We start from the raw sequence: 57,671 nt of genomic DNA on the forward strand, positions 1-57,671 counted from the left end.
CTTCTATAACCGCCAGCGGCGTCACTCGCGCCTTGGCTACGTATCACCAGCATCGTTTGCCGCTGATTTCAGCAAACAGGCGCTGGCGGCTTGAAACGGAAGTGTCCACTATTGACAGTACACCTCATTGTTACAGATACGGAACTCGGTGGACACCAAGCTATCAATAGGCGCAGCGCGTCGCTATTCGGCCCATATTTGCTACCTCGTGGTTTTTCACTTCATTATGCTGGTTCGGATAGTGCCCACGAAACAATCAGCAGAATGATGAAGATGTGCGACGAATTTGCAAAAGCGTGGTCTAAGAAATTAGCGAAATCCGATCCACAGTTCATAGTGCCGGAATCAATTCTCCCCGAAGATTCAAGGGTTAGATTCCGATTTCGGAATATCGGAATGGAGATAGAACAGCCTTTTGTCAAAGGCCTGTCTTTCGGGCCGAACTCCACGATAAGGGTGTACGGCGTCCCGAAAGATAAGGAGAATCGCGACCTCGTAGCCACGCTAAAGGATCTGCAGAACGCGCCGAAATAGCGACGGGAAGCAAAATAATCCATCGTTTTCTACACGACTCAATGCGAATTAATGGCGGCGGGTGTTGTTACCCACACTGCGGGACGAGGGCACTACTTTTTTAGGAAGATTCCTGGACCAAAAGCGGCTTCACAAAGTTCTTGGATGAAGTCTCCGCTGAATTCAAGACGCGTAGCTCCGTCCTTGCGTTCTATGGTGAGGCCCTCGGCACTTTTTCTTGTCATAATGGTGGTGCAAGATTCACGTTTGCCATCAGCCTTTTCAATAAGAATGTAGTTGATAAGGTAACTAAAGGTGAGATCTGGTGTGTGTTTTGTCTGATCGGTCTTCCCTAGAGGGCAAATATTGTAGATTCTGGTCTGGGGCTTCTCAATGCCGAAGTCATTCACCATGACAGTAAACGTGTCGCCAAAGTAGTTCGTCTTTACCAAGTATGGATAATTTCGGAGCGTGAATTCCCCTTTCTCGTCTTGTTCTGCCGTCCAGAATACATACAGCACATCGTCAATCTTCTTGAATTTTCCGTTGGCGAAGAATGCCAGCTCAAACGCGCCACCCCAGCCGTCGTCCACCCCGCAGCCGGTCATGATTTGTTCACCAAACGCGCTTGCAATATAGGACAGCCCAGGTGCTATTACTGCTTTTTCGGAACGGTCATTCTCGTGGGGAGGCTTGTAGATGTGCGAGATCACATCGATGAAATGCCCCTGACCAGTTCCACCTGTTTGAACCATCAAGCCGTCTAATTCGTACTCCGGGGCATTGACCTGATAGCGCTTTAAAAATTTGTCATGGACCGTGTATATGATGCACGCTAAGTCCGAATAGTCAGCCTTTTCAAAACTGTGCAGGAAAGCCAGCATCTTCTTGTCGTCAAGGTCATTGGCCTTTAAGTGCGCTTGTAGGGCTGTTGCAAATACCCTCGCTTGAAGATAGCTCCCAGCCCAAGCAAAACAGGCGTGTTCATGTACGACGTTGACTTTCTGAACCATGTTCACAATTTGTAGAGTTGGCGGCTCGTCCGTCGTGTGCCATGCAGGAGTTGAAATACTGTCGCCCGATCCTTTTGGGTTGGACAGCAAAACATCGCCAAAGAGGACAGGGCAAGAGTTGATTTTGTAGCCAACAATAAGTGTCATGGTGTTCTTCGTTCAGGCGGCAGCAACGTGAAGATGAAGCTTGTCGAAAGGAATTTGATGTTCGCCGCGTTCTGCGGCCAGCAGGACGGATTGCCAAGTGTGGAAGAGATGTACGCGCTTGGAAAAGCGTTCACCATGGTCATACGCCAGGGCTACCTCGTCATCATGTAGGTGATCCAGTGCAATCTTGGACACCTCTTTGTCTGCCCAGCCGCGTTCAATGGTGTTCGTCTTGATTGCTGAGCGCCAGCTATGGGGCGAGTGTACGTCACGCAAACTCAACGATTCGCGATACAGCTTCTCTACGCCCTCCCGTGTTACGTGGCCGAGTTTTGATGCTGACGATGGGAACACATATCCCTTACTGCCTATAGCATCTCGCCATTCGCGAAGCTCGGCTACGACGATGGTGTGCAGGGGGATTCGGTGATCGTAGCTGCGCTTCTTTATCTTGAGCTTGGCCCGTGGGATGGTCCACATGGGTGTTTCACCATCAAGATCGAATTCCTTCCACTCGGCTTGAATCACGTTGTTGATGCGAGCGCCTGTGAATGCGCATAGCCGGTGCGCTCTGTGTACAACCTGAGAGTTGCTGGTGGTCTTGGCGGTGCGCATGATCTTGCCCAGTTCGTTCAGGTCAACGATAGCGGGGCGTGGCTTACTGTCGTCCGGTGTGAGTAATGCTTCTTCTACACCGTCTGCTGGATTGGTAGTGCAATACCCCTTGGCTCTGGCGTACTTGAAGATGCTGTTGACGTGCTGAAGGATGCGTACAGCCGTCTCCTTGGCTCCCCGCTTGCTAACTTCATCGACGGCGTTGGCTACGATGAGAGGGGTAATCTCTCCTATCGGCAGCTTACCTAGCCCCGGGTTTATATCACGTTCGATGGCTCTGGCCGACTTAGTGTAGTGGACTGCCGACCATTCGGGCTTCTGCTTTGCGAGCCACATTGCAGCCACGGCTTGAAAGGTGTTCTCGATGTTGGTGGCTGCTGTGGCCTTGGCCATGCGCTTAGCTGTTGCAGGGTCAATTCCTGCCTTCAGCCATTCTTTGACTTGGGCGCGTGCTACGCGGGCCGCCGCCAGAGAGGTTTCTGGGAAGATGCCCGGAGAGTGTATTTGCTCCCGGTTGTTGAAGTCTCGGTACTTAACTCGCCACGTAGGTGTGCCGGCGGGTGTGATGAACAAGTACAGCGAGCCTCCATCGGAAAGCCTTTCTCTAAGTGTTGCATTGGCTAAAAATGCACGCACCGCTTTATCGCTTAGTTTGTTGATACCCCCAGCCACTTGCTCTCCCTCGTTCGTATGCCGCTAATACCCCCGGCGATACCCCCGATTATGTTGGATGGAACTGGACGTTGCAAGACTCTGTTGGAGGGAAAACTCAATAGAATCAAAGAGAAACGGCGTCACTTGGACGCCGTTGGATGCTGCTAGACAATTAGGTGGTGGAGACGGCGGGAATCGAACCCGCGTCCGCAAGCACTCCACAGACAGTTCTACATACTTAGCGCTGCCAATTAATTTAACCTGTACGGCGCGGACGCGCACGCTACGGACAGGCGAGTCACCTATTATTTAGTGTTTTGCCAAGTGACCCGGCAAGACACGATTCCCTGTAAATGACTCCATGACTTTTAACGGTCCGCCCCAGGGAAGAAGCGTTTAGGAGCTAACAGCCCTTAGGCTGCCAGTGCGTACGAGTTATCGTTTGCAGTTAAGTTTTTTCTGGGTGTATTTACGAGGTAACCAGCCCTCGGTATGCCCTGCGCTGCTTTGCAACCCACGTCGAAACCAGGTCGTCCCCACAGAACCTCCATTCTAACGCAATTTCCAGCGCACCGCACAGACGTTCATCTCAAGCCTTGCGCTCGGGCGGCAGGATCGTCAGCGCCACGTCGCCATTGAGTAGATGGCAACGCATGCGGTGGCCGCGTGACACGGGCACATACTCCGACATCAGGTCATAGTAGCGGTCGCTGTCGGCCTCGGGCGCCGTCAAGTCGATCGTGACGTCGTTCACATTGTTGTTGGCCTGTACTTCCACCATGCGGGCACGCCGCACGGCCAGTTCGTGATCCTTGCGCCCGCGCATCACGTCGCCTTCGAAATACTTGATCACGGTGCATTCGGCCAGGTCCATCCTGTCCTTCAGCAGCAGGTCGGCCGCCACCGGGTTCTGGTTGGCCGGCAGCAGGGCCGGGTCGCCTTGCGCCGAGTCGATCTCGAAATGGAGCCGCTGCACCAGCAGCAGGGTGTCGCTGTGCTCGCTGTTGTTCTGCTGGATTTTTTGCAGCGTCGTCAGCCGTCCCTTGGCCAGGCGGCCCGAGGTGTCCTTGGTCTGGCCGACGAATTGCACGCGGCTGACGAATTTGAGGCCATGGTCGTGGTGCTGCAGCACGTCATGGATCGACATGGCTTCCACCAGCCCGCCCCAGTTGAGGATGAGGAAGCGGTCCTGCACCGTCACCACCGGCTTTTTCATGGTGGCGGCGAACGGGACGTCCAGTTCCAGCGTGACGCTGTCGCGCTTTTGCTCGGCACCCACCAGCAGCGGCAAGGTCAGCTTGAGCGAGAAGAAGCCCCAGCTGGGGCTGCGGTTGGTGTCGAAGCGGACCCGCGGCCGGCTCACCACCAGGTACAGCAGCCGCTTTTCCATGGTCGCTTCCAGGTCGAACTGCATGCGGCGCAGGTAGCGGCCCACCGGGTCGCGGATGTCCGGCACGGCCGGGAACCCGGCCACCAGGTCGTACCAGTGGAACTTGGCGTCCGTTACGGTGACGTTCCAGTTTTGAACGGCCACGGTCCGCTGCGGCATATTCGGCAGCAAGTCGTCGTGCGGTTCGGGAATATCCTCGATCGGCTCGGGATCTGGATAATCGCTGGTCATGGTGCGGCGCGCTCCTGGGCTGGGGAATTTCTAGACCCAGTATAGTACGCTAATTTTCACATTGCCACGAAGCAAGTGAGAATTGGTGGGAATGTGTCGAAATTGTAATCTTTCGTACCCGCGCCGCCACACTGGCGGCCGATTCAGGCGGCCGGGGGCGGCGGCAGTTTGGCGACGCTGACGCTGCCATCGTCGAGCTTGCAGCGGAACAGGTGGCGCCGGGCGGCGGCCACGTGCTGCGAACTCAGGTAGCGATAGCTGCCGCACTCGGCCAGTTCCAGATCGATCTCGACCGGTTCCAGTTGCCACGCCTGCTGCACCTCCTGCAGGCGGTTGCGGCGGCGTTCCTTTTCCTCGCCGTAGCGCCCGGCCGGGGTGGGGCCTTCGAAATAGCAGATCAGCGCCGCTTCCAGCACGTCCATGCGGATGCGGGCCAGCGCGGTGGCGGTGTCCGGAATCTGGTTCAGCGGCAGGTTGGCCGGGTCGCCGTCCGGACTGGTGGCGGTGATCTCCGGTTGCAGCACCAGCAGCAGCGTGTCGCTGTGCTCACTATGCTGCTGGCGCAGCCGCTGCACCACGGGCAGGCGGCCCTTGGCCAGGCGGCCTTCCGGGTCCAGGGTCTGGCCCACGTACACCACCTGGCTGGGGATCTTGCGGTCGTGCACATATTGCAGCAGCAAGTCGTGCACGGACAGCACTTCGATCACGCCGCCCCAGTTCAGGCTGAGGAAGTTTTCCGTCAGGATCACACTGGGCTTCTTGACGGTGGCGCCGAACGGTACTTTCAATTCCACCGTCACGCTGTCGCGCGTGGCGTTCGCGCCGGCCAGCAGCGGCACTGTCAACTTCAGCGAGAAAAAGCCCCATTGGGTGGCGCGCGCGGGGTCGTAACGCACGCGCGGCCGCGTCACCACGCAAAACAGCAGCGGCCGCTCATTGGCCGCTTCCAGGTCGAACTGCATGCGCCGCAGGTAGCGCCCGATCGGCTCGCGGAAGTCCGGTTTGTCGGGAAAACCCGCCAGCAGGTCGTACCAGTGGAATTTGCCGTCCGTGATGCGCACTTGCCAGTGCTGGGGCGCGCTGCCGGCGACCTCGGCGATGGCGGGGGTGACCAGTGGCTGCGGGGATGGGGCAACCAGATCGGGCTGATGCATGATGCACGCTCCTGAAAGGAAATAGAGTTCGGGTGACTGCCTCTCTTTCCAGTCGAACGCGGGTGTGGGGCGTTTCCTTGCGGGAAAAAATAATTCCGTCAGTCAACTAGAGATTATACGTAGTTCGCTCGTCTATACAAGGAACTTCGCACACTTCCATTGTGGAACACTTGCTCGAAAGACGTTTGCGCTGGCGCAAACGTTCTCGATCAGGCTGCCAGGGCGGGGAGCGCGGCCAGGGTTTGCCGCAACAGGGACAGCAGGGCGTGGGGAGTGTCGAGCAGGTAGTCGGCCTGCCAGCTTTGCGGTTCGGTGGCGCCGCAGTAGCCCCAGCCGCAGGCGATGGTCAGCATGCTGGCGGCCTGGCCGGCCTGGATGTCGCGCAGGTCGTCGCCCACGTACCAGCATTGTTCCGGCGCCAGGCCGAGGCGGCCGGCCGCTTCCAGCAGGGGCGCGGGATGGGGCTTGGCGTGCGGCGTGGTGTCGCCCGAGACGACGCAGCCGGCCTGGTCCAGGCCGATCAGCGGTAACAGCGGGTCGGTGAAGCGGGCCGGCTTGTTGGTGACGATGCCCCACGCCAGCCCCGCTTCGTTGATGCCGTCCAGTAGTTCCGGCACGCCGGGGAACAGTGTGCTGTGCACGGCGATGGCGGCCTGGTAATTGTCGAAAAAGCCTTCCCGCAACGCGGCGAAACCGTCGTCGTGCGGTTGCAGCCCGAACGCGGCGCCTATCATGCCGCGCGCGCCGGCCGAGGCCGTTGGGCGCAGCAGTTCGTAGGCGGTGGGCGCCAGGCCCCGTTCGTGGCGCAGCAGGTTGACGGCGGCGGCCAGATCAGGGGCGGTGTCGGCCAGCGTGCCGTCCAGGTCGAACAGGATGGCGCGCGGGGCGTTGCGGGGAAGTGCCAGGCTCATGGTGGTGATGTACGGATGATGTTTCAGGGGCGGTTACAGGGGGCGGCTGGTGGCCATCAGGTAATTGACGCTGGTGTCCTCGTTGAGCGAGTAAATCTTGCTCAGAGGATTGTAGCCCATGCCTTTCAAGCCTTGCACGTCCAGGCCCGCGCTGCGCACGTATTGCGACAGTTCGGCCGGCGTGATGAACTTGGCGTAGTCGTGGGTCCCCTTGGGCAGCATGCGCAGCAGGTATTCGGCGCCGAGCACGGCGAACAAATACGACTTGGGATTGCGGTTCAAGGTGGAGAAGAACACCTGGCCGCCCGGTTTGACCAGGCTGGCGGCGGCGCGCACGATGGCGCCCGGATCGGGCACGTGTTCCAGCATTTCCATGCAGGTCACCACGTCGTACTGGCCCGCTTCCTGGGCCGCCATGTCCTCGGCCGCGATCAGCTTGTAGCGCACCTGTACGCCCGATTCCAGGCTGTGCAGGTCGGCCACCTTGAGCGCTTTTTCCGACAGGTCGATGCCGGTCACGTTGGCGCCTTTGCGGGCCATGGATTCGGCCAGGATGCCGCCGCCGCAGCCGATGTCGATCACACGCTTGCCCGCCAGCGGGGCGCGCGCGTTGATCCATTCAAGGCGCAGCGGATTGATTTCGTGCAGGGGACGGAACTCGGACGTGGGATCCCACCAGCGGTGGGCCAGGTCACTGAATTTTTGCAGTTCTAAAGGGTCGGCGTTCATGGGCGATTTGATTGGGACAATACCCGGATTCTACAGCATGGACGTAAAAAAACCCCGCCGCGGCGGGGTTCAGGCGGACGTCCGCGGCCTGCCGCGGACGTTAGGCGCAGCAATTACTTGCTGGTGCCAACCACTTCGATTTCAACGCGACGGTTTTTGGCGCGGCCGGCTGCGGACTTGTTGTCAGCAACTGGTTGTTTCTCGCCTTTACCTTCGGTGTAGACGCGGTTCGCTTCCACGCCCTTCGAGATGATGTACGACTTGACGGCTTCAGCGCGACGGATCGACAGCTTCTGGTTGTAAGCATCGGTACCCACGGAGTCGGTGTGGCCGACGGCGATGATCACTTCCAGGTTGATGCTGCCCAGCTTGGAGGTCAGGTCGTCCAGCTTGGCTTTGCCTTCTGGCTTCAGCACGGCCTTGTCGAAGTCGAAGAAGGCGTCAGCGGCGAAGCTCACCTTCTGCGCGGTCGGCACCGGTGCTGGTGCTGGGGCAGGGGCTGGAGCAGGTGCTGGCGCAGGAGCGACAGGGGCTGGTGCCGGCGGCGCCACGCACTTGCCGTTTTCCAGCTTCTCTGGCTCAACGCAGATTGGCAGATCGCAACCTGGCACGGCATCGGCCGGGGTCCAGTAGCCGGTACGCCAGCACAGACCGAACGGATCACGGGCGATCACACCGCGTGCGTCCTGGACGTAGGCGCTTTTCGGCGTTGCAGCCTGGATGTCCTGGGTCACAGGCGCGAAAGGTGGCGTGGTTGGGGTTTGGGCGATCGCCGAGCCAGCAAAGGCGGCCGACACAGCCAGGATCGACATAAGTTTCTTCATATTTTTCTTCCTTTCGGGGGTGATATCCGCGTAAAAACTGCGCGACGTAGTTAATGCGTGGCCCGAATTCTACCACGCAGGGCGCATGCGCCTGTTTTTCGCTTGCGATTCAAGCAATTGACTTCTCGTCCATTTTGCCACAGCCGGTTTCCGCACGCTTTTAGGCGTGATTTAAACTTCTTCTGATTCCGACCAAAATGTTGTTTAGTTGCAACACCGACGGCAATAATAATTGATTTTTGTGTCACACGCATGACATTTTGTGCTTGCCCCTTGCGTTGGTGCAAGAGTATGCGGTCCGGTGGTGCTGGTGCCTGGCGGGCCCATGCGCGCCGGAATTGCGCTGCCGGGTAGGCGCCCATGTTAAAATCGTACGCTTGTCCGTTCCTCCAGCGCACCTACCGGACGCGCCCGGGGCGACAGGCAGCACGCGCGGTAAAATTGCTTAAAAGATAAGTCAACCACAGTCAAAGATCGAACGACCCGCCAATGGATCAATTCGCAAAAGAAACAATCCCAATTTCCCTCGAAGAAGAGATGCGCAAGAGCTACCTCGATTACGCCATGAGCGTGATCGTGGGCCGCGCCTTGCCGGACGTGCGCGACGGCCTCAAGCCGGTGCACCGCCGGGTCCTGTACGCGATGCACGAAATGAACAACGTGTGGAACCGTCCCTACGTCAAATGCGCCCGCGTGGTGGGCGAGACGATGGGTAAGTACCACCCGCACGGCGACGCTTCCATCTACGACACGCTGGTGCGCATGGCGCAGGACTTCTCGCTGCGCTACATGCTGGTCGATGGCCAGGGTAACTTCGGTTCCGTCGACGGCGACAGCGCGGCGGCCATGCGTTACACCGAGTGCCGCCTGGACAAGATCGCCAGCGAGATCCTGGCCGACATCGACAAGGACACGGTCGACTTCCAGCCCAACTACGACGGCAAGGAAAAGGAACCGACCGTCCTGCCGACCAAGATTCCCAACCTGCTGATCAACGGTTCGTCCGGTATCGCGGTGGGTATGGCCACCAACATCCCGCCGCACAACCTGACGGAAGTGATCGACGGCGCGCTGCACGTGCTGCGCAATCCCGATTGCACCATCGATGAACTGATCGAGATCATTCCGGCGCCCGACTTCCCCACGGCCGGCATCATCTACGGCGTGTCCGGTGTGCGCGATGGTTACCGCACCGGCCGTGGCCGCGTCGTCATGCGCGCCAAGACCCACTACGAGGAATACGGCAAGGACGGCGGCCGCACCGCCATCATCGTCGACGAGCTGCCCTACCAGGTCAACAAGAAGTCGCTGCTGGAACGCATCGCCGAGAACGTGCGCGACAAGAAGCTGGAAGGCATTTCCGACATCCGCGACGAGTCCGACAAATCGGGCATGCGCGTGGTGATCGAGCTGAAACGGGGCGAAGTGCCGGAAGTGGTGCTCAACAACCTGTACAAGCAGACCCAGTTGCAGGACACCTTCGGCATGAACATGGTGGCCCTGGTGGACGGCCAGCCACGCCTGCTGAACCTCAAGCAGATGCTGCAATGCTTCCTGTCGCACCGGCGCGAAGTGGTCACCCGCCGCACCGTGTTCGAGCTGCGCAAGGCGCGCGAACGGGGCCACGTCCTGGAAGGCCTGGCCGTGGCGCTGGCCAATATCGACGATTTCATCGCCATCATCAAGGCCGCGCCGACGCCGCCGATCGCCAAGAGCGAACTGATGACGCGCGGCTGGGATTCGTCGCTGGTGCGCGAGATGCTGGCCCGCACGGGCGAGGGCGATACGGTGGGCGGCATCGACGCCTTCCGTCCCGAGCACCTGCCCAAGCATTACGGCATGCAGGCCGATGGCCTGTACAAGCTGTCGGACGAACAGGCGCAGGAAATCCTGCAGATGCGTCTGCAACGCCTGACCGGTCTGGAACAGGACAAGATCGTCAACGAATACCGCGACGTGATGGCTGAAATCGCCGACCTGCTCGACATCCTGGCCAAGCCGGCCCGCGTGACCACCATCATCACCGACGAGATGACGCTGGCCAAGAACGAATACGGCGCCGGCAACAAGGACGTGCGCCGCTCGACCATCGAACACAATGCCACCGACCTCGGTACGGAAGACCTGATCACGCCGCAGGACATGGTGGTGACACTGTCGCACACCGGTTACATGAAGGCCCAGCCGATCACCGAATACCGCGCCCAGAAGCGCGGCGGACGCGGCAAGCAAGCCATGGCGACCAAAGAGGAAGACTGGATCGACCAGCTGTTCATCGCCAACACGCACGATTACATCCTGTGCTTCTCCAACCGTGGCCGCATGTACTGGCTCAAGGTGTGGGAAGTGCCGCAAGGCTCGCGCAACTCGCGCGGCAAGCCTATCGTCAACATGTTCCCGTTGGCCGACAACGAGAAGATCACCGTTATCCTGCCGCTGTCGGGCGATAACCGCACCTTCCCGGAAGACCATTACGTGTTCATGTCCACCAGCCTGGGCACCGTGAAGAAGACGCCGCTGAAGGACTTCAGCAATCCGCGCAAGGCCGGCATCATCGCTGTCGACCTGGACGAGGGCGACTTCCTGATCGGCGCCGCGCTGACGGACGGCGCCCACGACGTGATGCTGTTCTCGGACGCCGGCAAGGCCGTGCGCTTCGACGAGAACGACGTGCGTCCGATGGGCCGCAACGCCCGTGGCGTGCGCGGTATGAACCTGGAAGAGGGCCAGCACGTGATCGCGCTGCTGGTGGCCGAGAACGAGGAGCAGTCGGTCCTGACGGCCACCGAGAACGGCTACGGTAAGCGTACCCCGATCACCGAGTACACCCGCCACGGCCGCGGCACCAAGGGCATGATCGCGATCCAGACCTCCGAGCGTAACGGCAAGGTGGTGGCGGCGACCCTGGTCGATTCGTCCGACGAGATCATGCTGATCACCACCGGCGGCGTGCTGATTCGCACCCGCGTGTCGGAGATCCGTGAAATGGGCCGCGCCACCCAGGGCGTGACCCTGATCGCGGTGGAGGACGGCACCCGCCTGTCCGGCCTGCAGCGCGTGGTCGAAACGGACATCGACGAAGTGGAACTGGAACCGGGTCCGGACGCCAAGCCGGAGGATGCGCAGCCTGAATAAGAGGCTGGTTCAAAATGACCGTGGCGAGGCGCCACAACGAAGCCACGGGCTTTTTGAAACGGCCTCGAAGGCCGGCGGATGTGCCCCGGTGCAGGCCAGGCCGGGACGGACGGGGTCGGTGTTCGTTGCGCGGATTAATGCGACAATAACACCGGCCCCGTTGTCAATTGAAGAGAGAGTGCATGAAGAAGATCACCGCCGTTATCGTTACCGCTTGCGCACTGTTCAGCGCCGCGCCAGTCGCGTTCGCGCAGGCCGCGCCCGACCCGGTGGCCATGGCCGCCGCGCAGGATCTGTTCGCCTCGATGAATTACCGCAGCGTGATGGTCGGTCTGATGCAGCAGATTTCGCAAGGCATAGGGCAGTCGATGCGCGCCAGCGCCGAGGCGGCGATCAAGAACGACGCCCGCATCCCGCCCGCGAAGAAGCAGCAGGCGCTGGACAAGATGAACGCCGAACTGCCCGGCGTCGTCAAGACCATGCAAGCCACGCTGAACGACCCGACGCTGATCGATGAAATGCTGGCCGCGACGGTGCCGATTTATGCGCGCAATTTCACCGCCGACGAATTGGTGCAGATGGCCGCGTTCTACCACACGCCCGTGGGCACCAAGATGCTGGCGCTGATGCCCAAGCTGACGGCCGAGGGCATGCAAATGGGCCAGCAAATCGTCCTGCGCCGCATCGGCCCGATGATGCAGAAGCTGACCCAGGGCGACAAAACAACCAACTGATAAGGACCGTAACGTGACTCACATCTACAACTTCTCCGCCGGCCCCGCCGTACTGCCGAAGGAAGTGCTGGCGCAGGCCGCCGCCGAAATGCTGGATTGGCATGGCAGCGGCATGTCCGTCATGGAGATGAGCCACCGCGGGCCGGAATTCATGTCGATCTACAAGGCGGCCGAGCGCGACCTGCGCGAGCTGCTGGCGGTGCCGGATAATTACAAGATCCTGTTCCTGCAAGGCGGCGGTCTGTCCCAGAACGCCTTCATTCCCATGAACCTGGTCGGCCACAAGCCGCAACCAGCCACGATCGACTTCGTCCATACCGGCTCGTGGTCAGGCAAATCGATCAAGGAGGCGAGCAAGTACGCCACCGTCAACGTGGCCGCTTCGGCCCAGGCAGGCGGCTTTCACCGCGTGCCGCCGCAGTCCGAATGGAAGCTCACGCCCGGCGCGGCCTACCTGCATATCTGCACCAACGAAACCATCGACGGCGTCGAATTCGATTTCGACCATGGTTCGCCACAGCCCCTGGCGGGCGACTGCGCCGATACGCTGCTGGTGGCCGACATGTCGTCCCACATCCTGTCGCGCCGGATCGACGTGTCCAAGTACGGCCTGATCTTCGCCGGCGCCCAGAAGAACATCGGCCCGGCCGGTGTGACCATCGTCATCGTCCGCGAGGACCTGCTGGGCAAGGCGCTGCCGATCTGCCCGTCGGCCTTCGACTTCAAGCTGGTGGCCGACAACGAATCGATGTACAACACGCCACCCACCTACGGCATCTATATCGCCGGCCTGGTGTTCCAGTGGCTGAAAAAACAAGGCGGCGTGGCCGAGATGGAAACGCGTGCCAAGGCCAAGGCGGCGCTGCTGTACGGCGCGCTGGACGCCGATGATTTCTACGTCAACCGCGTGGCGCCTGAAAACCGCTCGCGCATGAACGTCCCGTTCTTCCTGAAGGACGAGAGCAAGAATGAAGCATTCCTGGCCGGCGCAAAAGCGCGCGGCCTGCTGCAACTGAAGGGCCACAAGTCCGTCGGCGGTATGCGCGCATCGATCTACAACGCGATGCCAATCGAGGGTGTGCAAGCCCTGGTCGATTATTTGAACGAGTTCGCGGGCCGTTAAGGCGTTGCGGCACTGACGCATAGCCGGCGCGCCGATATCCGTATCCGGCGCGTTCCGCATCTCGTACGACACTGACAATTATTTGGCACTGATGCAGACCATGACAGACAAATTAAAACCGCTGCGCGAACAGATCGACGCCATCGACGCGCAGATCCTCGACCTGCTCAACCGCCGCGCCAAAGTGGCGCAGGAAGTGGGCCATGTGAAGGCTGAAACCATGGCCCCCGTGTTCCGCCCCGAGCGCGAAGCCCAGGTGCTGCGCGGCGTGGCCGAGCGCAATCCCGGCCCGATGGGCAACCACGAAGTGCAGACCATCTTCCGTGAAATCATGTCGGCTTGCCGCGCGCTGGAAAAGCGCGTCACGGTGGCCTTCCTGGGGCCGTCCGGCACCTTCAGCGAGCAGGCCGTGTACCAGCAGTTCGGCAGCGCCGTGGAAGGCTTGCCGTGCGCCTCGATCGATGAAGTGTTCCGCGCCACCGAGGCCGGCACCGCCGATTTCGGCGTGGTGCCGGTCGAGAATTCGTCCGAGGGCGCCATCAACCGCACGCTGGACCTGATGCTGCAAACCAGTCTGATCATCAGCGGTGAAGTGTCGATCGCCGTGCACCACAGCCTGATGACCAAGACCGGCAACATGGATGGCGTGCAGACCATCTGCGCCCATTCGCAGGCGCTGGCCCAGTGCCAGGTGTGGCTCAACCTGAACTACCCCAACATCGAACGGCGCGCCGTGGCCTCCAACGCGGAAGCGGCCCGCATGGCCGGCGACGACGCCACCATCGCCGCCATCGCCAGCGAAATGGCGGGCGAGCAGTACAAGCTGGGCGTGGTCAAGGGCCACATCCAGGACGACCCGCACAACCGCACCCGCTTCGCCATCGTTGGCCATTTGCAGACCAACCCGTCGGGCAAGGACCAGACCTCCATCGTGCTGGCCGTGCCCAACAAGGCCGGCGCCGTGTACCAGCTGCTGGCGCCTTTGGCCAAGCACGGTGTGTCGATGACGCGCTTCGAGTCGCGTCCGGCGCGGGTGGGCACGTGGGAGTATTATTTCTATGTCGATATCGAAGGCCACGTCCACAACGACGCCGTCGCCAAGGCGCTGGCGGAGCTGCAGGATAACGCGGCCTTCTTCAAGGTGCTGGGTTCCTACCCGGTCAGTCTTTCCTAACCTTTTCATTGAAGAGCATTATGTCCAAGAATTACGGTCCAGAATACGTTCGCGCCATCGCTCCCTACCAGGCCGGCAAGCCGATCGCGGAAGTGGCGCGCGAGTTCGGCCTTGACGAAGCGAACATCGTCAAGCTGGCCTCCAATGAGAACCCGTTCGGCGTGCCGGAATCGGCCAAGCAGGCCATGGTGGCGGCGGCGACGGAACTGGGCCGTTATCCGGACGCCAATGGTTTCGACCTGAAGGCGGCGCTGTCCAAGCGCTACGATGTGCCGGCCGACTGGATCACGCTGGGCAACGGCAGTAACGACATCCTGGAAATCGCCGCCCACGCCTTCGTGGAACGGGGCCAGTCCGTGGTGTACTCGCAGTACTCGTTCGCCGTGTACGCACTGGCCACCCAGGGCGTCGGTGCGCGCCACATCGTGGTGCCGGCCAAGGACTACGGCCATGACCTGCAAGCCATGCTGGCCGCCATCGAGGACGACACCCGGTTGGTGTTCATCGCCAACCCGAACAACCCGACCGGCACCTTCATCCCGGCCGCCGAGATCGAAGCCTTCCTGGCCAAGGTGCCGGCCCACGTGGTGGTGGTGCTGGACGAAGCCTACAACGAATTCCTGGCACCGGAAAACCAGTTCGAATCGGCTGAGTGGGTCAAGAAGTATCCCAACCTGCTGGTATCGCGCACTTTCTCCAAGGCTTATGGCCTGGCCGGCCTGCGGGTTGGTTTCGCTGTCGCCCAGCCGGCACTGACGGATCTGATGAACCGCATCCGCCAGCCGTTCAACGTCAATTCCATGGCACAGGCGGCGGCCATCGCGGCCCTCAACGATAAGGCTTTCCTGGCCCAGAGCGCGGCCAACAATACGGCTGGCTACCAGCAGTTTGTGGAAGCGTTCGAGCAGATGGGTCTGGAGTATGTGCCATCCTATGGTAACTTCGTGCTGGTCAAGGTGGGTGACGACGCCGGCGCCGGTGCGCGCGTCAACCTGGCCTTGCTCAAGCAGGGGGTGATCGTGCGCCCGGTGGGTAACTACGGCTTGCCACAGTGGCTGCGCATCTCGATTGGCCTGCCGCAGGAAAACGCGGTGCTGATCGCCGCGCTGACCAAGGCCCTGGCTGGATGACGCCGTGCTGAACAAGATCGTCATCTTTGGCGTAGGCCTGATCGGCGGCTCGTTCGCGCGCGCGCTCAAGCACGCGGGGGCGGTGCGCACCGTGGTGGGCATGGGCCGCTCGGCCGCCTCGCTGGCGCGGGCCCGCGAACTGGGCATCATCGACGTGGCGGGCGGCGACATGGCCGAAGCCATGCGCGGCGCCGACCTGGTACTGCTGGCCGCGCCCGTGGCGCAGACGGAAGCCATCCTGGCCGCGCTGGCGCCGCACCTGCAGCCGGGCACCGTGGTGACCGACGCCGGCAGCACCAAGTCCGACGTGGTGGCGGCCGCGCGCCGTGCGCTGGGCGACAAGGTGGCCCAGTTCGTGCCCGGCCATCCGATCGCAGGGCGCGAGACGAACGGCCCCGATGCGGCCATCATCGACCTTTATCTCGGCAAGAATACCGTGCTCACACCGCTGGACGAAAATACGTCCGGCGACGTGGAGCGGGTGGCGGCGGCCTGGCTGGCCTGCGGCGCCATCATCCACCGGCTCACGCCGGAACAACATGACAAGGTGTTTGCCGCCGTCAGCCATTTGCCGCACTTGCTGGCTTATGCGCTGGTGGACGACATCGCCAACAAACCGCATGCGGACCTACTGTTCCAATATGCTGCCAGCGGCTTCCGCGATTTCACAAGGATCGCCGGTTCGTCGCCTGAAATGTGGCGCGACATCAGCCTGGCCAATCAGGCCGCGCTGCTGGTCGAGCTGGACGCCTATATGGCGCAACTGACGGCGCTGCGCGCGCACCTGGCCGCCGCAGATGGCGCGGCCATCGAGGCGGTCTACGCCAATGCGCAGCGTGCCCGCCGCCAGTGGATCGAAGCGATAGAGACGGCGGAGACGCCGCAACCAAAAGACAGCGCAGAATAGAAGGATAGAATCGGCATGACGCAGCAAACCCCATATCCGCACCACATCGACCTGCAACCGGTGGTCCATGCCGAAGGCGTGGTACGCCTGCCCGGCTCGAAGAGCATTTCCAACCGCATCCTGTTGCTGGCCGCGCTGGCGCAGGGCGAGACCCGGGTGGTCGACCTGCTGGCCTCGGACGACACGGCCGTGATGCTGGACTCCCTGCACAAGCTGGGCGTGCAGTGGCGCGAGGAAGCGCAAACGGACGGCCACACGGTGCACATCGTGCCCGGTGCCGCCGGCGCCTTCCCCAATGCCTCGGCCGACCTGTTCATGGGTAACGCCGGCACCGCCATCCGTCCGCTGACGGCGGCGCTGGCCGTGATCGGCGGCGACTACACGCTGCACGGCGTGCCGCGCATGCACGAGCGTCCCATCGGCGACCTGGTGGACGCGCTCAACGCGGCCGGCACCGCCATCACCTGCACCGGCAATCCCGGCTACCCGCCGCTGCATATCGGTCGCGGCAAGATCCACGCCCAGCGCCTGTCGGTGCGCGGCAACGTGTCGAGCCAGTTCCTGACGGCGCTGCTGATGGTGGCGCCGCTGATGGCGCGCGAACATGCCATTTCCATCGACGTGGTGGGTGAGCTGATCTCCAAGCCCTACATCGAAATCACGCTCAACCTGATGCGCCGCTTCGGCGTGACGGTGGAGCAGGATGGCTGGTCCTCGTTCACCGTGCAGCCGGGCCAGCAGTACCAGAGCCCCGGCACCATACACGTGGAAGGCGACGCCTCGTCGGCATCCTACTTCCTGGCGGCCGGCGCCATCGCCGGCGGCCCGGTACGGGTCGAGGGCGTGGGCCGCGACAGCATCCAGGGCGACGTGCGCTTCGTGGCCGCGCTGGAGCAGATGGGCGCCACCATCACCATGGGCGACAACTGGATCGAAGCGCGTTCGAACGGCGTGCTGAAAGCCATCGACGCCGATTTCAACCACATCCCCGACGCCGCCATGACGATCGCCATCGCCGCCCTGTACGCGGACGGCACCAGCACGCTGCGCAACATTGCCAGCTGGCGCGTCAAGGAAACCGACCGTATCGCCGCCATGGCGACGGAACTGCGCAAGGTGGGCGCGCTGGTGGAGGAGGGCGCCGATTACCTGCGCGTGACCCCGCCAGCCGTGATCACCCCGGCCACCATCGACACCTACGACGACCACCGCATGGCGATGTGCTTCTCGCTGGCGTCGCTGGATGGCGCCGCGCGCAAGGGCAATGCGATGCGCATCAACGACCCCAAGTGCGTGGCCAAGACCTTCCCCGAGTATTTCGCCGCCTTCGCCGCGATTGCCCGCTAACTCTTTTATCTATGACCACAACCCATATCCCCGTCATCGCCATCGACGGCCCCACCGCATCCGGCAAGGGTACCGTCGCACACCGCGTAGCTGATAAGCTCGGCTTCCATTACCTCGATTCGGGCGCCCTGTACCGCCTGACGGCGCTGTCGGCCCTGCGCCGCGGCACTTCGCTCACGGACGAACACGCGCTGGCCAAGCTGGCCGAGCACATGGCGTGCAGTTTCACGGGCGGCGACATCATCCTGGCCCACGAGAACGTGACGGACGCGATCCGCGCCGAGGAAGTGGGCAACACGGCCTCGCGCATCGCCGCCTTGCCGGCCGTGCGCCAGGCCCTGTTCGGCCTGCAACTGGGGTTTCGCAAGACGCCGGGCCTGGTGGCCGACGGGCGCGACATGGGCACGGTGATCTTCCCGCACGCCCCGCTCAAGGTGTTTTTGACGGCCAGTGTGGCGGCCCGTGCCGAGCGCCGATATAAGCAATTGATTGAGAAGGGAATTTCTGCTAATATGGAAGACCTTCTGATGGATTTGCAAGCGCGCGACGACCGGGATACGCACCGGGCCATCGCCCCGCTGGTCCCGGCAGAGGGCGCCCATGTGCTCGATACCTCGCAAATGACGGCCGATCAGGCTGTCGAGCAGGTGCTCAAGTGGTATGCGGCGGAAGTGAAATAAAGACAAGTTTTGTTGTAAGGCAGCGTTTGCAGCGTTTGATGCGGCGCTGCTGTTGGTGCTGGAAGCCGGTTTGTGCCGGCCGCCGGCGTGTCAAAACCTCAACCCAGTTTAAGTCGCATCGTGCGATCTCTGCTGGCTAACCTAGTGTGAACCCTATGTCTACTGCTACCACCGGTATGGAAAGTTTTGCAGCGCTCTTCGAAGAGTCGTTGTCCCGTCAAGATATGCGCTCCGGCGAAGTGATCTCCGCTGAAGTCGTGCGTCTGGATCACAACTTCGTGATCGTGAACGCTGGTCTGAAATCGGAAGCTTTCATCCCTGTTGAAGAATTCAAGAACGACCACGGCGAACTGGAAGTCAAAGTTGGCGACTTCGTTTCCGTGGCTATCGAATCGCTGGAAAACGGTTTCGGCGATACCATCCTGTCGCGCGACAAGGCCAAGCGCCTGGCATCGTGGCTGGCCCTGGAAAAAGCCATGGAATCGGGCGAGATCGTCGTCGGTACCGTCAATGGCAAGGTCAAAGGCGGCCTGACCGTGCTGACCAACGGCATCCGTGCCTTCCTGCCGGGTTCGCTGGTCGACACCCGTCCAGTCAAGGACACCACCCCGTTCGAAGGCAAGACCCTGGAATTCAAGGTCATCAAGCTCGATCGCAAGCGTAACAACGTGGTTCTGTCCCGCCGCGCCGTCATCGAAGCTTCGATGGGCGAAGAGCGTCAGAAACTGATGGAAACGCTGAAAGAAGGCACGGTTGTGACCGGCGTCGTGAAGAACATCACCGACTACGGCGCGTTCGTGGACCTGGGTGGCATCGACGGCCTGCTGCACATCACCGACCTGGCATGGCGTCGTGTGCGTCACCCATCGGAAGTGCTGACCGTTGGCCAAGAGATCACCGCTAAAGTCCTGAAGTACGATCAGGAAAAGAACCGCGTGTCCCTGGGCGTGAAGCAACTGGGCGACGATCCTTGGACCGGTCTGTCCCGTCGTTACCCACAAGGCACCCGTCTGTTCGGCAAAGTCACCAACCTGACCGACTACGGCGCGTTCGTGGAAGTGGAACAGGGCATCGAAGGTCTGGTGCACGTGTCCGAAATGGACTGGACCAACAAGAACGTCGCTCCTAACAAAGTTGTCCAACTGGGCGACGAAGTGGAAGTCATGGTTCTGGAAATCGACGAAGAGCGTCGCCGTATTTCGCTGGGCATGAAACAGTGCAAAGCGAACCCATGGGATGACTTCGGCGTGACCCACAAGAAGGGCGACAAGGTCCGTGGCGCCATCAAGTCGATCACCGACTTCGGCGTGTTCATCGGCCTGGCTGGCAACATCGACGGCCTGGTGCACCTGTCCGACCTGTCGTGGACCGAGTCCGGCGAAGAAGCCGTGCGCAAGTTCAAGAAGGGCGACGAGCTGGAAGCCATCGTGCTGGCCATCGACGTCGAGCGCGAGCGCGTGTCCCTGGGCGTGAAGCAGCTGGAAGGCGACCCGTTCAACAACTTCGCCGCCATGAACGACAAAGGTTCGCTGGTGACCGGTACTGTGAAATCGGTTGAGCCTAAGGGCGCCGTGATCCAGCTGTCGGAAGAAGTCGAAGGCTACCTGCGCGCATCCGAAATCTCCCGCGATCGCGTGGAAGATGCCGGTACGCACCTGAAAGTCGGCGATTCCGTCGAAGCCCTGGTGATCAACATCGACCGCAAGGCCCGCAGCATCCAACTGTCGATCAAAGCGAAAGACAGCGCGGAAACCGCGGAAGCCATGCAGAAGATGGCCGCTACCGACAACAACGCAGCTTCGGGCACCACCAGCCTGGGCGCGCTGCTGAAGGCCAAGTTCGACAACAAGAACTAAGACTTCTGTAGATGACCAAGTCCGAGTTGATCAACCGCCTGGCTGAGCGCTATTCTCAGCTGGTGGCCAAAGATGCGGAATACGCCGTCAAAACCATTCTTGATGCGATGACCACCGCCCTGGCGAGTGGCCAACGCATCGAGATCCGCGGTTTTGGCAGCTTTGCCCTCAACAGCCGGCCACCACGCATAGGACGCAATCCCAAGTCCGGCGACAAGGTGATGGTGCCTGAAAAACGGGTGCCCCACTTCAAGCCGGGCAAGCAGTTGCGCGAGCGGGTCGACGCGATGGTCGGGCAACCGATCATCGAGGACTGAAGCGTCTGAAGGATTCGATGTAAAAAAGCGGCGTCCCTGGATGCCGCTTTTTTTATCCACTTTGTCGTAATCGGTTTCTGGTGCCATACTGGCGCTCTTGGAAATTCAGAACTGGAACTGGCTAATGAAATTCATATCCACGATCATTGGATTCGTTCTTTTCGTCTTGTTTTTTGGTTTTGCCCTGAAAAATACCCAGGAAGTGGATCTGCACTTCTTCCTCAATTATGAGTTGCGCGGCCCCCTGGTGCTGATGCTGCTCGGCTTCTTCGTGGCCGGCGCCGTCCTTGGCGTGCTGGCGCTCACCCCCACCGTGTTCCGCCACCGGCGCGAAACGAACAAACACAAAACCACCATCGCGACGCTGCAAACGACGGTACAGCAGGCCACCACCCAGCCGCAGCCCGACAGCGTCAACACCCAGCAGTGATGCCCATGGCATCGCGCACCGACCAACGATCACACAACAACACGCATGGAATTTGAACTCTGGTGGTTACTGGGCATTCCCGTCTTCTTCGGACTGGGCTGGATCGCCGCGCGGGTCGACATCCGCCAACTGGTGTCCGAGTCGCGCAGCCTGCCGCGCGGCTATTTCAAGGGCTTGAACTTCCTGCTCAACGAGCAGCCCGACAAGGCCATCGACGCCTTCATCGAGATCGTCAAGCTGGACCCGGAAACGGCCGACATGCACTTCGCGCTCGGCAACCTGTTCCGCCGCCGCGGCGAGACGGAGCGCGCCATCCGCGTGCACCAGAACCTGCTGTCGCGGCCCGACCTGCCGCAGGAGCAGCAGGTGCATGCCAAGTACGAACTGGGCATGGATTACCTGAAGGCCGGCCTGCTGGACCGCGCCGAGGAAACCTTCAACCAGCTGTTGGACTCGCAGTACGCGGTGCAGGCGCGGCGCGCGCTGCTGGAGATCTTCCAGCGCGAGAAGGAATGGCCACGCGCCATCGAAGCGGCGCTGGGCCTGCAGGAAGCGGGCGCCGGTTCGCGCCAGAAGGAAATCGCCCAGTTCTATTGCGAACTGGCGCAGGACGCGCTGGTGCACATGCACCCCGAAGACGCGCTGCCGCTGCTGGAACAATCGCTGCAGGCCGACCGCACCAACGTGCGCGCCACGCTGCTGATCGGCGATGCGCAACTGGCCCAGGGCGACGTGGAAGGCGCGCTGTTGACGTGGCGCCGCGTGGAGCAGCAAAGCGTGCCGCACGTGGCGCTGGTGGCGCAACGCCTGATGGATGGCTACACCAAGGTGGGCCGGCCGCAGGAAGGCGTCAACCTGCTCAAGTCCTATCTGGAACAGGCTTCCTCGATCGACCTGATCGAAGTGGTGTTCAAGGCCGTGATCGAACTCGATGGCGTGGACGCGGCCAAGCAATTGGTGAGCGCGGAACTGCGCCGTACGCCGACCCTGCTGGGGCTGGACAAGCTGCTCGAGGCGCGCCTGATGGATGCGCCGGCCGCGCTGTGGTCGGAACTGTCGATGGTGAAGAACCTGGTGCACGGTTACACGCAGAAGCTGGCGCGCTACCAGTGCAGCCATTGCGGCTTCAAGGCGCGCCAGTTCTATTGGCAATGCCCTGGTTGCAGCCGGTGGGAGACTTACCCGCCGCGCCGCACCGAAGAATTGAATGTGATGAATTAACGGGATCGTCGCTGGTCATCGCCGCAATGGTGGCGGGGCCGGATCCCATTTTTAGTAGGCGGAACACATATGAAAATCACCATTATCGGCACCGGCTACGTCGGCCTGGTCACGGGCGCCTGCCTGGCGGAGCTGGGCAACGACGTCTTCTGCCTCGACGTCGACAACCGCAAGATCGACATGCTCAACAACGGCGGCATCCCGATCCACGAACCGGGCCTGGAAGAAGTGGTGGCGCGCAACCGCGCCGCCGGCCGCCTGCAATTCTCGACCGACGTGGAAGCGGCCGTGGCCCACGGCACGCTGCAATTCATCGCCGTCGGCACCCCGCCCGACGAAGACGGTTCGGCCGACCTGCAATACGTGCTGGCCGCGGCCCGCAACATCGGCAAGTACATGACCGACTACAAGGTCGTGATCGACAAGTCCACCGTGCCGGTTGGCACGGCCGACCGCGTCAAGGCCGCCGTGCAGGCGGAACTGGACGCGCGCGGCGCCGGCGCGACCTTCTCCGTCGTCTCCAACCCCGAGTTCCTGAAAGAGGGCGCGGCGGTGGAAGACTTCATGCGTCCGGACCGCATCGTGATCGGCTGCGACGACACGCCCGAAGGCGAGCGCGCCCACGGCCTGATGAAAAAGCTCTACACCCCGTTCAACCGCAACCACGAGCGCACTTTCTGGATGGACGTGCGTTCGGCCGAATTCACCAAGTACGCCGCCAACGCCATGCTGGCCACCCGCATCTCGTTCATGAACGAACTGGCCAACCTGGCCGATGAAGTGGGCGCCGACATCGAGGCCGTGCGCCACGGTATCGGCTCCGACCCCCGCATCGGCCACAGCTTCCTGTACGCCGGCGCCGGCTACGGCGGTTCCTGCTTCCCGAAAGACGTGCAGGCCCTGGAGCGCACGGCGCGCCAGTACGACCAGGACCTGCTGATCCTGCGCGCGGTGGAGGCGGTCAACGACAAGCAGAAGCTGGTGCTGGGCAAAAAGGTCAACACCCGTTTCGGCGACGACTTGAGCGGCAAGCACTTCGCCGTCTGGGGCCTGGCGTTCAAGCCCAACACGGACGACATGCGTGAAGCGCCGGCCCGCGTGCTGCTGCGCCAATTGCTCGACAGCGGCGCCACCGTGGCCGTCTACGACCCGGTGGCGATGGACGAAGCGCGCCGCGTGCTGGCACTGGATTTCAATGCGGCCGAACTGGCCCGCATCCGTTTCGCCACCAGCCCGATGGATACGCTGACGGACGCCGATGCGCTGGTCATCGTCACCGAATGGAAGGCGTTCCGCAGCCCTGACTTCGACCGCATCAAGGCCAGCCTGAAGAATGCCGTTATCTTCGACGGCCGCAACCTGTTCGAGCCGGAAGTGATGGCCGAAGCGGGCTTCGAGTACCACGGCATCGGCCGTTCCATCCACACCCGCGTGTAAGAGGCCGCAGTGAGTACCAATGTAGCGACCTACAAGGCACCGGCGCTGGACCAGGTGCGTATCCTGGTGGTGGGCGACGTGATGCTGGACCGTTACTGGTTCGGCGACGTCAGCCGCATCTCGCCGGAAGCGCCGGTGCCCATCGTGCGCATCGAAAAACGCGAAGCGCGCCTGGGCGGTGCCGCCAACGTGGCGCGCAACGCCGCCGCGCTGGGCGCCCATGCCGGCCTGCTGGGCGTGGTGGGCGCCGACGAGGCGGGCGCGGAAGTGGAGCAGATGCTGCAGGATGGCGGCATCCGCAGCTACTTGAAGCGCGACGAAGCCATTTCCACCATCATCAAGCTGCGCGTGATCGGGCGCCAGCAGCAGATGGTGCGCATCGACTTCGAGGAACCGCCGACCGACGCCGTGCTGCGCGACAAGCTGGTGCAGTTCCAGACCCTGCTGCCCGATTACGACGTGATCGTGCTGTCGGACTACGCCAAGGGCAGCCTGGTCAACGTGGCCGACATGATCGCCGCCGCGCGCGCCGCCGGCAAGGTGGTGATGGTCGATCCCAAGGGCGACGACTTCACGCGCTACGCGGGCGCCACCGTGCTCACCCCGAACAAGTCGGAGTTGCGCCGCATCGTCGGCACCTGGAACAGCGAAGAACAGCTGACGGCCAAGGCGCAGCAGATGCGCAGCGAACTGAAACTGGATGCGCTGCTGTTGACCCGCTCGGAAGAGGGCATGACGCTGTACACGGAACATGAACGCTTCCACATGCCGGCCGCCGCGCGCGAAGTGTATGACGTCTCCGGCGCCGGCGACACGGTGATCGCCACCATGGCTGCCATGCTGGGCGCCGGTGAAGGCTGGCAGAAAGCGGTGGAGACGGCCAACCGGGCCGGCGGCATCGTCGTGGGCAAGCTGGGCACGGCCACCGTCACGCGCGAAGAGCTGTTCGGCTGACGCCATCCGCAGCAAGCTATACGGCAGCACAAACAATTCAGGCAATTCCGGGCTGGGCAAATCGGGACATGGCACACTTTCATTGTGTTACGTCCCGATTTTTTTGTGTTTTCAGGGTTTGCGCCGGCTCAAACCTGGCGTGTCGTTTCACTGTCAACCGGCGCCATGCCGGGCCGTTATAGGGGCTCAGGACGCGTAGGCGGCCCTGCTTCCTTACTCACTTTGGAGATGACGCCATGTTCAAGAAACTACTGCTGGCAGTTGCTACCCTGATCGCGACGATGAGCTTTGCGTTTGCACAGGTCGATGTCAACAAGGCCGATGCGGCCGCGCTCGATTCCGTCCGGGGCATCGGCCCGGCCAAGTCGAAAGCGATCCTTGAGGAGCGCGCCAAGGGCGGCGACTACAAGGATTGGGCCGACCTGGAAAAGCGCGTCAAGGGCATCGGCGAAAAGAATTCCATCAAGCTGTCCGAAGCGGGCCTGCAGGTGAACGGCAAGTCCAAGGACGGCGCGCCGGCCAAGGCGATGGCCACCAGCGCCAAGCAGGCCCCGGCATCCAAGGCCAGCGCCAAGGCCATGCCAGCTTCCGGTTCCGCGATGGTATCCGGCTCCGCAGCGGCCGACACCAAGGCCAAGAAGTAAGCCGCGCCCACTGCGGCGCTGATGGCGCCGCAGATGGCTAACAGCTAACGTTTGTCGGCATCCACCGGCAAATTGGCCAGGAAGGCGTGAATCTGCGCCACCACGGCCGCGCCTTCGCCCACGGCTGCCGCCACCCGCTTGGTGGAACTGGCCCGCACGTCGCCGATGGCGAACACGCCCGGTACGCTCGTTTCCAGCGCCGCGCGGGCGGGCAGTTCGGGCGGGTAGATGCCTTTTTCGAAATTGGCGCGGCACTGGGCGCGCGCCACGTCGAAGCCGGTGCGGATGAAACCGTGCTGGTCCACTTCCACGCCGCAATCGCCCAGCCAGTCCGTGTTGGGATCGGCGCCGATGAACAGGAACACCCGGCACACGTCGTAATCCTTTTCTTCGCCGCTCAGGCGATGCAGGATACGCACCTGTTGCAAGCCGTCGTCATTGCCTTCCAGCGCCACAATTTCCGTATGCGTGTGCAGTACGATGTTGGGCGTGGCCGCGATCCGTTCGATCAGATAGCTCGACATGGTGGCCGCCAGGCCTTCGCCGCGCACCAGCATGTGGACCTTGGATGCATGCCCGGACAGGAACACGGCCGCCTGGCCGGCTGAATTGCCGCCGCCCACCAGTACGATCTCCTCCGTCTTGCACAGCTTGGCCTCGATGGGCGAGGCCCAGTAGTAGACGCCGCGTCCCTCGAACTGGCGCAAATTGGCCAGCGATGGCCGGCGGTAGCGCGCGCCGCACGACAGCACCACCGTGCGTGCCTGCAGGCGCTGGCCGCTGCCGCACAGTTCCACCTGCAACGGGTAGGTGTCGCATAACAGCCGGCCGGCCGGGGCGGGAATGGCTACCTCGACCCCGAATTTTTGGGCCTGCACGTAAGCCCGTCCGGCCAGCGCCCGGCCCGATACGCCGGTGGGGAAGCCCAGGTAGTTTTCGATGCGGGCGCTGGCGGCCGCCTGGCCGCCGTAGGCCCGCGTTTCCAGCGCCAGCACGGACAAGCCTTCCGACGCCGCGTACACGGCCGTGGCCAGTCCGGCCGGGCCGGCGCCCACCACGATCACATCCCACACCTTGTCGCTGCTCAGTTCCGGCAACATGCCCAGGCAGCGGCCCAGGTCGACCACGGTGGGGTTCTTTTTCACCACGCCGTCCGGGCACACCACCAGCGGCCAGTCCTCCGGCTTCGGATGATAGTGCTCGGCCAGCGCGGCCGCCTGCGCATCCGTTTCCAGGTCCAGCACGGAATGGGGATGGCCGTTGGCGGCCAGGAAGCTTTGCAGCGCATGGACGCGGCCATGGCCGCGCGGCCCGACGATGACGGGGCCGCCGGAGGGCACTTCGATCAGCCCCACACGGCGCAGGATCAGGGCGCGCACGATGCGCTCGCCCAGTTCCGCTTCCGCGATCACCAGCGCGCGCAGCGCCTCGGACGGCACCACCAGCACTTCCACGGCGCCGATGGCCGTGCCGTTGCCCAGCGAGGGCCGGCCCGACAGCTGCGCCACTTCGCCGCTGAACTGGCCGGGGCCATGCTCGGTGATGAGCGACGTGTTGCCCAAACCATCGTAGCGGCTCACGGCGATGCGCCCGGCCAGCACCAGCATCAGGCCGAAGCTGGTGCGGCCCGCCTCGAACACGCGCTCGCCGTCGGCGAAGTGGCGCACGTGGCCAAAGCGCCGCATGCGCTTGATGTCGGCCGCGCTCAGCACGGGGAAGATCTGGTGCCGGCGCGATTCGATGTCCAGCTTGCCGGTGGCGACCGTGTCGTCCTGCGGGTTGTCGGGCGTGAAATCGAGCGTAGTGGCGGCCATGGCGGTTCCGGAATGGGTGGGGGAATACGTTCCAGTCTAGCGCAAGCGGCGCGTGCGGGCGCCAAAAACTTGTAGCGCGTGCATGCTGCTACAATGTGCTTTCATATCAAAACGGCAATCAACATCATGCAGTTCCCCACATCGCTCATCCCGCTCGCGCCCACCAGCTACGACGCCTTTTTCGCCTACCTGGGGGATCAGCTGAAGGACAACGGCCAGGGAGGCACACCCTTGTTCCAGCCCATGCCACGCGCCCAGTCCACGCTGGCGCCCGAACGCGCGGCCGCGTTTCGCCTGGCGCTGGACACGCCGCTGGGCCAGCCCGGCTGGCGCCGTGCCTGGATCGCCGTGGGCGCCGATGGCATCCGTGGCCACATCGATTTGCGCGCCCGGCCCGAACCGCACGCGCAACACCGCAGCATGCTGGGCATGGGCGTGCACCGCGACTGGCGCGGCAAGGGGCTGGGCCGGCGTCTGGTGGCCTTGGCCGTGCAGTGGGCGCACGCGCAGGATGGCCTGGACTGGATCGACCTGGAAGTGTTGTCCGTCAACACACCGGCACGCCAGCTTTACCTGGCGACGGGCTTCGTCCAGACCGGCGAACACGCCGACATGTTCCGCATCGACGGCGAACCACACGGTTACACCTATATGTCGCACGCGCTGCGGCGCTGACCGTCAACGGCGGCCGGCCCGCAAATACGCATAAAGCCATCTCGGATTAAAATGCTTGTTTTAGTGAACTCAGGCTGAACACGATGGCTTACAAGACTCTGGCAGACACGATCGGCAATACGCCGCTGGTGCAGCTCACGCGCATTCCCGGCGCGGACGCGGCGGCACGCAACAACATCATTCTCGGCAAGCTGGAAGGCAACAATCCGGCCGGCTCCGTCAAGGACCGGGCCGCCATGTCCATGCTGCTGCACGCCGAGGAGCGGGGCCAGGTCAAGCCGGGCGACACCCTGATCGAAGCTACCAGCGGCAATACGGGCATCGCGCTGGCCATGGCGGCCGCGCTGCGCGGCTACAAGATGCTGCTGCTGATGCCGGAAAACCTGAGCCTGGAACGGCGCCAGAGCATGGCCGCCTACGGCGCCCAGATCCTGCTCACGCCCAAGACGGGCGGCATGGAATACGCGCGCGACCTGGCCGAGCAGATGCAAAAGGATGGCAAGGGCGTGATCCTGGACCAGTTCGGCAACTTCGACAATTCACGCGCCCACTACGAAGGCACGGGGCCGGAAATCTGGCGCGACACCAACGGCCAGGTGACGCACTTCGTCAGCGCCATGGGCACCACCGGCACCATCATGGGCGTGTCGCAATATTTGAAGGAACAGAATGCCGAGGTGCGCATCGTCGGCGCGCAGCCGGAAGAGGGCTCGCAAATTCCCGGCATCCGCAAATGGCCGGAAGCCTACCTGCCGAAGATCTACGACAAGGCGCGGGTGGATCAGATCGAGTATGTGACGCAAGCCGCGGCTGAGCGCATGGCGCGCCGCCTGGCGGCGGAGGAAGGCATATTCTGCGGGATTTCGGCAGCAGGTGCCTGCGAGATCGCGTTGCGGATCTCTCAAACGGTGGAAAACGCCACCATCGTGTTCATCGTGTGCGACCGTGGCGACCGTTATCTGTCGACAGGCGTGTTCCCGGCCTGACGACAACTATTCCTGCCCTCGCCCCCAGGCGAGGGGAGGGTAAGTCCACGGTACAGACGGTGCCAGGGACTGCAATCAGCCCTGGTTGCCGCCGCCCGATTCGCCTTCTTTAGGCTTGAACTGCTTGTCGCTGATGCGGAACTTGTTGCGGCGGTCGCCCATCAAGTAGCGCAGGTCACGGATGCTCAGGTCGCTCACCTCGTGCATGCGGATCAGCAGCGAAGCGCCGACCGGCAGGCGGTGGTGACGAATCTTGCTGATCACGGGCGGCGCCACTTCCAGCGCGCGCGACAGGGCTGCGTCATTTTTCAGACGCAGGTTCTCGATCAGGGTATCGAGCAGACGGTTCGGGTTGTATTGCAGCAGGTCATCGCCTTCCGAATCGTTGTTCATATCAATGCCGACTTGGTTTGTCATGATGTCGTTTGTTCCTTCTGAAAGTAATCCTGCAAAGTAAAAAACACTCGGAGCTCGCTCTTGCTGCGTTAATGTTCATCCTTCACCAAGGAACGAATTCACACACGGACGGATTCCGGTATAACAAGTTTCATAATATATACACAATTGTACAACAGCGAGCTTTTCTATGCTCAAGAGCAACAATAAAATCGCATTGCCATAAGTTATTGTTGTCCCGTTGCAACATTGTGTGAGAATTATACACCTTCTCCTGTGTTAAGCTGCTTGTGCCTTAAATCAATTGTAACTCGATAGTTGATTATAAAGCAATTTCTGATTTGTTGCTGTGTGATATCTAGTTTCTTATGGTTAACTATACGATACTGTGAGCAATATCATACTTCAACTATCTTTACGCTTGCTTACATTGCCCCGCCCCGGGACAGCCGCACCGCCCGCCCCAGTTCCACCACCGACATCGCATAGAAATAGCTGCGGTTGTACTGCGTGATGGCGAAGAAATTATTGGTCGCGACCCAGTATTCCGTGGGGTCGGCGCCATTCTGCAAGTCCACCAGGCCAAACACCATTCCCGCTGGCAATGCTGAAGTGGTGTTGATACCGGCCGCCGTCAAGTCCTGGGCCGGAAATTTCGCCACCAGCCCCTGATTGATCATGCCTTCCCAGGCCCGGTTGGGCGACACTTCGGCCGAATACACCAGCGGGCCCGGATCGTCGCGCCGCCAGCCGTGCGCGGTGAGGAAGGCGGCCACGCTGCCGATGGCGTCGCTGCTGGAGCCGAGCAGGTCGACCTTGCCGTTGCCGTCGAAATCGACGGCGTATTTGACTATGCTGCTGGGCATGAATTGCGGCATGCCCACGGCGCCCGCATACGAGCCGCGCAGTGACAGCGGGTCGATGCCATTCTGGCGCGCGAACAGCAGGGTCGCTTCCAGTTCGCCGCGGAAGAAGGCCATGCGCTCGTCACGGGTCGGCGTTTGCGGATAGGAGAACGCCAGCGTGGTCAGCGCGTCGAGCACGCGGAAGCGGCCCGTGTTGCGGCCGTACACGGTTTCCACGCCGATGATGCCGACCAGGATTTCCGCCGGCACGCCATACAGCGCCTCGGCCCGCGCCAGCGCGTCCTGGTTCTCATTCCAGAATTTCACGCCGGCATCGATGCGCACCGGATCGATGAACAGCTTGCTATACGCTTGCCAGTTCTTGGGCTTGCCCGGCGGCGCCGGTTTGATCAGTTGGACGGCCGCGTCCACATAGCGCACCTGGCTCATCAAGGCGTCCAGCGCGGCGCGGTCGAAACCGTCGCGCGTGGCCAGCTCGTCGAGGAAGGCGCGCACCTCCTTCCAGTCGCCGAAGTTGACGAATTCGCCCACGTAATCGATGGGCGGCGGCCCTTTCTTCTTGGCCAGCTTGGCTTTCTTGTTGCGCTGGCTGGCCGGCAGGGTGTAGCCATAGGGGTCGACAGCGGCCTGGGCCAGCGGCGCGGCCGCCAGCAACAGGGCCAGCATCCAGCTGGCGGGGGGACGGGGCAGGGACATCGTGTTCATCGGCATTTAGGTAACAGGGTATGCAGCGTCTTCAGCGACGCCGCGTGAGTGGCGGGGTTGGCGCGGCCGTATCGCAGCGCGCCCACCATCGTCAAAAATTCGTTCATGGCAGCATGTTTTTCCTTGCTCGCCGGCATACCACGCAGCCGCGCCGCATAGGCCTTGGGGCCTTCATCCGGGCGGCGCACATAACCATGCCTGGCCTGTTGCCGGCAAAACGCCCGGTACAGCCGCTCCAGCGGGTCTTCCCGGCGCCGCAGGCGGCGTTGCCGCAACAGCAGGGCCAGCGCCGTGGCCAGCGCCAGGGCGCCCATGCTGCGCCACTGGAACAGGGTCGCGCTTAATTCTTCAAGGAAACTTCGCTGCCTGTCTGGATTGTAATCCAGGACCCATTGATTCCAAGCATTATTCATCGCCGCCACGGTAAATCGCAAACGCGCCAGCCACGAGGTGGGGTCGTTCTGCAACGCCAGCAAGGGGCCCAGTCCAAATAAGGGGTTCGGTGGCAGCGCGCGCGCCAGGTTATGGGCGATGCGTTCGGGCGCCACGGCGGCCGTCGGGTCCACCCGGCGCCAGCCCAGGCCGTCCAGCCACACTTCGGCCCAGGCGTGGGCATCGGACTGGCGCACCGTCACATAGCCGTCCACCGGATTGAATTCGCCGCCCTGGTAGCCGGTGACCACCCGCGCCGGTATCTGCATGGCGCGCATCAGCACCACGAAGGCGCCCGCGTAGTGTTCGCAAAAGCCGGCGCGCGTGTCGAACAGGAACTGGTCGACGGCGTCGCGGCCCAGCAGCGGCGGTTGCAGGGTGTAGAAGAATTTTTCGTTGCGGAACAGCGTGAGCACGGCCCGCACGGAATCGGCCGGCTGCGGCTGCTGCAAGGTGGCGGCCAGGGACTGCGCGCGTGGGTTGAAACCGGCCGGCAGCGCCAGCCAGCGGGCCAGGTCCGGCGGCGCCGCATCGGCTTCGATGCGGTAATCGAGGTGGGCCACGGCGTCGTAGCGCAGCCGCTCGCTGATGGTGGTGGTGGCGAAATACTCCGCCTGCTCGGAACTGGCGGCCAGGTAGCCGGGCAGGTCGAGATCCGGCTCCGTCAGCTCCAGCGCGAACAGCCAGCGTTTGCCGGTCGGCTCCAGCGTGACCTGGTGGCGCACGGCCGGGCCGCGCGCGCTCAGTTGCACGTCACGCCGCATGCCGCGCCGGCGCGGCACGCGGGTCCAGGTACGGCCGTCGTAGTCGCCCAGTACGATGCCGCGCCAGTACAGTTGCGACTGGTCCGGCTCGGGATCGAGGAAGCGCACCCGGAACGCCACCTCGTCCGACATGGCCAGGCTGGACACGTTACCGGGCGCCATGCTGTCGGACATGCCGCTGTGCCCCGCGCGCGCGTCGCCCGGCAAGCCCCACAGCGGCCCCTGGATGCGGGGGAAGGCGACGAACAGCAGCAGCGCCAGCGGCGCGGCCAGCAGCATGATGTGGCCGGCCGTGCGCAGGCGCCGGGTGAGCGGCGGTACCTGGCCGCTGTACTGGAACGTGAGCTGGGCCGTGAGCAGCACAGTCAGCGTGGCCAGCATGGACAGCGCGGCGAGCATGGTCTGGCTGTAGAAGAAGGTGGTCAGCAGCAGAAACAGGCAGAGGAAGATCACCACGAACAGGTCGCGCCGCGCGTGCATTTCCAGCAGTTTGAAGGCCAGCAGCAGCGCCAGCATGGCCACCCCGGCGTCGCGCCCCAGCAGCGTGTGGAACGAGTGGTAGACGCCCGCCATGGACAGCATCGACAGCGGCAGCAGCAGCCACAGGGGCGGCATGCGCTTACCCAGCCAGGTGATGGCGGCGCGCCACAGCAGCGTGGCGCAGACGGCGGCGCTGGTCCACGACGGCAGGTGGGCGAGGTGGGGCGCCAGCACCATCACGGCCGCGCCCAGCAGCAGCAAGGTGTCGGCCTTGTCGCGCGGCAGGCGCTGGGCCAGCCGTTGCCAGCGCCCGGTGGCGGGCGTCATGGCGCGCGCTCCGCGCCGTACAGGGCCAGCGCTTGCAGGCACGCCGCACGGTGGGCGTCGCCCAGGGCCGGATCGAACTGGTGCTGGGCGAGCCGGAATGCGTAGGGCAGGGCGCGCCGTTCCGCTTCCAGCACCCAGCTGGTCAGGCGCGACAACTTGAGTTCCAGGTCCATCCATGGCGGCAGCTGGCCGAAATCGAGACACAGCTCGGCCACGGCGCCGCCGTCGAAATGCTTGGTCACCAGCTGGCCGCCCAGGGCCGGGTCATGGCGCGCGATCTGGCGCCAGGCCAGGTGGCGCATCGGGTCGCCCGGCTGGTAGCTGCGGATGCCGGCGAAATTGTCCAGTCCCACCTGGCCATGGCCTTCCTCGCTGGCCGCGCCCTGCATGGGCAGCGGCGGCGCGTCCGGTTCCGGTTCGGGATAGACCAGCGCCCGCAGGTCCGGCTTCCAGTAAGCCCAGGCGCGGAACAGGCCGAGCGGATAGCGCGTGAGCAGGCGGATGCGGGGCGCGTCCAGCCAGCCCCGCTGCGCCGTGGCGCACGACAGCACGGCCAGCGCGTCGCCGCCGGCCGGCACGTCGGCCACATGGCGCGGTTCGCCGTCCTGCTGGAAACCGAGCCAGACGGCGTAACGGTCGGGGCCATCGGGATTGTGCAGCCGCAGTTCGAAGCGTGCTTCCTGGCCCGCGAATACGGGCTGCACCCGGCCCGGCGCCAGCCGCAGACCAGCCAGGTTTTTGGCCGTCAAATACATGTCGGCCACGGCGCAGGCGCCGGCGAAAAAGGTGAGCGCGAAACCCAGCCCCAGGTTGTAATTGAGGGCGCCGATCAGCATCACCAGCAGCAGACCCGTGAACGCGAGGCCCGGCCCGCCGGGCACGATGAACACGCGCCGCATCACCAGCACCACCGTGCCCGGTTCGCGCTCGCGCAACTGGAACAGCCACTGGTCGGCCCATGTGCGATACCAGCGGCGCGGTGCGGCGAACATGGCGGGGCGTGTGCGGTTGGGGGGGGGGGAGGCGGCTGGGCCGGATGCCGCTAGACCGGCACCGACTGCTGCAATTGCAGCACCAGGTCGCGGCTGGCCAGCGCCACGCCGTGGGCCGATTTGAGAGGCCGCAGCCGATGCGCGCACACGGGCACCAGCACCGCCTGCACGTCCTCCGGCAGCACGTGGTCGCGCCCCTCCAGCGCGGCCCAGGCGCGCGCCGCCTGCAGCAGGGCGATGGCGGCGCGCGGGCTCATGCCGTCGGCGAATGCGCCGCCCTGGCGCGAGGCGGCCGCCAGCGCCTGCACATAATCGATCAGCGCCGGCGCGGCGTGGATCTGGCGCAGGCCGTGCTGGGCCGCCGCCAGTTCGTCCGGCGTCATGGCCGGCGGCAGGGACTTGAGCAGCACGCGCCGGTCTTCGCCCATGAGCAGCGCCCGTTCCGCCGCCGCGTCCGGATAGCCCAGCGACAAACACATGAGGAAGCGGTCCAGCTGCGATTCGGGCAGCGGGAAGGTGCCCACCTGGTGGGTGGGATTCTGGGTGGCGATCACGAAGAACGGCGCCGGCAGCGGGCGGGTGACGCCGTCGGCCGTCACCTGGCGCTCCTCCATCGCCTCCAGCAGGCCGGACTGGGTCTTGGGCGTGGCGCGGTTGATCTCGTCGGCCAGCAGCACCTGGGTGAAAATGGGGCCGGGGTGGAACACGAAGCCGTTCTGTTCGCGCTCGTAGATGGAGATGCCGGCCACGTCGGCCGGCAACAGGTCGCTGGTGAACTGGATGCGGTTGAAGCGCAGGCCCAGCGAAATGGCCAGCGCGTGCGCCAGCGTGGTCTTGCCCACGCCGGGTACGTCCTCGATCAGCAGGTGGCCGCCGGCCAGCAGACAGGTGAGCGCCTGCCGCACCTGCAAGTCCTTGCCGACGACAATCTGGCCCACCTGGCGGGCCACCGCATGCAGTTTAGTGAACATGGCGCCGTCCTGTGCCGGTTAGTTGGTGCGCATAGTCGCCTCCGCGAAGGGCTGCGACGTGGTAGGCTAACGCCATGCGTGTCATTTTTAACATGCCAGATCAAGAGAACCAGACGATCGTCAGATTCTATGCGAGAACCCGCGCGTGGGAAACATAATGATGACGGCGGAAGCGAGACACATGAGTACAGCTATTTACAGCCACCCCGATTGCCAGCGCCACGACATGGGCGACTGGCACCCAGAATGCCCAGCCCGGCTGCAAGCGATCGCCGACCAGCTGATCAGCGCCCAGGTGCATGACCTGGTCGAGCACCGCGAGGCGCCGCTGGCGCGGCAGGCCGACCTGGAACGCAACCACAGCGCCAACGCCATCGCCATGGTGCGCGACAACGTGCCGGCCGAAGGCGGCGCGTGCTATCCGATCGATGGCGACACGCTGCTCAACGCGTGGAGCTGGCAGGCCGCCTTGCGCGCGGCCGGCGCCGCCGTGGCCGCGACGGACGCCGTGATCGACGGCGAGATCGGCAACGCCTTCTGCGCCATCCGCCCACCCGGCCACCATGCGCGCCCGTCCGAACCGATGGGCTTCTGCCTGTTCAACAACATCGCCATCGCGGCCCGCCACGCGCTCGACGCGCGCGGGCTGAAGCGGGTGGCCATCGTCGACTTCGACGTCCACCACGGCAACGGCACGGCCGAATCGTTCGCCCATGATCCGCGCGTGCTGATGGCCAGCTTCTTCCAGCATCCGTTTTATCCGTACACGGAACCCGAGCCCATCACGCCCACCTGCGTCAACGTGCCGGTGCCGGCCCGTTCCGGCGGCGACGTGATCCGCAAGCTGGTGACGGAGCAATGGCTGCCGGCGCTGCACGCGTTCCAGCCCGAGATGATCTTCATTTCGGCCGGTTTCGACGCCCACCGCGAGGACGACCTTGGCGGCATGGCGCTGGTGGAGGCGGACTACGCGTGGTTGACGCAGCAGATGATGGAAGTGGCGCGCCTGTACGCGGGCGGGCGCATCGTCAGCGCGCTGGAAGGTGGCTACAACCTGTCGGCGCTGGGCCGCAGCGTGGTGGCGCACGTCAAGGCATTGGCCGAACTGTGATGACCCGCGTCGTGCGGATGTAAAAACGGCGCCCGGGAAGGGCGCCGTTGGGAACCGCCGCGCCACCAGGGCGCGGTGTGATCAGGCCGTGACCTGGCGGCCGCTCTTGGCGGACCAGCGATACAGCCCGCCGACCATGAGGGCGCCCACCGCCAGCGCAACCAGCATGCCTTCCGCCTCGCTCATGCTGTTGGTAATGGCCAGCGGCTCGCCTTTGCCGGACAGGACGATCAAACCGGCCAGCGCCACGTTGAACAGGCTTTCGCCGACGATGAAGCCGGACATGACCAGCACGCCCAGGCGCTTGGCCGTCTCGCCGCCCTTGCGGTGTTCCATCGCGCGGTCGAACAGCCAGCCGGTGACGGCGCCCACCACCACCGGCGCCGTCACGGCGCTGGGCAGGTAGATGGCCAGGCCCACGCCCAGTGGCGGCAGGCTGTATTTGTCGTTGCTGGCTTTCTTGAGCACGAAGTTCACCACCACCAGGCCCAGGCCCAGCGCGGCGCCCCACAGCACCAGATGCCAAGGCAGGTCGCCGCCGATCACGCCCTTGGCCAGGGTGGAGATCAGCAGTGCCTGCGGCGCGGCCAGCGGCTGCGACGAGATGGAGTCCAGGTTGGGCGCGCCGGCGAAACCGTTGGCGTGATTGAGCAGTTCCAGCACGGGCGGCACCACGCAGGAGCCGGCCAGCACGCCGACCAGCAGGCCGACCTGCTGCTTCCACGGGGTGGCGTCCACCAGCTGGCCCGTTTTCAGGTCCTGCAGGTTGTCGTTGCCGATCACGGCCACGGCCAGCACCACGGTGGTGACGAACAGCGCGAAGGCGACCAGCGCGTGGCCCACTTCCGGCCCCATGATGTGGCGGCCCACCATGCCCACGCTGAGCGCGCCGCCCAGGATGGTGAGGATGGCGATGCCCGACACGGGCGAATTGGAGGAGCCGATCAGGCCCGCCATGTAGCCGCAGACGGCGGCCGCGAACATGCCGGCGATCAGGATGTAGGCGATGCCGACGGCCACCAGCGGCACGGCGATGCTGGTCAGCGGGCCGCCCTGCAGGAAGCTGGCCAGCAGCCAGCCGGCCGGCACCATCGAGATCAGCGTCACCAGGCCGACGATGAAGATGGGCAGATCCTGTTCCGTACGGTCGATTTCGGCGCCGGCCACCTTGGCGCGGCGCGACGCTTCCAGCGCCGACTTCAGGCCACCGATGACGGGCTTGGCCAGGCCGGCCAGCGTGACGATAGCGGCCGCACCGATCACGCCCGCGCCCATCATGCGCACGTCCGACGACCATACCTTGAGCGCCAGGTCGGCCGCGCTCATGCCCGCCACGGCCGGTTGGGTGGCCGTCATCAGCGGCACCAGGATGCCCCAGGCGATCACCAGGCCGGCCAGCATGGCGATACCGACCGTGATGCCCATCAGGTGGCCGGCGCCGATCAGGGCCAGCGAGCTCGAAGCGCCGATGCCGGTGGCGCCGCCGCCGGTGCGGAAGTAGATCGACACTTCGCCAGCCATCACCTTGACAGCGCTGCCGGCGGCGTACACGGCGGACGCCGCGCTGCCCCAGATCACGGCCCACAGGCCGGCTTTGCCTTCCGCCGCGCCAGCGCGCGAGGCCATGCCCACTTTGAGCACTTCGGCCGCCGCCACGCCTTCCGGATAGGGCAGGTCGGACTGCGACACCAGCGCGCGCCGCAGCGGCATGGTGTACATCACACCCAGCACGCCGCCAATGGCGCAGGCGCCGAAGGTGGGCCAGAACGGTACGTGCGCCCACCAGCCTATCATCAGCAGGCCAGGCAGCACAAAGATGACCGAGGCCAGCGTGCCGGCGGCCGAGGCGATGGTCTGGACGATGTTATTTTCCTGGATGGACGCGTCCTTGAAGGCGCTCAGCAGCGCCATCGAGATCACGGCCGCCGGGATCGAGGTGGCGAACGTCAGGCCCACTTTCAGGCCCAGATAGACCTGGGCGGCGGTGAAGATCAGGGTGATCAGGATGCCCAGGATCACCCCGCGCAGGGTGATTTCCTTGGGATTGGATGGTGCAGCTACGCTCATCTTCAGCACTCCGATGGTTGTGTAATATTTATTAAGCGACAAGAAAAGCCGACATCATATCCGACATTGCGGCTAATCTATACAACTGTGATGGCCACGGCAAGCAGACTTTGTGGCGGTGGCGGGAGCAGCCTGTAAAATAGCGGATTGAGCAAACGATTTTGAAGGCAACAGCATGGCAATCCAATGGTATCCGGGGCATATGAACGCCGCCAAGAAGAAGGCGGCGGAGCAGATGGAGAACACCGATCTGGTGATCGAGGTGGTCGACGCCCGGCTGCCCGAGGCCAGCTGCAACCCCATGGTGGAGGAGCTGCGCAAGTTCCGCCAGCGTCCCTGCCTGAAGATCCTGAACAAGACCGACCTGGCCGATCCGGCTGCCACGGCGGCCTGGGTGGCCTACTACAACGCCCAGGAAGGCGTGACGGCTTACGCCATGACGACCAAGAAGCCGGCCGAAGTGGCGCGCATCCCGGAGCTGGCCAAGTCGCTGGCGCCGCACCGCGGCGTGCCCACCAAGCCGCTGCGCATCATGATCATGGGGATCCCCAACGTGGGCAAGTCGACCCTGATGAACGCGCTGCTGAAAAAGCGCGTGGCCAAGGTGGGCGACGAACCGGCCGTCACCAAGCAGCAGCAGAAGCTGTACCTGGATAAGAACACCATCCTGGTCGATACGCCGGGCATGTTGTGGCCCAAGATCGCGCTGGCCAGCGATGGCCTGATGCTGGCCGCCAGCCATGCCGTCGGCTCCAACGCGCTGATCGAGGAGGAAGTGGCGGTGTTCCTGGCCGATGAAATGCTCAAGCACTACCCGCAGTTGCTGGTGGCGCGCTACGGCTTCAAGGATGTCGAGAAGTTGGACGGTATCGGCGTGGTGGAAGGCGTGGCCGCGCGGCGCGGTTTCCGCCAGAAGGGCGGCGACCTCGATTTCGAGAAGGCGTCGCACACCTTCCTGGGCGACTACCGCAGCGGCGCGCTGGGCCGCGTATCGCTGGAAACGCCGGACACCCGCAAGGAGCGGCTGGAACAATACGCCGCCGAGATGGCGATCAAGGCGGAAAAGGCCGCCGCGCTGGCGGCCGAAAAAGCCAGGGCCGCCGCCAACGGCAAGCGCGGGACGTGAGCTGTACTAGCACAGACTTGAGCTGACATTGTGTGTCAGATTGGGGGAAGTTCGCTTTGGCCGATTCCGGCCAGGAGCCGACATTGCTCAATTTGGTCTTACCGTCAATGTAGAATTGCTTCTCGAAACATTCCATGAATATTTCATTTAGAAAATACGCTCAAAATGACAAGCTAGCTGTCGATCAGGTAGTGCGAGATGCTTGGATCGAGTTAGCGTCCGTCACGCCAGGATGGGATCAACTCGCCCCGCGACTTGGGGCCCTTACCGAAAACGCCAGTTATACCGAAATAGTGGTCGCTGAACTGGACGGCGAAATAGTCGGCGCGGTAGGTTATGTCGGACCACACCGGCCAAAGCCAGACTTTTTTGCTCCCGAATGGCCAATGGTACGGTTCATGTCTGTTGTTCCCAAAGCGCGTGGACATGGCGTGGGCCAAGCTTTGCTGAACGAATGCATTCGCCGTGCCGAGCGCGATAACACCGAGTTGATCGCGCTGCACACAACGCCGGTAATGGAAGCTGCTCAGTACCTGTATCGACGTGCTGGGTTTGAGGTAATACGCCATTTACCCGACATGTACGGCGTGCCTTATGTTTTGATGACTAAAGAACTTCGAAGAGATTAATTCAACAAGGCCACTCTAACGCATAGGCTGCTACGCCCGCTTTGGGGTGCGTAACCTGCCGATGGTCAGACATGTTCTGTCTGTCAAGTCTGAACTAGTACCCCTGAGCGGCGCCAGCTCCCGGCATGGAAACCATTAGACGATTTGCAGCTCCAGTCGTTTGCCCAGGCATCCCAACGCCTGGGCTACCTTGTCGATCTTGGTCGCATGGTGCAAATCCATCATACGGTTGACCACCTGCGGAATCGTGCCCAGCCGGCGTGCCAGTTCGGATGGGCCGACCTTTTACAACAACATTTCATTTAACAGCAGAACCTTTGCCGCTACGCTGGCGGGCAGGGCAACCATGCGTTCGCCTGGCAGAGGCTGAGATGGTGCGGGCACGGGGCGCTTGTCCTCGAAATAAAAGTCCATGGCGGATACAAGCGCGTCTTCCGCCATTGTCATTGCTTCGACGTCGTCGTCGCCCTGGGTGATTGCCTCGGGAATGTCCCGGAAGGTGACGACATAGCCGCCCGCGTCGTGATCCGGCTCAAACTTGGCAGGGTATCGCATCGTAGTTCCTTGTCATGTGGTGCAAATGCCGGCATGTCATTGCGGGTCGCTTCACTTCAGTTTGAGTTGCTTCTTGACGCTGTTCAACGTTTATTCGAGTGCCTGCCCGAAGCGGAAGCTCGACACGGCCAGCGCCCCAAAGAACGCCTCTTCGTGATACGGCATGGCAGCCGCTTCCTGCTCGGCCGCGCCCAGCGCCACCATCAACGGCAGCAGATGTTCCTCGCGCGGGTGCGCCAGGCGCGCGGCCGGCGCTAACTCCCATTGCAGCAATTGGGCCGTGCGTTCGGCCGGCGGCAGCGCCATGGTGGCGCGCAGCCAGGCGTCGAACTGGTGCGAGGCCGCCGCGCCCTGTGCGTTGAAGGCGCGCAGGTTGTGGTAACTGAGGCCGCTGCCCACGATCAAAATCCCTTCCTCGCGCAGCGGCGCCAGCGCCCGTCCCGCCTCCACGTGGGCGAGCGGATCGAGGCCATGCCGCAGCGACAGCTGGACGATGGGCACGTCCGCCTGCGGATACACGGGATACAGCGCACTGAAGGTGCCGTGGTCGAAGCCGCGCTCCGTATCAAGCGCCGTGGCGTGGCCCGCGCCGTCGAGCAGCGCTTTCACGCGCGCGGCCAGTTCCGGCGAACCGGGCGCGTCGTATTTCACCTCGTAGGTGTGGGCCGGGAAACCGTAATAATCGTAGATCATGGGCGGCCGCGCGCTGGCGGACACGGTGAACTCGCGCGTCTCCCAGTGCGCCGTCACCACCAGCACGGCCTTGGGCGTGGTGCCCAACTGACGCGGAATATCGCGCAGCGACGCTTCCAGCGCGTCGTAGGTGTTGCCGAATTCAGCTTTCATGAACGGCCAGGGGCCGCCGCCGTGGGACAGGAAATAGGTGGGTAAGGCAGGGTGCGACATGGTCAGTCTCCAGACTAGGTAAGCCTTCACTATATGCTTGAGTACTCAAGTATTCAATCGTGTGGAGCTGGATGGTCCATTCAGCTTTTGTTAACGATCAGCGCTCCGGTCATGGGGGCGGGTATAATGCCGGGGTTTTGGTGCCCGCGCGCGTGACCACGTGCGCAGTTAAACGGGAAACACGAGGCCGCTCCCAGCGATCACGGCCAAGGTGTGCTGCCCCCGCAACGGTAAACAAGCGCCGACCGCCACGCGCGGCCGGCAGGCTGGCTCAAGGACCACTATGCGCGACGATGCGCGCGTAGGAAGGTGGGCCAGTCCGACTTGCAAGCCCGGATACCGGCCAGACAGGTGGATGAGCGTTGCGCCCAGGGCGCCGGCGCGCCATCCGGTTTATTCCGGCTTGCGGGGACGCAGGCGGATGCCTTTTCAAAAAAGATCTGACATGCAAATCACCGTTACCCGCCGCCTGCCGGCGTCGCAGCCGCTTGTGTTGGCCGCTGCCGTTTCCCTCTGCTTCGTGGCCGCCGCACCTGCGCTGGCGCAAACCACCGTGGGCCAGTCGCTGGCGCCCATCGTCATCACGGGCGCCCGTTTCGACGCCACCGCCGGCATGGCGCCGATTGGCGCCACCGTCATCACGGCTGATGAGATCCGCCGCGCCGGCGTCACCGACGTCAACGCCGCGATCCGCAAGATCGGCGGCGTGTACGGCCGCAACAGCCTTGACGGCAGCCCGGACTTCGGCCTGGACCTGCGCGGCTTCGGCACCAACTCCATCCAGAACCTGGTGGTGGTGGTGGACGGTGTGCGCGTGTCCGAGAGCGAACTGTCCAACGTGATCCTGTCCAGCATTCCCGTCGATACGGTGGAGCGCATCGAGATCAGCCGCGGCGGCGCCAGTGTGCTGTATGGTGAAGGCGCGACCGGTGGCGTGATCAATATCGTCACCAAGCATCCGACTGCGCGCGGCACCGGCGGCAGCATGACGGCCGAAGTGGGCCAGTTCCGCGAGCGTGAATTGCGCGGCACCGTGCACCAGGCCTGGGATGGTTTTGCCGCCGACGGCGCCGTCGACCTGCGCCACAACGACAACTACCGCGCCAACAACAACTACAAGCAGGTTGACGTGAGCGCCGGCGCCCAGTGGTTCAGCAAGGAAGGCCGCATGGGCTTCCGCTACGAGGGCGCGCGCGAAGACATGCGCTTCGCCGGTTCGCTCAGCCAGGCGCAGTTCGACGCCAACCCGCGCCAGACCATGACGCCGAACGACTTCGGCTCGCTCGACAGCGACCGCCTCACCGGCTTCATCACGCGCCGCATCGGCAACCTGGACCTGGCGGCCGAACTGTCGCACCGTGAGAAGACGGCCAAGTCGACCTACGTCTATTCCTTCGGCCCGTCCGCAGCGGAATACACCAGCAAGCAGACCCAGTTCTCGCCCCGCCTGCGCCAACTGGGCGAAGTGGCGGGCCTGACCAACGAACTGGTGGCCGGCCTGGACCTGATGCGCTGGAACCGCGTGACCAACGCCTCGTTCTCGCAGGCTGACGCGACCCAGCGTTCCAAGGCCATTTACGTACGCGACGAGATCAAGTTCGATCCCGCCCATAACGGCCGCCTGGCCGCCGGCGTGCGCCGCGAATTGTTCGACAAGGACTTCAGCGATCCGCTGGCGTTCCCCGTCGGCCAGTACAACACCTCGCAGGGCTTGAACGCATGGGAGCTGCAAGGCAGCTACGCCGTGCTGCCGGCGCTGGAAGCCTTCGCCAAGGCTGGCCAGAGCTACCGCGTGGCCAACTCGGATGAAAACGCTTACGTACCGACGGCCAATCATCCGCTCAATGCGCAAACCTCGCACGACCTGGAACTGGGCGCCAGCTACGGCGACGCCCAGCGCAAGGTCACTGCCCGCATCTTCCGCAGCAACCTGACCAACGAGATCTTCTTCGACCCGACCCTGAACGGTGGCTACGGCTTCAACACCAATCTGGCGCCCACCCGCCGCGAGGGCTTCGAACTCGACGGCGAAGCGCGCGTGGCGCCTGACTGGACCGTCATCGGCCACTACCAGCACGTCAAGGCCACCTTCCGCGAAGGTGTGAACGCCGGCCACGAGATGGTGCTGGTACCGAAGAATATCGTGACGGTGCGCCTGGCCTGGACCCCGGCCAGCGGCCAGAGCGCCGACATCGGCGCCCAGTGGGTGGACCAGCAGCGCTTCGGTGATGACTTCCGTAACGACTGCTCGTCGCAGATGCCATCCTTCACCACCTTCGACGCGCGCTATGCCCGCAAACTGGGCCAGTGGGAACTGTCCGTCGCCGGCCTGAACCTGGCGGACAAGCACTACTACTCGCAAGCGTTCCAGTGCCGTGGCGGTATCTACCCCAGCGATGGCCGCCAACTGAAGGTCGCCGCGCGCTACGACTTCTAAGCGCAGCCAGTCAGCGCCGGATGCCCACGCATCCGGCGTTTTTTTCATCATCGGATAACCGCCATGCACTTCCCACCCCGAACCCTGGCCTGCACGCTGGCGCTGCTGTGCACTCCGCTGCACGCGGCCATCACCGTGCGCGACGACGCCGGCAACGCCGTCACGCTGGCGCGTCCCGCCCAGCGCGTGATCGCCATGGCGCCCCACATCACCGAGCTGCTGTTCGCGGCCGGCGGTGGCGAGCGCGTGGTGGGCGCCATGAATTTCAGCGACTACCCGCCGGCCGCCAGGCGCGTGCCGCAGGTGGGCAGCAACGAGCAGATCGACATGGAACGCATCCTGGCGCTCAAGCCCGATTTGCTGGTGGTGTGGAAAAGCGGGAACACGGCACGCCAGCTGGAGCAGTTGAAAAGCCTGGGCGTGCCCATGTTCTACAGCGAACCGCAAAAGCTGGACGAAGTGGCCACCAGCCTGACCCGCCTGGGCCAGTTGCTGGGCACGGAGGCGGCCGCGCAAGCCGCCGCACGCGACTACCGCGCCCGCATCGCCGCGCTGTCGTCGGCCTACGCGCGGCGCCCGCCGGTGCGGGTGTTCTACCAGATCTGGGACAAACCGCTGTTCACCCTCAACGGCGACCATATCGCCAGCGACGTGATGCGCCTGTGCGGCGGCCAGAACGTGTTCGCCGCGCAGAAGGTGGTGGCGCCGTCCGTCAGCACCGAGGCCGTGTTGCAGGAAAATCCCGAAGCCATCATCGGCAGCGAGCGGGCCGGCCAGCCGGACGCCGGCATCTACCTGTGGAAGCAATACCCCGGCATGCAGGCCGTCAAACGGGGCAACCTGTTCGCGCTCGACGGCGAAATGCTGACCCGCGCCACCCCGCGCATCGCCGACGCGGCAACCCAGTTGTGTGAAAAATTGGAAACGGCGCGCCGCCACCGGCCTTAGGACGGGCTTAATTCAGGCGCGAAGCACCGTTTTTTGCGCGCCGGCCCCAAAATGGCCGGCAAAAAGTGGTAATCTCCCGGCGTTCGCTACTCATTCATGAAGGATCGTTATGCGCTTACTGCGTCTCCTGCTTGCTTCCGTCGCCTTTGTGGCATCCGCTTCCGGCGCCTATGCCGCCGATTTCAAGAGCGGCGTCGATTACATGACGCTCGATACCCCGGTGCGCGCCGACACCGGCAAAAAAGTGGAAGTGGTGGAAGTGTTCATGTACCACTGCCCGCACTGCAACGCGCTCGACCCCGTGCTCAACGAGTGGGTCAAGAAGCAGGGCGACAAGATCGTGTTCCGCCGCCTGCACATGGCGCCCAACGTCACCGAGCCGCAGGCGCACGCCTTCGCCACGCTGGAAGCGATGAACGCGCTGGGCAATGGCCTGCACGAAAAAATCTTCCACGCCATCCATGTGGAGCATAATCGTCTGAATACGGACCAGGGCCTGCTCGATTTCGTGACGAAAAACGGCGTGGACAAGGCCAAGTACCTGGAATTTTTCAACTCCTTCGCGGTCCAAACCAAGATGAAGCGGTCGATGCAACTGGTGAACGAGTATAAGCTCGACAGCGCGCCCAGCCTAGTGATCGACGGCCATTACACCACCTCGCCAGCGCTGGCAGGTCACGGCCAGCCTAACGTGCCGGCCGCGCACGCGGCGCTGTTCCAGGTGATGGACATGCTGGTCGCCAAGACCAGCGCGGAGAAAGCAGCCAAGAAATAAAATGGAAGAAAACGAAGTAGAAAAAGGCGTGATGAAGATGTACAGGGAGTCCGAGCCGGACATTAACACCCTGTACGAATACAGCTACATCAACCACATCGCGTGGAGCACCCTGTTGATCGCGATCGGCCTGATCGTGTGGCTCACGATCGCGCTCAGCAACGCGGAGAATCAACGCAACGCGCTGATCAACCGGCAGTGCGCCGATCCTGTCTTCAAGGGCGAGATCGACACCAAGTGCCTGAAGACGGTGCACTCGCGCGAACACTGGTGGCAGCATGTGGCTTACGCCTTGCGTCACGTAAAACCTGAGTAGAACCTGGAGTCGGCCACGATGAAAGAAGTTTTGCTCGTCACCGGCAGCGGCCGGGGGATAGGCGCGGCCACGGCGCTGCTGGCCAGCCAGCGCGGCTACGCCGTCTGCATCAACTACCGTTCCGACGCCGGCGCGGCCGAAGCGCTGCGTGATCGCATCGTGGCCGCCGGTGGCCAGGCGATCGCCGTGCAGGCCGACGTGGCCGTGGAGGCGGACGTGCAGCGCCTGTTCGCCACCATCGATGCCCAATTGGGACCGATCACGGCGCTGGTCAACAACGTTGGGGTGCTCGAGAAGCAGTGCAAGCTGACGGAGATGTCGGTCGAGCGGCTGCATCGCGTGTTCACCACCAATGTCATCAGCTACTTCCTGTGCTGCAAGGAGGCTGTGCTGCGCATGTCCACTGCGCGCGGCGGGCAGGGCGGACGCATCGTCAATGTCTCGTCGGGTGCGTCGCGGGTCGGCTCGCCCAACGTCTACATCGATTACGCCGCCTCCAAGGGCGCCGTCGATACGCTGACGCTGGGTTTGTCCAAGGAAGTGGCGGCCGAAGGCATCCGCGTCAACTGCGTGCGGCCCGGATTGATTCATACGGAAATCCACGCCAGTGGCGGTGATCCCGGCCGCGTCGAGCGCATGGCCGCCACCGTGCCCATGCAGCGCGGCGGCCAGCCGGAGGAAGTGGCCGAGGCTATCCTGTGGCTGCTCAGCCCGCAGTCGTCCTACGTCAGCGGCACCTTCATCGACGCCGCTGGCGCGCGCTGATCTTCAAATAAAACAGGGAAGTGCTTCAAGCGCCGGGCCGATTATCAAGTTGGCCCGGCGCGCTCAGAATGCGGTTCGTGCGCTGTGCACTAGACCCAATCTTTGCGAGGAGCTGCCGATGTCCCATTCCCACCTTTCCCTATCCCGCACGTTCGCCGGCCTGCTGTGCGCCGCGCCGCTGGCTGCCATGGCCGCTACGGCTGACGTGACGCCTCTGACCACCGTGAGCCCTGTGACCGCTGTGGCCACGGCGGCTGCCGTGGCCGGCGTGGCTGACATGGCCCATCCTGCCGCCGCGTTGCCCGCACCGGCCCGCGTGTTCAGTGCCGCCGCCACGCCCGAACTGGAGGCCGTGATGCTGGCCGCGCGCCGCTACGCCGCGTTCTGGAACAGTGGTGATCCAGCCTACGCGCGACAGGCGCTGGCACCAGACTTCACCGATCGCACCTTGCCGGAAGGGCGGGAGCAGGGGACCGCCGGCCCCTTGCAGGCGTCGCGCAACTTCCGGGCCGCCGTGCCCGACCTGTCAGCGGAAGTGACGGACATGGTGGCGGCGGGTGACCGGGTGGTGGTGCGTCTGCATTTCACGGGTCATTTCACGGGCCAGTTCGGGCAGATCAAAGGCCAGGGACAAGCCATCGACTTCCAGGCGTTCGACCTGTACCGCATAGCCGATGGCCGTATCGCCGATAACTGGCACCTGGAGGACAATCTGGCGCTGCTGCGCCAAATGGGCGTGATTCGTCCTTGAATGATTCTTTACGGATTGCCGGGGACGTGCTTTTGTGCCCGGCGCTTGCGGCGGGCGCCTCTTCCGGCACCATGCTTGCGCTGGTCTCCATCAGTATGCGCAATCGCCGCCACGCCGGGTGGGCGCGCCGCCTTTTTCTTCGGCTTGGGCTGGGGATCGCGCGCGCGCTTCGCACGGCTTGCCGGCACCGGATGGGGCGGCGTGGCGAGATTGGCTGTCTGCGCTTCGCCACCGAACAGGCGAGCGATCGCTGCGCTCTGCTGGACCCGGCAAACATCAGCAAGCAACCATTGCTCACTGCCGGGAAAGCGCAACCAGATGACCTTCCACGCGTTGCGGTTGCCGCTCCCTTGGCGGTTGGCGAAGCCGGACGGCGAGACGGCTTGCCCGTCGCACTGGATGCCGTCCTCCACAACGACCGCGAAGCTGGGCTTGCCGCCGAAACTGGCGCGCAGCCGGGTTCCAGCCGGAAGAAACAGCTGCTTCCATTGATATCCGGCCGTATCCGGGGCCGGCTGCTGCTGCCGCTTTGCCGACGCCGGCTTGATGAAGGCGTGGATAGCCTCGACGATGATCGCTTCCAACGCGGGGTCCGACCACCAGTGACCGGAGTGATCTCCCAGTTCTTCCAGCACTTCGGCGGGCAAACGGACCAGCTTTTCGTAGACAGTCATGGTGGTGCTCCCGGAAAGGGCGGTTTTCTAAACGCAGCTAATCCCCACGGGGGGCCACTGCAACGCACTATCGCCTACTAAAATGGCCGTTGCGGCAACACTATTTTTCGCTAAACGGCTATATATTGATTAGAGGCGTCTCGTGCGTTTTAGTTCCACTATGCGCTACTAATCAGATCGGAATCGTGGCGGCTATCGCGATCTATCCGCGAATCGCGCAATTTAGTAAATCCGGAAAAAAATGAGGACCACCCTGCGTCCCGCTTTTGCAACTATCGGAGTAGCCGCGTCAGCACCTGGATTTTTCGCACTTCCGTGAAGATGCTCAAGTTTTTATCTGGCCGAAGCGGTCTTGCAAAAAATCGGCCAGCAGCGCGACGCGCGGCGGCTGGAAGCGGTGACGGTGGTACAGCAGGTTGAGGGGAGCACCGTCGGTGAAGTATTCGTCGAGTACTGTGCGCAGGCGGCCGGCGCGCAGGTCATCGCCAATGTCGAGGAGGGACTTCCACGCAAAACCCTGGCCGCTCACGGCCCATTTGCGCACCACTTCACCGTCATTGCTTTGCAGGTAGCGCCGCACGCGCACGCATGCGGCGCGGCGCTTGCCGCCAACGGTATCGGTGTAGCGCCAGTCGTGCATGGGACCATGCGCCGTCGCCAGTACGATGGCGGGTAGATCGGCCAGTTGCGCCGGCGTCGCCGGCACGCCGCAGCGGTCCAGCAGGGCCGGTGCGGCGCACACCACGCGCCGGCTGGCCGCCAGTGGACGCGCCACCATGTCGCTGTCGGGTAGTTGGCCGTAGCGGATGGCCAGGTCGATATCGTCGCGCACCAGATCGGCCGGCGTATCGCTCAACGTCAGTGCGTACAGCAGCGCCGGATGCCGGGTGCGGAATTGCTCCAGCATGGGCAGCAGCAGATTGCGTCCCAGGTCGGATGGCGCCGAGATCCGCACCGTGCCGCGCACCGCGTCACCGCCCGCGCGCAGGCCCGCTTCGGCCTCCGTCATCAGCGCCAGTGCCTGCTCGCTGAAGTGACGGTACATCTGGCCTTCCTCGGTCAGGCGCAGGCGCCGCGTGGTGCGTTCGAACAGTTTCGTTTGCAGCGACGCTTCCAGGCGCTGCATGGCAGCGCTGGCGGCGGCCGGCGACAGGCCCTGGCAGCGCCCGGCGGCGGAAAAGCTGCCCAACCGGGCGGCGTCGAGAAACAGCCGGATGGCGCCGAAGCGCTCCATGCCGCCCGTGTAGTGGATGTCGTTCATGTTGCTCCCGTGCGAGTGCGCCATTCTACCCACGAATGCCAACCCAGCTCAGGGAGAGATGCCGATTGAGCGATGGCGACGCCCGGCCGACTGGCGTGGCAACTGTCGCATTCTTGCCGCATTGTCATGGAAGTGCCATAAAATCATCATAGCGCGGTCACATTTGGTGCGTAGGGTTGCACGTTTTACCAACGTGTAACTTACATTTTTATAGTGACCGACCCCATGACCTCGAACCGCGCTTTCCCCCGCACCAAGCTCGCCTCCCTCGTCGCTCTCGCCCTCGTGCACATGGGCGCTTCCGCCGCCGATAACATGCCCGATGCCGACGGTGCCGCCGCCGCTGCCGCCGCCGGCGCAACCGCCACCGCGACCGTGGTGGTGTCGGCCAAGGCCGGCGCCTACCGTGCCGATGAAACGGCCAAGGGTTCGGCGTCGTTCGTCGCGCCCACCCAGGCCAGCTTGCAGGCGAGCGAGCCGCAATCGATCATCACGCGCGAATTCATCGAGCTGTCGGTGGCGCCCACGGCCGAATATAGCCGCATCGTCAATATTGCGCCCAGCATGTCGGGCGATTCGGCCAATGGCCCCGGCCTGTCCGAAACCAAGACCACCATGCGCGGCTTTGGCGACGACCAGTACAACATCACCTTCGACGGCATCCCCTGGGGCGACACCAATAACCCGGCCCACCATTCGACCTCGTTCTTCCCCGGTTCCGTGATCGGCGGCGCGGTGGTGGAGCGGGGCCCTGGCACGGCCGGCAATTTCGGCTACGCGACGTTCGGCGGCTCGATCAACCTGTATTCGAAGGAGCCCTCCAAGACGCAGAGCGCGAGCCTGTTCGGCTCCGTCGGCACCTGGGGCACGGCGCTCGTTGGCGGCGCGTTCGAAAGCGGCCGCCTGCGCGACTATGGTAACGCCACCGTGCAACTGAACTACCAGCACCTCAAGTCGGACGGCTACCTGACGGGCAACAGCATCAAGAGCGACAACTACTTCATCAAGTTCCAGCGCACCATAGGCGCCGACACGCTGGCGACCGTGGTGGCCACCGATAACGAGATCAAGTACGTCCAGCCGGACAATTCGAAGGGGCCGACGCTGGCGCAGATCGCCAAATTCGGCAAGAACTACAGCCTGAACGACGACCCCACCAGCTTCAATTACACGGGCTTCAACCACACCAGCAAACATACGGACTTCAGCTACCTGCGGCTGGAAACCAGCTGGGGCGACGGCGTGAACTCGGATAACCAGCTCTACACCTACGCCTACGACAACCAGACCATCGCGTCCACCGATCCGACCGGCGCCACGCTGCCCGGGACCAAGGCCGGCGCCCCCGGCAACAAGGACATTCCCGGCATCGACAAGCAGAACAAATACCGCGCCTATGGCGACATTTTCAAGCTGAGCAAACAGTTCGGCAACAGCACCGGACGCGCCGGCTTCTGGTACGAGTATTCGGATACGGACCGCCACCAGTACGACCTGGACCTGACGCTGAACCTGCGCGACCCACGCGAGACCAAGCCCGCACCGGTGGCCTTCCCCAGCGTGCTGTTCGACCAGCAGTCCACCATCCGCAACTTCCAGCCCTTCGTCGAATTTGAATGGGCCGCCACCGACAGCCTGACCGTGACGCCGGGCGTGAAGGCGGTGCACATCACGCGCGCGGTGGACGCGGACGTGAACCAGTCCACGCGCCTGCCGCAGCACACCTCCGTCGATTACAAGGCCACGCTGCCGTTCCTGACGGCCAACCAGCGCATCGGCGCGGACCTGGCCGTGTACGCCCAATATGCGAAGGGCTTCCAGATCCCGGACCTGAAGTCGTTCTATCTCGCCGACCCGACCCGCAACAGCAGCGATCCCCAGCTGTCCACCAACTACCAGCTGGGCGTGGTGGGCAAGCGGGATGTGCTGACGTGGGATGTGGATTTGTACCGCATCGACTTCACCAACAAGTACGTGTCGAACGGGCTCGGTGGCACGGCGGCCGCTTACGTCAACTTGGGCGGCGTCACCTATAAAGGCGTGGAAGGCCAGTTGACCTGGGCCGTGGGCAATGGCCTGGCACTGTACGCGAACGGCTCGTCCAACAAGGCCACCGCCAACGACACCGGCAAGACCATCTCCGGTTCGCCCGACATGACGGCCGCCCTGGGCGCGCTGTACAACGCCGGCCCGTGGTCGGCATCGCTGATCTACAAGCGCACCGGCGAAGTCCGCCAGGCCGACTACGATCCCGCCAAGCCGGCCGCCTACGACCAGTACCTGACCCCGGCCTACGGCAATATGGACCTGAGTGTGGCTTACCGTTTCCAGAACCCGGGCGCCGGCATCAAGACGCTCAAGCTGCAGTTCAACGTGTTCAACCTGCTCAACCGCCAGGAGTTCGTCTCCATCTCGCCGGGCAAGACGGCGGCTTTCGACCAGTACATCAGCCAGGCGCCGCGCAGCGTCCAGCTGTCGGCCAAGGCTGATTTTTAAAAGGCCAGGCTTAACTGGTGCGGTGGTTGGGCTGCGCTTGCGCCGGCGCCGGGTGGGCGCCGATCACCACCGTGCAGGTGGTGCCGGCCACCAGTTCCAGCCCTTGCGGCACCTGGTCGATGTGGATGCGTACCGGCACCCGCTGCGCCAGCCGCACCCAGTTGAAGGTCGGATTGACGTCGGCCAGCAGTTCGTGGCCGGTGCCGGCGTCCCGGTCGGTGATGCCGTGCGCGACGCTTTCGATGTGGCCGCGCAGCGGGGTGTCGCCGCTCAGCATGCGCATCTCGACCGGGTCGTTGGGCCGCAGCAGCGGCAATTTGGTTTCCTCGAAATAGCCCACCACGTAGAACGAGGCGCGGTCGATCACGGCCAGCTTGGGCGCGCCCACGGCGGCGAAATCGCCCGTGTGCACGTTCAGGTTGGTGACATAGCCCGTCACGGGCGCGCGCACCACGGTGCGTTCCAGATTCAGTTGCGCCAGCCCGCGCGCGGCCTGCGCCGCCTGGTATTGTGCGGTGGCCGTGCCGGCCGCCGCTTCCGCCGTCTCGCGGTTCTCGGCCGAGACGACCGCGCTGTCGAGTCCCGCGCGGCGGTGTGCTTCCTGCACGCGCCGGCCTTTTTCCACCTGCTGCGAGGCCAGTACGGCGCTGGCTTGCTCCAGCGCGCTGCGGTAGCGGGCCGGATCGACCACGAACAGCACCTCGCCCTGGCGCACCAGCTGGTTGTCCCGCACCCGCACTTCCGTCACGGTGCCGGCCACGTCGGCGCTGATGTTGATCACGTCGGCCTTGACCCGGCCGTCGCGGGTCCAGGCCGATTCCATGTAGTGGTCCCAGGCCAGGTGGCCGGTCCAGATGGCGCCGGCCAGCAGCAGCGCGGTCAGGGCGAAGCGAAACAGTTTGGATGCGCTCAAGGCGGTTCTCCCAGCGAAAAGTAAGGTAGGGCGGTTTATTGGTACAGCGCGACGATCAGCGCGCCGAAGATGCAGACCAGCAGGCAAAGCCGCACCAGCGCGGGGTGCCACGCTTGCCGGTACAGGCCCACATGGCCCAGCACGCGGTCCAGCACACCTTGCAGCAGCAGGCTGGCGATGAACAAGGGCAGCAGGGTCGGCATCAGCACACCGAAAATGGCGATCTCACGCGGCATGGTTGGTGTCTCCTGGTACTTGCGGCATCTGGTCCAGCAAGGAGGTGTAAATGGAATGCAGGTCCGTCAGCGCCGTGCGCAGGCGCACCTGGCGCGCCGGTGTGGCCTCGGCCAGCGCTTCGCGGATGGGCGGGCCGGCTTGCAGCACGGCGTATTGCACGGCTGCGCTGCTGGCGCGGTTGGGCGCGCGGAAGTAGGCGGCCAACTGGTCCACGCACAATGCCAGCGCATTGCGCACCGGGCCCGCTTCGCTGGCGGCGATCAGCTGGCGCATCTCGATCACGGAATGGCCCAGCTCCAGCAAGGTCAAGCCCTGGCGCACGACGGCGCGCGCGGGCGCACCGGGCGCGGGGCCGGCGGCGGCGTTCAGTTGGCTCAGTAAATCGCGCACGCGGTGGTCGAAGCGGTGCTTGCGGCGGAACAGCGCGCCCTTGCAGATGGCCAGCGCCTCGCGCCACAGGGCGGCGGCGATGTGGTCCTTCTGGCCCATGGTGTGCTCCGGCAGCAGCACGGCGAAGATGGCCCAGGCCAGCGCCACACCCACCGGCATCGCCAGCGTGTTGCTGAGGAAGGCGGCGCCGTCATACTGCATCTGGTTGAGCGGCGCGATCACCTGGGCGGCGAACATGGTCAGGCCCAGGCCCACGCCGGCGCGCTTGGGATCGGTGGTCAGGTAGCTGCCCAGCGCGAACACGGGCAGGGCGGCCAGCACCAGCATGGGGTAGCCGCTGGCGCGCACCACCAGCAGGTATTCGCACAGGAACGACAGCGGCCACGCCAGCAGGAAGCCGGCCATCACCTGCCGTATCATCGCCACCGGCCGCGGCGAGGACGAGGCCAGCGCGCAGAAGATGGCCGTCATGATGATGGCCCCGGCGGCATAGGGCCAGGCCAGCCAGTACCACAGCGTGGCGCCGGCCAGCAGCGCGCCGGCCGCGCGCACGCCGCTGGCCAGCACGATGCCGGTTGGCGTGCGCGGGCTGTAGGCGACCGGGTCGCTGACTTGCATCTGGCGTTGCTGGGTCAGGCCGTGGTAGAGAGCGGCGAAGGCGCCGATGTCGCGCACGAAGCGGTCCAGCAGTTCCAGCGCCGTATCGAACGCGATTCGCTGCGCGCGTTCGGGCTTGAGCAGTGCCGCCTGTGCCTGTGCCTGGGCCGCCTGCCGCGCCAGCGTGGCGCGCACATGCTCCATGCGCGCGCCGGACAGGTCCTCGCGCAAGGCCGCAGCCACCGTGGCGTGCAGCGGTTCGATCAGCGCCAGCACAGGCGAAGGCGGGTGGGCGCGCAGCCGGCGCAGCAAACGGTGCAAGGTGTAGCAGGTGGTGAGCGCCGACATGAAGGCGTTGTTGAAGGCGTGCAGTTGGCGCGTGTGGGCGCGGGCATGGGCCGCTTCGAAAAAGGCGGCGGCGCGGCCCGATTCCAGCGCGGCGATGTCGGCCGCGAAGCGCAGGTGGTGCAGCTCGATCTGGGCCGGCGACAGGCTGTGTTCCAGCGTCTGCTGGCAGAAGGCGATGAAGCTGTCGTAGCGGGCCTGCACGGTGCGCATCACCTGGCGCGACTGGTGGCGGGGGAACAGCACGTCGTGCACCACGGCCGCGCAGATCACGCCCAGCCCCACTTCCGTCACGCGGGTAACGGCCAGGGTGAACACGGTGGTGGGATGGTCGATGGCCGGCACGGCGATCATGCAGGCCGTGTAGCCGGCCAGCACGAAGCTGTACGATTGCTGGTTGCGGTGCATGGCCGCGCCGGCCGTGCACAAGCCTATCCACAGCGCCAGCGCCAGGAACAGCGCCACCGGTTGTTGCGGGAAGATGGCCACGATCAGCAGCGCGCTGGTGCAGCCGACCAGGGTACCCAACAGGCGGTAGAAGGCTTTTTCCAGCACCATGCCGCTGCTGGGCAGGGCCAGGATGAAGGTGGTGGTCATCGCCGTGTTGGGCGAATCGAGGCCGAGACGGAACGCCAGCCACAGCGCGGAGAAGGCGGCCAGCATGGCCTTGGCGACGAAGATCCAGCGCTCGCCTTCGCTGGCGCGCCAGTCGCGCAGCTGATGGATCAAGCTCGCCGCCAGTTTTTTTCCCGCTCTGCTGGCCGGGTGGGGAAGGTCGGTGGCGGGAGCGGGGATCATGGTGGCGATGTCAGGTTATGTGTGTTTTTCTAAATTGTTCAACTGTCGCTTGAACAGGGCTTCAAGTTGCGCCACTTCTTCCGGGCTGTAACCGTCGTAGGCGCGGGTGGTCGATTGCCACACTTCGGGCAGCACTTTCGATACCAGCTCGCGGCCGGCGTCGGTCAGCGCGATCATCACGCAGCGCCGGTCGCCGGGGCGGTTGCCGCGCGTGATCAGGCCCTGGGCTTCCAGGTCGTTGCACACGCGCGTCAGGTTGGCCGGTTTTTCCATGCAGGCTTCGCCCAGCGTGGAGGCGGTCGACATCTCGTCGTCCGAGCCGTACAGCACGGCCAGCACCATGTAGCTGGCGTCCACCAGCTCATACTTGCGCAGCGCGGCGTTGGTCAAATCCTTCATCCGTTTCTGGATGTGGTACGTCATGCGCATCAGGCGCATCAAGTCTTCCGGGAAGTCCGGCACGCGGGCATGGATGTTTTTCAGGCGCTTTTTAGTCGCTTCAAAACTGCTCATTGCCTACTCCTCTGCGAATTCGAAAGGCTTGATTGTACTATCGAAGCGTCACGGCAAATCCAGTTTCACGCCCCCGCCTAACGCGGCCATCAATTCGGCGTAATTGTCCAGCTGGCGGCTGGCCACCTGCGCCACTTGCCGCTGTTCCTGCAGCAGCGCGATGCGGGCGCCTATCTCGTTGGCCTGGTCCGTCAGGCCGGCGCGCCACGCCTGTTCGGCCAGCCGGTGCGCCTGCCGGGCCGAGGCCAGCGCCTGCCGGTTCAGGCGGGCCTGTTCCTGCTCGGCGCGGTCGCGGGTGACGGCGTTGGCCACTTCTTCCAGCGCGTGCAGCACGGTGGCGTTGTACTGCTCGACGGCGCCGTCGTAGACCGCGCTCTGGCCGGCCAGCTGGCTGCGCAAGCGGCCCCCTTCGAACACGGGCAGGCTGATGGCCGGCGCGATGCCGCGCATGGCCGATCCGGCTTCCAGCAGGTGGCCAAAGCCCAGCGCCTGCACGCCCGCGAACGCGGTCAGGTTGATGTTCGGGTAGAACGCCGCCTTGGCCACGTTGATGCGCTGCGCCGCCGCTTCCACCCGCCAGCGCTGGGCTGCGATGTCGGGCCGGCGGCCCAGCAGTTCGGCTGGCAGTTCAGCCGGTAATGCGATCGGTAATGCGGCAGCTGACACGCCGGCCGATGCTGCTGTGGCCGGCAATGTCTGGCCTTGCTCCGGGGCCAGGATCAGCCTGGGCCGGGCGATCGACTCGCCGTCGCCCGGTCCCTTGCCGATCAGTGCCGCCAACTGGTTGCGCAGCAGGGCGATGGTGGTGCCGATCTGCTCCTGCTCGCGCCGGCCAGCGGGCAGCGTTGTTTCAATACTGGTCACGTCGATGGCGCTGGCCAGGCCGGCCGCCTGGCGCCGCCGCGTGAGGTCGAGCAGGCGTTCGCGCTGCGCCAGCGTGGCCGCCGCGCTGTCCTCCAGCGTGTAGTTCAGCGCCAACTGGATGTAGGCGCGCACGATGGCCGATTCCAGCGCCAGCCGCGCCATCTGCGTTTCAGCCGACGCCAGTTGCACGTCGCCCAGCGCGGCGGCCAGCGCCGCGTGGTCGCGGCCCCACAGGTCCAGGTCATAGGAGCCAGACAGGATGGCCGTGTTGTTCCACGCGTAGTTGCCTGCCAGCGGAGGCGGCACCATGGCGTGCGCCGAGAACAGCTCGCGCTGGGCGCTGGCGGCGGCATCCACCCGGGGCAGGGTCGCCGCCTCGGTGATGCCGGCCAGCGCGCGCGCCTGGCGCACGCGGGCCTGGGCCGCGTGCAGGCTGGGGTTGTCGGCCAGCGCGCTGGCCATCAAGCGATTCAGCTGCGGGTCTTGCAGCGCTTCCCACCACTGCTCCTGCGGCCACGCCGCATGCGCCATGGCGCCCTTGATCGCCGCACCCGCGTTGACGCTGGTGGCGTCAAGCTTGTGGGCCTGGGGCGCGATGCCGCCCATGTCAGCGCAGGCCGCGAGGGTCAGCGCCAGGGTGGCGGCGGCGGCGATACGGATCGCTTGCATGATGGCGTGGTGGGCAGGGCGCGATTACTTGGCGAAGTGCTTGCGGGTCTGGGCCACGTCGAAATCGGCTTCCGTTTCAGGGATGGTGCCGTTCTTGCGGGCTTCCAGCAGTTCGGCGATGACCTGGGCGCGGGTCAGGCCGGTGGCGGCGGGACGTGCGGCGGCGACAGCGGCGACGGCGGTATTGGCTTGCGCGGCTTGTGCGCTCACGGCGGCGGTGGCGGCGGGCGCGGTGGCCTGCTGCGTGGTGGGCGAGCCGGTCTGGGCGTAGGCGCCGGCGGTGGCGAAGGAAGCGGCGATGGCGAGGGCGACGGTGATGCGTTGTTTGGCGTTCATGGTGATTCTCCTGAGTGAGGCAAGCGTCGGCGGCGCCGGCGGGCTTGCGATATGTGGCGCTACTGACATGCAGGCCGGATGCCACTGACCGGTCGCCCAAGCGTTACAGCAAGCTGCTGAGTTCCTTTGCTTTCTGCATTTGCTTCATTGAGGTAAATTATAGTCGTGAATATTACATTTGTAAATTAAATGTGACTATCGCTCTCATAGGGATAGTTGATGGGGTGAAACGGAGAGGGAGATGCCGGCGCGAGCGGCCGGCGGCGGCTGGGGAGGGCGCCGGTAGAACTGGGACGTCAGAACCTGGGACGCCGGAATGCGGGACGTAACACGGGTGACGGCATCGTGTTACGTCCCGATTTCCCAGGTGGCTAGCGGGCGTTGCTTAGCGGTGGCTGGACGACCCGGCCCACAGGTTGATGCCGCCTTCCTGTGCGCAGGCGTCGATGGCGGCCAGTTCCTCGGCGCTGAACTGGAGGTTCTGCAGCGCCGCCACGTTCTCGCGGATCTGCGC

The 57,671-nt window shown here is 64.0% G+C and carries 51 protein-coding genes, 1 other RNA gene, 1 pseudogene and 1 riboswitch (1 of these 54 running past the window's edge); of the genes and pseudogenes, 27 read left to right on the forward strand and 26 right to left on the reverse strand.

Features of this window, described 5'->3' with window-relative positions; translation table 11 throughout:
* Positions 1 to 626: 626 nt before the first annotated feature.
* From H3H39_RS23375 to ompA, 8 genes are all read right to left on the reverse strand, one after another.
* Positions 627 to 1,673, reverse strand: a complete 1,047-nt coding sequence (locus H3H39_RS23375) for a hypothetical protein (RefSeq protein ID WP_182156801.1) — start codon at positions 1,671 to 1,673, stop codon at positions 627 to 629.
* A gap of 12 nt (positions 1,674 to 1,685) precedes the next feature.
* A complete protein-coding gene (locus H3H39_RS23380) occupies positions 1,686 to 2,960 on the reverse strand; it encodes a tyrosine-type recombinase/integrase (RefSeq protein WP_182156802.1) in 1,275 nt (424 codons plus the stop codon).
* 159 nt (positions 2,961 to 3,119) lie between these two features.
* Positions 3,120 to 3,480, reverse strand: a transfer-messenger RNA (tmRNA) gene (gene ssrA, locus H3H39_RS23385).
* A 51-nt stretch (positions 3,481 to 3,531) separates the two neighbouring features.
* Positions 3,532 to 4,563, reverse strand: a complete 1,032-nt coding sequence (locus H3H39_RS23390) for a hypothetical protein (RefSeq protein ID WP_229218215.1) — start codon at positions 4,561 to 4,563, stop codon at positions 3,532 to 3,534.
* Positions 4,564 to 4,706: 143 nt separating this feature from the next.
* On the reverse strand, positions 4,707 to 5,717 hold the full coding sequence (locus tag H3H39_RS23395) for a hypothetical protein (protein WP_229218216.1): 1,011 nt from the start codon (positions 5,715 to 5,717) through the stop codon (positions 4,707 to 4,709).
* Positions 5,718 to 5,926: 209 nt separating this feature from the next.
* Positions 5,927 to 6,628 (reverse strand): HAD family hydrolase, encoded by a 702-nt coding sequence (locus H3H39_RS23400; protein ID WP_182156803.1) that lies wholly within the window; start codon positions 6,626 to 6,628, stop codon positions 5,927 to 5,929.
* A gap of 33 nt (positions 6,629 to 6,661) precedes the next feature.
* Positions 6,662 to 7,357, reverse strand: coding sequence for a bifunctional 2-polyprenyl-6-hydroxyphenol methylase/3-demethylubiquinol 3-O-methyltransferase UbiG (ubiG, locus tag H3H39_RS23405; protein ID WP_182156804.1), 696 nt, complete (start codon positions 7,355 to 7,357; stop codon positions 6,662 to 6,664).
* A 113-nt stretch (positions 7,358 to 7,470) separates the two neighbouring features.
* Positions 7,471 to 8,181, reverse strand: a complete 711-nt coding sequence (ompA, locus tag H3H39_RS23410) for an outer membrane protein OmpA (RefSeq protein WP_182156805.1) — start codon at positions 8,179 to 8,181, stop codon at positions 7,471 to 7,473.
* A 489-nt stretch (positions 8,182 to 8,670) separates the two neighbouring features.
* Here ompA and gyrA point away from each other — a divergent pair, with 489 nt between their 5' ends.
* The 15 genes from gyrA to H3H39_RS23485 all read left to right on the forward strand — a co-directional run bounded on the left by gyrA (position 8,671) and on the right by H3H39_RS23485 (position 25,270).
* Entirely contained in the window at positions 8,671 to 11,316 is a 2,646-nt protein-coding gene (gyrA, locus tag H3H39_RS23415) for a DNA gyrase subunit A (protein WP_182156806.1), read from the forward strand.
* Positions 11,317 to 11,498: 182 nt separating this feature from the next.
* Entirely contained in the window at positions 11,499 to 12,050 is a 552-nt protein-coding gene (locus H3H39_RS23420) for a DUF2059 domain-containing protein (RefSeq protein ID WP_182156807.1), read from the forward strand.
* 13 nt (positions 12,051 to 12,063) lie between these two features.
* Positions 12,064 to 13,173 carry a 3-phosphoserine/phosphohydroxythreonine transaminase gene (serC, locus tag H3H39_RS23425; protein ID WP_182156808.1) on the forward strand — a complete coding sequence of 370 codons (1,110 nt, stop codon included), beginning with the start codon at positions 12,064 to 12,066 and terminating at the stop codon, positions 13,171 to 13,173.
* A gap of 100 nt (positions 13,174 to 13,273) precedes the next feature.
* Positions 13,274 to 14,347, forward strand: coding sequence for a prephenate dehydratase (pheA, locus tag H3H39_RS23430; protein ID WP_182156809.1), 1,074 nt, complete (start codon positions 13,274 to 13,276; stop codon positions 14,345 to 14,347).
* 20 nt (positions 14,348 to 14,367) lie between these two features.
* Positions 14,368 to 15,477 carry a histidinol-phosphate transaminase gene (hisC, locus tag H3H39_RS23435; protein WP_182156810.1) on the forward strand — a complete coding sequence of 370 codons (1,110 nt, stop codon included), beginning with the start codon at positions 14,368 to 14,370 and terminating at the stop codon, positions 15,475 to 15,477.
* Positions 15,478 to 15,481: 4 nt separating this feature from the next.
* Positions 15,482 to 16,384, forward strand: coding sequence for a prephenate dehydrogenase (locus tag H3H39_RS23440; protein ID WP_182156811.1), 903 nt, complete (start codon positions 15,482 to 15,484; stop codon positions 16,382 to 16,384).
* A gap of 15 nt (positions 16,385 to 16,399) precedes the next feature.
* Positions 16,400 to 17,731, forward strand: coding sequence for a 3-phosphoshikimate 1-carboxyvinyltransferase (gene aroA / locus H3H39_RS23445; RefSeq protein ID WP_182156812.1), 1,332 nt, complete (start codon positions 16,400 to 16,402; stop codon positions 17,729 to 17,731).
* A gap of 11 nt (positions 17,732 to 17,742) precedes the next feature.
* On the forward strand, positions 17,743 to 18,411 hold the full coding sequence (cmk, locus tag H3H39_RS23450) for a (d)CMP kinase (protein ID WP_182156813.1): 669 nt from the start codon (positions 17,743 to 17,745) through the stop codon (positions 18,409 to 18,411).
* A 176-nt stretch (positions 18,412 to 18,587) separates the two neighbouring features.
* Complete coding sequence (gene rpsA / locus H3H39_RS23455) at positions 18,588 to 20,267, forward strand: 30S ribosomal protein S1 (protein WP_182156953.1); 1,680 nt, start codon at positions 18,588 to 18,590, stop codon at positions 20,265 to 20,267.
* Positions 20,268 to 20,278: 11 nt separating this feature from the next.
* Complete coding sequence (locus H3H39_RS23460; protein ID WP_107141261.1) at positions 20,279 to 20,584, forward strand: integration host factor subunit beta; 306 nt, start codon at positions 20,279 to 20,281, stop codon at positions 20,582 to 20,584.
* Between the two features lie 124 nt (positions 20,585 to 20,708).
* The gene (locus H3H39_RS23465) at positions 20,709 to 21,014 is read left to right on the forward strand and encodes a LapA family protein (protein ID WP_182156954.1); all 306 of its coding nucleotides are present in this window, start codon (positions 20,709 to 20,711) and stop codon (positions 21,012 to 21,014) included.
* 45 nt (positions 21,015 to 21,059) lie between these two features.
* Positions 21,060 to 22,235 carry a lipopolysaccharide assembly protein LapB gene (lapB, locus tag H3H39_RS23470; RefSeq protein ID WP_182156814.1) on the forward strand — a complete coding sequence of 392 codons (1,176 nt, stop codon included), beginning with the start codon at positions 21,060 to 21,062 and terminating at the stop codon, positions 22,233 to 22,235.
* Positions 22,236 to 22,304: 69 nt separating this feature from the next.
* Positions 22,305 to 23,672, forward strand: coding sequence for a UDP-glucose dehydrogenase family protein (locus H3H39_RS23475; RefSeq protein WP_182156815.1), 1,368 nt, complete (start codon positions 22,305 to 22,307; stop codon positions 23,670 to 23,672).
* A 9-nt stretch (positions 23,673 to 23,681) separates the two neighbouring features.
* Positions 23,682 to 24,626, forward strand: a complete 945-nt coding sequence (gene rfaE1 / locus H3H39_RS23480; RefSeq protein ID WP_182156816.1) for a D-glycero-beta-D-manno-heptose-7-phosphate kinase — start codon at positions 23,682 to 23,684, stop codon at positions 24,624 to 24,626.
* A gap of 236 nt (positions 24,627 to 24,862) precedes the next feature.
* Positions 24,863 to 25,270, forward strand: coding sequence for a ComEA family DNA-binding protein (locus tag H3H39_RS23485; protein ID WP_182156817.1), 408 nt, complete (start codon positions 24,863 to 24,865; stop codon positions 25,268 to 25,270).
* A gap of 44 nt (positions 25,271 to 25,314) precedes the next feature.
* Here H3H39_RS23485 and H3H39_RS23490 read toward each other — a convergent pair whose 3' ends face one another.
* Entirely contained in the window at positions 25,315 to 27,084 is a 1,770-nt protein-coding gene (locus H3H39_RS23490; RefSeq protein WP_182156818.1) for an FAD-dependent oxidoreductase, read from the reverse strand.
* 126 nt (positions 27,085 to 27,210) lie between these two features.
* Between H3H39_RS23490 and H3H39_RS23495 the strand changes: the two genes are divergently transcribed.
* Together H3H39_RS23495 and cysM are read left to right on the forward strand one after the other, a co-directional pair.
* Complete coding sequence (locus tag H3H39_RS23495; protein ID WP_182156819.1) at positions 27,211 to 27,759, forward strand: GNAT family N-acetyltransferase; 549 nt, start codon at positions 27,211 to 27,213, stop codon at positions 27,757 to 27,759.
* Positions 27,760 to 27,842: 83 nt separating this feature from the next.
* Entirely contained in the window at positions 27,843 to 28,745 is a 903-nt protein-coding gene (gene cysM, locus H3H39_RS23500; protein WP_182156820.1) for a cysteine synthase CysM, read from the forward strand.
* Positions 28,746 to 28,820: 75 nt separating this feature from the next.
* Here cysM and H3H39_RS23505 read toward each other — a convergent pair whose 3' ends face one another.
* The 5 genes from H3H39_RS23505 to H3H39_RS23525 all read right to left on the reverse strand — a co-directional run bounded on the left by H3H39_RS23505 (position 28,821) and on the right by H3H39_RS23525 (position 34,678).
* A complete protein-coding gene (locus tag H3H39_RS23505) occupies positions 28,821 to 29,162 on the reverse strand; it encodes a hypothetical protein (protein WP_182156821.1) in 342 nt (113 codons plus the stop codon).
* Positions 29,163 to 29,566: 404 nt separating this feature from the next.
* Entirely contained in the window at positions 29,567 to 30,718 is a 1,152-nt protein-coding gene (mltB, locus tag H3H39_RS23510) for a lytic murein transglycosylase B (protein ID WP_229218217.1), read from the reverse strand.
* Complete coding sequence (locus H3H39_RS23515; protein WP_182156822.1) at positions 30,709 to 32,715, reverse strand: transglutaminase TgpA family protein; 2,007 nt, start codon at positions 32,713 to 32,715, stop codon at positions 30,709 to 30,711. Before H3H39_RS23515 ends, mltB begins: the two co-directional genes overlap by 10 nt.
* Complete coding sequence (locus H3H39_RS23520) at positions 32,712 to 33,707, reverse strand: DUF58 domain-containing protein (RefSeq protein WP_182156823.1); 996 nt, start codon at positions 33,705 to 33,707, stop codon at positions 32,712 to 32,714. Before H3H39_RS23520 ends, H3H39_RS23515 begins: the two co-directional genes overlap by 4 nt.
* A gap of 50 nt (positions 33,708 to 33,757) precedes the next feature.
* The gene (locus H3H39_RS23525; protein WP_182156824.1) at positions 33,758 to 34,678 is read right to left on the reverse strand and encodes an AAA family ATPase; all 921 of its coding nucleotides are present in this window, start codon (positions 34,676 to 34,678) and stop codon (positions 33,758 to 33,760) included.
* Positions 34,679 to 34,859: 181 nt separating this feature from the next.
* Here H3H39_RS23525 and H3H39_RS23530 point away from each other — a divergent pair, with 181 nt between their 5' ends.
* On the forward strand, positions 34,860 to 35,789 hold the full coding sequence (locus H3H39_RS23530) for a histone deacetylase family protein (RefSeq protein WP_182156825.1): 930 nt from the start codon (positions 34,860 to 34,862) through the stop codon (positions 35,787 to 35,789).
* A gap of 81 nt (positions 35,790 to 35,870) precedes the next feature.
* Here H3H39_RS23530 and H3H39_RS23535 read toward each other — a convergent pair whose 3' ends face one another.
* Positions 35,871 to 37,856, reverse strand: a complete 1,986-nt coding sequence (locus H3H39_RS23535) for an OPT family oligopeptide transporter (protein ID WP_182156826.1) — start codon at positions 37,854 to 37,856, stop codon at positions 35,871 to 35,873.
* 175 nt (positions 37,857 to 38,031) lie between these two features.
* On the opposite strand from H3H39_RS23535, the gene ylqF reads away from it, so the two are divergent.
* Positions 38,032 to 38,982, forward strand: a complete 951-nt coding sequence (gene ylqF / locus H3H39_RS23540) for a ribosome biogenesis GTPase YlqF (RefSeq protein ID WP_182156827.1) — start codon at positions 38,032 to 38,034, stop codon at positions 38,980 to 38,982.
* Between the two features lie 134 nt (positions 38,983 to 39,116).
* Entirely contained in the window at positions 39,117 to 39,611 is a 495-nt protein-coding gene (locus tag H3H39_RS23545; RefSeq protein WP_182156828.1) for a GNAT family N-acetyltransferase, read from the forward strand.
* Positions 39,612 to 39,746: 135 nt separating this feature from the next.
* Here the strand turns inward: H3H39_RS23545 and H3H39_RS23550 are convergent.
* Positions 39,747 to 40,166: pseudogene (locus H3H39_RS23550) on the reverse strand (type II toxin-antitoxin system HicB family antitoxin).
* Positions 40,167 to 40,256: 90 nt separating this feature from the next.
* Positions 40,257 to 41,072, reverse strand: coding sequence for a DODA-type extradiol aromatic ring-opening family dioxygenase (locus H3H39_RS23555; protein ID WP_182156829.1), 816 nt, complete (start codon positions 41,070 to 41,072; stop codon positions 40,257 to 40,259).
* Between the two features lie 121 nt (positions 41,073 to 41,193).
* A riboswitch (cobalamin riboswitch) is annotated at positions 41,194 to 41,434 on the forward strand.
* A gap of 83 nt (positions 41,435 to 41,517) precedes the next feature.
* Here H3H39_RS23555 and H3H39_RS23560 point away from each other — a divergent pair.
* The 6 genes from H3H39_RS23560 (at position 41,518) to H3H39_RS23585 (ending at position 47,064) form a co-directional block, all read left to right on the forward strand.
* Positions 41,518 to 43,509 (forward strand): TonB-dependent receptor, encoded by a 1,992-nt coding sequence (locus H3H39_RS23560; protein ID WP_182156830.1) that lies wholly within the window; start codon positions 41,518 to 41,520, stop codon positions 43,507 to 43,509.
* A 63-nt stretch (positions 43,510 to 43,572) separates the two neighbouring features.
* Entirely contained in the window at positions 43,573 to 44,457 is an 885-nt protein-coding gene (locus tag H3H39_RS23565) for a cobalamin-binding protein (RefSeq protein ID WP_182156831.1), read from the forward strand.
* A 109-nt stretch (positions 44,458 to 44,566) separates the two neighbouring features.
* Positions 44,567 to 45,232, forward strand: coding sequence for a thiol:disulfide interchange protein DsbA/DsbL (locus tag H3H39_RS23570; RefSeq protein WP_182156832.1), 666 nt, complete (start codon positions 44,567 to 44,569; stop codon positions 45,230 to 45,232).
* A 1-nt stretch (position 45,233) separates the two neighbouring features.
* Complete coding sequence (locus H3H39_RS23575; RefSeq protein ID WP_182156833.1) at positions 45,234 to 45,548, forward strand: hypothetical protein; 315 nt, start codon at positions 45,234 to 45,236, stop codon at positions 45,546 to 45,548.
* Between the two features lie 18 nt (positions 45,549 to 45,566).
* Complete coding sequence (locus tag H3H39_RS23580) at positions 45,567 to 46,313, forward strand: SDR family oxidoreductase (RefSeq protein WP_182156834.1); 747 nt, start codon at positions 45,567 to 45,569, stop codon at positions 46,311 to 46,313.
* A 187-nt stretch (positions 46,314 to 46,500) separates the two neighbouring features.
* A complete protein-coding gene (locus tag H3H39_RS23585; protein WP_182156956.1) occupies positions 46,501 to 47,064 on the forward strand; it encodes an ester cyclase in 564 nt (187 codons plus the stop codon).
* 8 nt (positions 47,065 to 47,072) lie between these two features.
* On the opposite strand, the gene H3H39_RS23590 is transcribed toward H3H39_RS23585, so the two are convergent.
* Positions 47,073 to 47,738 carry a hypothetical protein gene (locus H3H39_RS23590; protein ID WP_182156835.1) on the reverse strand — a complete coding sequence of 222 codons (666 nt, stop codon included), beginning with the start codon at positions 47,736 to 47,738 and terminating at the stop codon, positions 47,073 to 47,075.
* A 325-nt stretch (positions 47,739 to 48,063) separates the two neighbouring features.
* Positions 48,064 to 48,999, reverse strand: a complete 936-nt coding sequence (locus H3H39_RS23595; RefSeq protein ID WP_229218218.1) for a LysR family transcriptional regulator — start codon at positions 48,997 to 48,999, stop codon at positions 48,064 to 48,066.
* A 225-nt stretch (positions 49,000 to 49,224) separates the two neighbouring features.
* Between H3H39_RS23595 and H3H39_RS23600 the strand changes: the two genes are divergently transcribed.
* The gene (locus tag H3H39_RS23600) at positions 49,225 to 51,495 is read left to right on the forward strand and encodes a TonB-dependent receptor (RefSeq protein ID WP_182156836.1); all 2,271 of its coding nucleotides are present in this window, start codon (positions 49,225 to 49,227) and stop codon (positions 51,493 to 51,495) included.
* Positions 51,496 to 51,505: 10 nt separating this feature from the next.
* On the opposite strand, the gene H3H39_RS23605 is transcribed toward H3H39_RS23600, so the two are convergent.
* The 7 genes from H3H39_RS23605 to mgrA form a co-directional block, all read right to left on the reverse strand.
* On the reverse strand, positions 51,506 to 52,408 hold the full coding sequence (locus H3H39_RS23605; RefSeq protein WP_182156837.1) for an efflux RND transporter periplasmic adaptor subunit: 903 nt from the start codon (positions 52,406 to 52,408) through the stop codon (positions 51,506 to 51,508).
* Positions 52,409 to 52,443: 35 nt separating this feature from the next.
* Positions 52,444 to 52,644 (reverse strand): DUF1656 domain-containing protein, encoded by a 201-nt coding sequence (locus H3H39_RS23610; protein ID WP_182156838.1) that lies wholly within the window; start codon positions 52,642 to 52,644, stop codon positions 52,444 to 52,446.
* Entirely contained in the window at positions 52,634 to 54,706 is a 2,073-nt protein-coding gene (locus H3H39_RS23615) for an FUSC family protein (RefSeq protein WP_229218219.1), read from the reverse strand. Before H3H39_RS23615 ends, H3H39_RS23610 begins: the two co-directional genes overlap by 11 nt.
* A gap of 84 nt (positions 54,707 to 54,790) precedes the next feature.
* Positions 54,791 to 55,288: a MarR family winged helix-turn-helix transcriptional regulator gene (locus H3H39_RS23620; protein ID WP_182156840.1), complete on the reverse strand. Its 498-nt coding sequence runs from the start codon at positions 55,286 to 55,288 to the stop codon at positions 54,791 to 54,793.
* Between the two features lie 48 nt (positions 55,289 to 55,336).
* Entirely contained in the window at positions 55,337 to 56,821 is a 1,485-nt protein-coding gene (locus H3H39_RS23625; RefSeq protein WP_182156841.1) for an efflux transporter outer membrane subunit, read from the reverse strand.
* Between the two features lie 24 nt (positions 56,822 to 56,845).
* Positions 56,846 to 57,157, reverse strand: coding sequence for a DUF4148 domain-containing protein (locus tag H3H39_RS23630; protein WP_182156842.1), 312 nt, complete (start codon positions 57,155 to 57,157; stop codon positions 56,846 to 56,848).
* A 385-nt stretch (positions 57,158 to 57,542) separates the two neighbouring features.
* A protein-coding gene (gene mgrA, locus H3H39_RS23635; RefSeq protein WP_182156843.1) for an L-glyceraldehyde 3-phosphate reductase crosses the window boundary here: on the reverse strand, positions 57,543 to 57,671 show its 3' end. The gene runs 912 nt beyond the window's last position; the window shows 129 of its 1,041 coding nt (coding positions 913-1,041); its start codon lies beyond the right edge, outside the window; its stop codon occupies positions 57,543 to 57,545.

This window comes from Rugamonas apoptosis (assembly GCF_014042355.1).
Lineage (GTDB): Bacteria > Pseudomonadota > Gammaproteobacteria > Burkholderiales > Burkholderiaceae_D > Rugamonas > Rugamonas apoptosis.

Coding starts and splice junctions, on each gene's coding strand:
- aroA (WP_182156812.1), top strand. CDS start 16,400: ATGACGCAGCAAACCCCATATCCGCACCACATCGACCTGCAACCGGTG.
- H3H39_RS23575 (WP_182156833.1), top strand. CDS start 45,234: ATGGAAGAAAACGAAGTAGAAAAAGGCGTGATGAAGATGTACAGGGAG.
- H3H39_RS23595 (WP_229218218.1), bottom strand. CDS start 48,999: ATGAACGACATCCACTACACGGGCGGCATGGAGCGCTTCGGCGCCATC.
- H3H39_RS23610 (WP_182156838.1), bottom strand. CDS start 52,644: ATGCCGCGTGAGATCGCCATTTTCGGTGTGCTGATGCCGACCCTGCTG.
- H3H39_RS23560 (WP_182156830.1), top strand. CDS start 41,518: ATGCAAATCACCGTTACCCGCCGCCTGCCGGCGTCGCAGCCGCTTGTG.
- H3H39_RS23600 (WP_182156836.1), top strand. CDS start 49,225: ATGACCTCGAACCGCGCTTTCCCCCGCACCAAGCTCGCCTCCCTCGTC.
- H3H39_RS23570 (WP_182156832.1), top strand. CDS start 44,567: ATGCGCTTACTGCGTCTCCTGCTTGCTTCCGTCGCCTTTGTGGCATCC.
- H3H39_RS23390 (WP_229218215.1), bottom strand. CDS start 4,563: ATGACCAGCGATTATCCAGATCCCGAGCCGATCGAGGATATTCCCGAA.
- ompA (WP_182156805.1), bottom strand. CDS start 8,181: ATGAAGAAACTTATGTCGATCCTGGCTGTGTCGGCCGCCTTTGCTGGC.
- H3H39_RS23580 (WP_182156834.1), top strand. CDS start 45,567: ATGAAAGAAGTTTTGCTCGTCACCGGCAGCGGCCGGGGGATAGGCGCG.
- H3H39_RS23625 (WP_182156841.1), bottom strand. CDS start 56,821: ATGCAAGCGATCCGTATCGCCGCCGCCGCCACCCTGGCGCTGACCCTC.
- H3H39_RS23505 (WP_182156821.1), bottom strand. CDS start 29,162: ATGACAAACCAAGTCGGCATTGATATGAACAACGATTCGGAAGGCGAT.
- H3H39_RS23465 (WP_182156954.1), top strand. CDS start 20,709: ATGAAATTCATATCCACGATCATTGGATTCGTTCTTTTCGTCTTGTTT.
- gyrA (WP_182156806.1), top strand. CDS start 8,671: ATGGATCAATTCGCAAAAGAAACAATCCCAATTTCCCTCGAAGAAGAG.
- H3H39_RS23515 (WP_182156822.1), bottom strand. CDS start 32,715: ATGACGCCCGCCACCGGGCGCTGGCAACGGCTGGCCCAGCGCCTGCCG.
- H3H39_RS23555 (WP_182156829.1), bottom strand. CDS start 41,072: ATGTCGCACCCTGCCTTACCCACCTATTTCCTGTCCCACGGCGGCGGC.
- ylqF (WP_182156827.1), top strand. CDS start 38,032: ATGGCAATCCAATGGTATCCGGGGCATATGAACGCCGCCAAGAAGAAG.
- H3H39_RS23585 (WP_182156956.1), top strand. CDS start 46,501: ATGGCCGCTACGGCTGACGTGACGCCTCTGACCACCGTGAGCCCTGTG.
- cmk (WP_182156813.1), top strand. CDS start 17,743: ATGACCACAACCCATATCCCCGTCATCGCCATCGACGGCCCCACCGCA.
- hisC (WP_182156810.1), top strand. CDS start 14,368: ATGTCCAAGAATTACGGTCCAGAATACGTTCGCGCCATCGCTCCCTAC.
- ubiG (WP_182156804.1), bottom strand. CDS start 7,357: ATGAACGCCGACCCTTTAGAACTGCAAAAATTCAGTGACCTGGCCCAC.
- H3H39_RS23375 (WP_182156801.1), bottom strand. CDS start 1,673: ATGACACTTATTGTTGGCTACAAAATCAACTCTTGCCCTGTCCTCTTT.
- H3H39_RS23545 (WP_182156828.1), top strand. CDS start 39,117: ATGAATATTTCATTTAGAAAATACGCTCAAAATGACAAGCTAGCTGTC.
- cysM (WP_182156820.1), top strand. CDS start 27,843: ATGGCTTACAAGACTCTGGCAGACACGATCGGCAATACGCCGCTGGTG.
- H3H39_RS23400 (WP_182156803.1), bottom strand. CDS start 6,628: ATGAGCCTGGCACTTCCCCGCAACGCCCCGCGCGCCATCCTGTTCGAC.
- H3H39_RS23520 (WP_182156823.1), bottom strand. CDS start 33,707: ATGTTCGCCGCACCGCGCCGCTGGTATCGCACATGGGCCGACCAGTGG.
- H3H39_RS23485 (WP_182156817.1), top strand. CDS start 24,863: ATGTTCAAGAAACTACTGCTGGCAGTTGCTACCCTGATCGCGACGATG.
- lapB (WP_182156814.1), top strand. CDS start 21,060: ATGGAATTTGAACTCTGGTGGTTACTGGGCATTCCCGTCTTCTTCGGA.
- H3H39_RS23630 (WP_182156842.1), bottom strand. CDS start 57,157: ATGAACGCCAAACAACGCATCACCGTCGCCCTCGCCATCGCCGCTTCC.
- H3H39_RS23420 (WP_182156807.1), top strand. CDS start 11,499: ATGAAGAAGATCACCGCCGTTATCGTTACCGCTTGCGCACTGTTCAGC.
- H3H39_RS23490 (WP_182156818.1), bottom strand. CDS start 27,084: ATGGCCGCCACTACGCTCGATTTCACGCCCGACAACCCGCAGGACGAC.
- H3H39_RS23495 (WP_182156819.1), top strand. CDS start 27,211: ATGCAGTTCCCCACATCGCTCATCCCGCTCGCGCCCACCAGCTACGAC.
- pheA (WP_182156809.1), top strand. CDS start 13,274: ATGACAGACAAATTAAAACCGCTGCGCGAACAGATCGACGCCATCGAC.
- rpsA (WP_182156953.1), top strand. CDS start 18,588: ATGGAAAGTTTTGCAGCGCTCTTCGAAGAGTCGTTGTCCCGTCAAGAT.
- mltB (WP_229218217.1), bottom strand. CDS start 30,718: ATGCCGATGAACACGATGTCCCTGCCCCGTCCCCCCGCCAGCTGGATG.
- H3H39_RS23395 (WP_229218216.1), bottom strand. CDS start 5,717: ATGCATCAGCCCGATCTGGTTGCCCCATCCCCGCAGCCACTGGTCACC.
- H3H39_RS23565 (WP_182156831.1), top strand. CDS start 43,573: ATGCACTTCCCACCCCGAACCCTGGCCTGCACGCTGGCGCTGCTGTGC.
- H3H39_RS23525 (WP_182156824.1), bottom strand. CDS start 34,678: ATGTTCACTAAACTGCATGCGGTGGCCCGCCAGGTGGGCCAGATTGTC.
- H3H39_RS23590 (WP_182156835.1), bottom strand. CDS start 47,738: ATGACTGTCTACGAAAAGCTGGTCCGTTTGCCCGCCGAAGTGCTGGAA.
- H3H39_RS23530 (WP_182156825.1), top strand. CDS start 34,860: ATGAGTACAGCTATTTACAGCCACCCCGATTGCCAGCGCCACGACATG.
- H3H39_RS23475 (WP_182156815.1), top strand. CDS start 22,305: ATGAAAATCACCATTATCGGCACCGGCTACGTCGGCCTGGTCACGGGC.
- H3H39_RS23535 (WP_182156826.1), bottom strand. CDS start 37,856: ATGAGCGTAGCTGCACCATCCAATCCCAAGGAAATCACCCTGCGCGGG.
- H3H39_RS23620 (WP_182156840.1), bottom strand. CDS start 55,288: ATGAGCAGTTTTGAAGCGACTAAAAAGCGCCTGAAAAACATCCATGCC.
- H3H39_RS23460 (WP_107141261.1), top strand. CDS start 20,279: ATGACCAAGTCCGAGTTGATCAACCGCCTGGCTGAGCGCTATTCTCAG.